Genomic DNA, 57,671 nt, shown 5'->3' on the forward strand with positions numbered 1-57,671 from the left:
GTTCACGACGAAGCCTTTTATTTTCTTCATAAGCGTCTGTCTGTTCCTTTACGGTTGTATTTGTTTGGCATTCTTTACGTCGCTGTTGTATCCAGTAAGTGATTGTGCCTTGTCCAAGATGGTATTCTTCTGTAAGGCTTTTTTTTGTACGACCCTCTTCCAGATAGAGGTGTAAAACTTTTTCCTTTAATTCAGGATCATATTTATTATAGTTAGCCATATTTGTTACTCCTTGATTGAATTATTATGATTATATCAGAATTCTATGCCAAGGTGTTACAACTTTATTATACCAGCTCAATATGTTACTGGAGGTGAAAAGTTTATAAGTGAATGTTCACCAGAGGGAATGAATTTGGAATTCCTGTAAACTGCGTAAGTGGAAAAGTCCAAAATTACAAAGGATAAAAGGAAAAGGAATGATAAAAATGAAACCTCGTAAAGTTTTCTGAAACTAAATGTATAGGAGGCCAGGAAATGGGGTCTTGTTTCTGTTATCAGGAACGGAGGTGAAGGGGAGGAAAAAGATGGATTTTGAAAAACGTCAATTAGGCAGGGCAAATAAGTTATTGTATGTTAGCTTAATGGTTGTATGTACGATTTTAATTTTAGCTAATGGTGCTATGGTTATGGCAGATAATAGTAATGGAGTAGCTAAGTTTTTGCTTATAACATTGATTATATGTGCAGCTGTGTCAACAGTGAGTTTTAAAATGTTTGCTTTTGACAATAAGCTGAGGTATATATTAATGGGGGCATGGCTCACAATAGACACGTTAGGTGTATATTCAGCAGGAGCCCAAAGTACATATGCAGTCAGTTTTGCTATCATGTTTGGATGTGTTGCTTACATGAGCATGAGGCTGACAATTTTTATTGATTTGTCAACTATTCTTATTGTGTTTTCTAATTTAATCTATCAAATTAAAATTAAAAAAGAGACAATTGATTCAGGTACTGTTGTAATGATTATTGTAATGACTCTTATCATAAGTCTTGTTTGCGTAGCATTAACGACGGTATTTCAAAATTATGTTTCGGAGAGCAGAAGTTCACTTCAGGAACGAATTGACAAACAGAAAGCAGTTGTAGAAGAAGTGACTGCGACAAGTGATGAGGTAGCTTCTATTTTCGTTACAGTTCATGAGAATTTAAGGAATATTAAGGAGCAGGTAAATCGTAATAAGTCATTTATGAAAGATCTTTCAGAAAGCGTTGATTCAACTGCGGAAGAAATTCAAAATCAAGCTTTATCCACTAGTGAAATACAAAATATCATCTCCGAAACGGATAAGCATGCAAATCATGTTAAGGAAACTGCCAATACAGTATTGGTAACTGTGGAAGCAGGGGTCAATATGTCAAAGACTGTTATGGAACAGTCAGAAAAAGTTAATAATTATACAAATGAAATGACAGAAAAAATGCAGGCATTAAGTAAAAAAGTACAAGATGTATCCTCAATTCTCGAAACCATTTTAAACATCTCAAACCAGACCAATCTGTTAGCACTGAATGCATCAATTGAGGCAGCAAGAGCAGGAGATGCTGGACGTGGTTTTGCTGTAGTAGCGGAAGAAATACGTGTATTGTCAGAAGATACTAGAGTTTCAACGGGGAAGATTGGGGAAATTATCACTGATTTAACACAGGCAGCAAATGAAACATTGAAGATTCTAACAGAATCCGTATCAAGCATCAAGCTTCAGGGGGAAAAGGTTGATGAAATGAATGTAAGTTTTATTCAGACGGGAAATGATGTTACGAATCTGATACAGAATTTAGATGAAATCCGTGACGACATTGGTACATTGACAAGTTCTAATAGAACGATTGTAGATGCTATCAGTCAGTTATCTGGAGCAACTCAAGAAGTGTCAGCTGTTTCAACAGAAGGATTTGAGATAAGTGAAATGATTCAGGACAAGATGGAAGAATTTATTGAACTTATTTCAAAAGTAAGTGATCTGATTGATGCACTTGAGACAATAGTAAAAAGATAACGACCGTCAGGAGTGCAGAACAGAGGTTAAGAAATGAAAAAGGATAAGGATGAAAAAATATTAGGAGACAATAATTTAAAGGAAAAGGGGTTTTTAGTTATGGAAAAAGTAAAAGTATGTTTATTGAAAAAATTGAATGAGATGGGGATTGATTCAGAATTTATTGATGATATGGATGTAACAACAGGAGAATTAGGTTTAAACTCGTTGGATTTAGTAAATTTAGCAGCAACTTTATTTGATGAATTTGGTGTAAGGCTGCGTCTTTTAAAACGTGATGATAAAAAACTGAAAGACATATGTATGGAAGTTGCAGAATGCTGCAGTCTTTAAGAGAATCCTTTTTGTGTAAGAAATAAAGCAATTGCATGTAGAGAGGGGCATGCTGGGTTTTTGTTCTTATTTTGCGGATTCATTATAGCAGGTATTATTCCGGCTATAATGAATCCCAAAATGAAATAACAGAGGGAGAAAAAGAATAAAGCAGCTTAATGCAACAGCATTAGTAAAGGAAATATTGAGGTGGTATGATGAATGAGGTAAGGGGAATCGAAATTAAAGATATAGCCATTTATCTTCCGCAGACTCTGCGTGATAATGAGTATTATGTAAAATACTACAAGAATCAAGGTTATTATGCAGAGATGGTAGCAGAAGATATGTTAGGAAGAAAAGAACGATATGTGATAAATCCAGATCTGGGGGAAAACGCTACTTCGTTAGCTGTAGGTGCTAGCAAAGAAGTTCTTAAGAAAACAGGTTTGTCTGGGGGGGATATTGACATAATCTGTTTTTGCACGTTTAGCAGTGAATATGTCAGTCCACCAGGGGCTATATTTATTTGTAATGAAATAGGTGGCTCCGAAAACTGTTTATGCTATGATTTGAATGCGAATTGTGCTGGAATGCTAATGGCACTGGAGCAGTTAAGCAGATATATGTCTGCATCCAATAAAGTTAAGCGGGCATTACTGGTAGGGGCAGAATGTCTAAGCATTATGTTTGATCCAAAGGACATTATGAATAATGTCTGTTATGGTGATGCAGCAGCAGCAGTAATATTAGAGAAAACGGGCGATCAGACTAAATTAATAGATACGGAATACTATACGGTAATACAGGATCTGAAGGCAGTAAAGATTCCTAAATGTGGACTTTCAAAGTCTTTTCAGGCATCTTTAAGTGAGAGGTACGCCTATGTAGAAACAATTGAACTCGCAATGGATAAATCATTTGAAATTATTAATAGGTTACTTGTAGAGCATAATCTGGATTTTGATGATATAAAGCTTTTTTGTACCTCGCAATTTTCAAAAGATCTGGGCACTCAGCTTTTAAATGAGCTGGGGGTGAAAGAAGAACAACGGATTTATGTAGGTGACAGGTTTGGCTATACAGGCGCTAATTGTACTTTTCTCTGTCTGCATGAGGCAATAAAGGAAGGCCGAGTCAAAAAAGGAGATTATATTTTTATTTGGACAGCAGGTGTAGGTGTGCAATATTTTATGACTCTGATAAAATATTAAAGTATTGAAAAAAATAAATTAATTTTCTAAAGTTTTTTAAAAACTATCTTGTTTTTCTTAATTACATGTATTATAATCAATTCCAATGAACAAAGGTGTTCTGGAATCTTTTGATTCCAGGATGCCTTTTTTGTGTTTAGAACAGTTTTTAGTCATGAGGATTTGAGGAACTTACATTTTGTTATAACAAATTGCAGTAACTCCATTTTCTATAAAAATGCCCACCTGATTATGGATTAGGGAACAGAATGCAAAGGACTAAGGAATGCAAGAAGGAGGATTTACATGAAAAAAGTAATGGAAGAATGTAAACGAAGCCAGGCAGGCTTATATGACCCACGATTTGAACATGACAACTGTGGTATAGGAGCAATCGTAAATATAAAGGGAAAGAAAACACATAGTACAGTAGAAGGTGCTCTGAAAATTGTTGAAAACTTAGAGCATCGTGCGGGGAAAGATGCAGAAGGAAAAACTGGTGACGGTGTTGGCATTCTGCTTCAGATCTCCCACAAATTCTTTAGCAAGGCTGCTAAGGAAATGAAAATTGACCTTGGTGGAGAGAGAGAATATGGAGTGGGGATGTTTTTCTTCCCACAAGATGAATTAAGCAGAAGACAGGCAATGAAAATGTTTGAAGTCATTGTGGAAAAAGAAGGGTTATCCTTGCTTGGATGGAGAAAGGTTCCTACCTATCCAGAGATTCTTGGTCATACAGCAGTAGAATGCATGCCTTGCATTTTACAATGCTTCATTAAAAAGCCAAAGAATGTAAACAAAGGGCTTGATTTTGATAGAAAGCTGTATATTGCAAGAAGAATTTTCGAGCAAAGTAATGATGATACATATGTAGTTTCTTTATCGAGCAGGACGATTGTATACAAAGGTATGTTTTTAGTAGATCAGCTTCGTTCCTTCTTCCGTGATTTACAGGATAAAGATTATGAATCTGCAATTGCAATGGTACATTCCCGTTTCAGTACGAATACACAGCCAAGCTGGCAGAGAGCGCATCCAAACCGCTTTATTGTGCATAATGGAGAAATCAATACCATCCGGGGGAATGCAGATAAAATGCTGGCACGTGAAGAAACTATGGAATCCGAACATTTAAAAGGTGAGCTGCATAAAGTGCTTCCAGTAGTGAATACAGAAGGTTCTGACTCAGCGATGCTGGATAATACTTTAGAATTTTTAGTTATGAGCGGCATGGAACTTCCACTTGCCGTTATGATTACGATTCCAGAACCTTGGTATAACAACAAATACATTTCTCAGGATAAGAAAGATTTCTATCAGTATTATGAGACTATGATGGAAGCATGGGATGGACCGGCCTCAATTCTTTTCTCAGATGGGGACCAGATGGGAGCAGTCCTTGACCGAAACGGTTTGCGTCCTTCTCGTTACTACGTCACAACAGATGATGAAGTTATCTTATCATCAGAGGTTGGAGTATTAGAGATTCCTGCCAAGAAGATTGTAAAGAAAGCCCGTTTAAGACCTGGAAAAATGCTTTTGGTAGATACTGTAAAAGGTGAAATTATTGATGATGACGATTTGAAGAGCTGCTATGCTTCTAGCCAGCCTTTTGGTGAATGGTTAGATGGTAATCTGATTCACTTAAAAGATTTAAAAATTCCAAATGAAAAAGTGGAAGAATTAAGTGATGAGGAAAGAGCGAGAATTCAGAAGGCATTTGGTTATACATATGAAGAAATCAAAGATTCTATTGTACCTATGGCAATGAATGGTGGAGAGCCAACAGCAGCTATGGGGATGGATTCTGCCATTCCAGTGTTATCCGATAAGCCACAGCCGTTATTTAATTATTTTAGACAGCTGTTCGCACAAGTAACGAACCCTCCAATTGATGCGATTCGTGAAAAAGTAGTTACATCTACAGCAGTTTATATTGGCGAAGATGGAAACTTATTAGAGCAGAAACCAGAAAACTGCCATGTATTAAGAATTAATAATCCTATTTTAACCAATACAGATCTGCTTAAAATTAAAAATATGAAAGCAGAAGGATTTAAAGTAGAAGTAATTTCAATCCTGTTCTACAAAAACACATCCTTGGAAAAAGCAATTGACCGTTTATTCGTAGAAGCGGATCGTGCATATCGTGATGGTGCAAACATTTTAATCCTAAGTGACCGTGGAGTGGACGAAAACCATGTTCCAATTCCTTCTTTGCTTGCTATTTCTGCATTACAGCAGCATTTAGTCCGTACAAAGAAGAGAACAAGTGTTGCGATGATTCTGGAAAGTGCTGAGCCAAGAGAAGTTCATCATTTTGCAACGTTATTAGGATATGGTGTCTGTGCTGTGAATCCATACTTAGCACTGGATACCATTAAAGAATTAATAGGCAAAAATATGTTAAATAAAGATTACTATGCAGCAGTAGAGGATTACAACAAAGCAGTTATTTCTGGTATTGTAAAGATTGCTTCTAAAATGGGGATTTCTACAATCCAGTCCTATCAGGGTTCTAAGATTTTTGAAGGAATTGGTTTAAGCAAAAATGTAATCGACCGTTACTTTACTGGAACAGTAAGCCGAATTGGTGGCATTGATATTAAAGATATTGAGAAACAAGTGGATAATCTTCATACGAAAGCATTTGACCCATTAGGATTAAATGTAGATTTAACACTGGAAACAACAGGAAGCCATAAATTGAGAAGTGGTGCAGATAAAGAGGAGCATTTATACAATCCACAGACCATTCATTTATTGCAGATGGCAACTAGAACTGGCAACTACGATACCTTCAAAGAGTATACAGCTTGTATTGATAAGGAAGAGGGATGTATCAATTTACGTGGATTACTTGAATTTGACTATCCAGAACAAGGGATTGACATAAAAGAAGTAGAAAGTGTGGACTCTATTGTAAAACGTTTTAAAACAGGTGCTATGTCATATGGTTCCATTTCACAAGAAGCCCATGAAACACTAGCAATTGCCATGAACCGATTAGGAGGCAAATCCAATACTGGTGAAGGTGGAGAAAGCTTAGAACGTCTTGCCAGTGCAGGCAGCAAAGTGGATCGCTGTTCCGCAATCAAGCAGGTTGCTTCTGGACGTTTTGGTGTAGATTCCAGATATTTAGTAAGTGCTAAGGAAATTCAGATTAAAATGGCACAGGGTGCAAAACCTGGTGAAGGTGGACATTTGCCAGGAGGAAAGGTATATCCTTGGATCGCCAGAACAAGAAATTCAACACCAGGTGTAAGCTTAATTTCCCCACCACCTCATCATGATATTTACTCTATCGAAGATTTGGCACAGCTTATCTACGATTTAAAGAACTCCAATACGGATGCAAGAATTTCTGTTAAGTTAGTTTCAGAAGCAGGGGTTGGTACTGTCGCAGCTGGTGTTGCCAAGGCAGGAGCAGGAGTAATTCTTATCTCTGGTTATGATGGCGGTACAGGAGCGGCTCCTAAGAGTTCTATCCACAATGCAGGGCTTCCTTGGGAACTTGGTCTTGCTGAAACACATCAGACCCTGATGATGAATGGACTTCGTAGCAAAGTTGTAATCGAAACAGATGGTAAGTTAATGAGTGGCCGTGATGTTGCAATTGCTGCGATGCTTGGAGCAGAAGAATATGGTTTTGCTACAGCTCCATTGGTAGCTATGGGATGTGTTATGATGCGTGTATGTAATCTGGATACCTGTCCAGTAGGTATAGCGACACAGAACCCAGAGCTTCGCAAGAGATTTAAAGGAAAACCAGAATATGTAGAAAACTTTATGCGCTTTATTGCTCAGGAATTACGTGAATATATGGCAAAATTAGGCGTAAAAACAGTCAATGAATTAATCGGACGTACGGATCTGTTAAAACGCCGTGCTGTTGGGAATAAATTCGCAGATAAAGTAGACTTGTCTGCAATCCTTGATAATCAGTTTGATGACAAAGACAACAACCAGTTTAATCCAGCTCAGATATATGACTTTGAACTTGAGAAGACAATTGATGAATCTATATTCTTAAAGAAATTTAAAAATAACCTGGCAACTGGGCAGAAGAAGACAATTGAAGTAGAGGTAACGAATACGGACCGAGCATTAGGAACTATTTTCGGTGCAGAAATTACTAGACGTTTTGACAATACTTTGGAAGAAGACACATTTACTATTAAATGTAATGGTGCTGGTGGACAAAGTTTTGGTGCATTTATACCAAAAGGTCTTACTTTGGAACTTTGTGGTGACAGCAATGATTACTTAGGAAAAGGTTTGTCTGGTGGCAAAATTGTTGTATATCCTCCAAAAGGAACTACCTTTAAAGCGGATGAAAATATTATCATTGGTAATGTTGCATTGTACGGTGCTACAAGTGGCAAAGCCTTTATCAATGGTGTAGCAGGAGAACGTTTCTGTGTTCGGAATTCAGGTGCTACTGCTGTTGTAGAAGGTGTTGGTGACCACGGATGCGAATACATGACAGGTGGACGAGTAGCAGTTCTTGGAGATACTGGCAAAAACTTTGCAGCAGGTATGTCTGGTGGCATCGCTTATGTATTAGATGAGAAGAGCGACTTATATCTAAAACTTAATAAGGAACTGGTATTAACAGAGGCTGTTACAGATAAATACGACGTATTAGAACTAAAGACTATGATTGAAGAACATGTGAAATACACCAGCTCGGAAAAAGGAAAAGAAATTCTTGAGAACTTCAAAGAGTATCTTCCTAAATTTAAAAAGATCATTCCACATGATTACAAACGTATGTTAAAGACAATTGTTCAGATGGAAGAAAAGGGATTGTCAAGTGAGCAGGCACAAATCGAAGCATTTTATTCTAATGTAAGAAAGTAGGAGGGAGCGGATTATGGGAAAACCAACTGGATTTTTAGATTATGATAGGAAAAATAGTACTGCAGTGGAACCTTTGGAGCGCATCAAAAACTTTTGTGAATTTCATACACCACTGTCAGAGGAAGAACGTACGGAACAGGCTGCAAGATGCATGAATTGTGGTGTTCCATTTTGCCAATCTGGAATGTTAATCGGAGGGATGGCGTCAGGCTGCCCTCTGAACAACCTGATTCCAGAGTGGAATGATTTATTATATACAAATAACTTTGAGCAGGCATTACACCGTCTGCAGAAAACAAACAATTTCCCAGAGTTTACTTCTCGTGTCTGCCCTTCTCCTTGTGAAGCAGCATGTACTTGCGGGCTCAACGGAAATCCTGTTTCCATTAAAGAAAACGAAAACTATATTATTGAAAATGCATACGAAAAAGGTTACATAAAACCAAATCCTCCAAAAGTCCGTACAGGCAAGAAAATAGCTATTGTAGGTTCTGGTCCTTCTGGTTTGGCAGCAGCAGATCAGTTAAACAAGAGAGGTCATTGTGTAACAGTATTTGAAAGAAGTGACCGTATTGGTGGATTGTTAATGTATGGCATTCCAAATATGAAACTAGAGAAGCATGTTATCGACCGTAAGGTTAATCTTATGAAAGAGGAAGGAGTTGCTTTCTTGACTTGCTGTGACGTAGGCAAAGATGTGAAAGCGGCAAAGCTGTTAAAAGAATTTGATAGTGTAATTTTATGCTGTGGTGCCTCTAATCCAAGAGATATTAAGGTTCCAGGAAGAGATGCCAATGGAATTTATTTTGCAGTTGATTTTCTTACAAGAACTACTAAGAGTCTGTTAGATTCTGAGTTTAAAGATAACAGCTTTATTTCATGCAAGAATAAAAATGTACTTGTTATCGGTGGTGGGGATACTGGAAATGACTGTGTTGGCTCAAGTATCCGTCTTGGTGCTAAGAGTGTTATCCAATTGGAAATGATGCCAAAACTTCCAGAGAAAAGACTTGACAGCAATCCTTGGCCAGAGTGGCCTAAGGTCTTAAAGACAGACTATGGCCAAGAAGAAGCCATTGCAGTTTATGGTGGAGATCCTAGAATTTATCAGACTACGGTTAAGGAATTTATTAAGGATGATAAGGGAAATGTCTGCAAGGCAGTCTGTGTGAAGCTTAAAAGCCAGAAAGATGAAAAGACTGGCCGCATGATGATGGTGGAAGTAGCTGGTTCTGAATATGAATTAGAGGTAGATATCGTATTGATTGCAGCAGGTTTTTTAGGAACACAGCAGTATGTATCAAAGGCATTTAACGTGAAATTAAATGAGAGAACCAATGTACTTACAAAAGCTGGAAAGTATGCTACAAGTGCAGAAAATGTATTTGCTGCTGGGGATATGCACAGAGGTCAGTCACTGGTTGTCTGGGCAATTCGAGAAGGCCGTGAAGTTGCCAAAGCTGTAGATGAGCATCTGATTGGATATTCCAATCTGGCTTAAAGAAAATGAAAATTTTTAAAGATATAGAAAAAGAGGAACTTTGCTTTTAGGGGGCAGGATTTTTCTTTTGATGGACATAAAAAGAACAGGGAAAGCAATTCTGCCAGACCTGTTCTTTTTTTATTTGATAAGAAAGTCCTCTGTGAGTCCTCCCCTATCAAATAAAAAGTGCCCTGAAAAAGAAGGGCACAGGATGCACACAGATGGGTAAGGAAGATAGTCGCTAAAAGACAGCGACAGCTAAAAGACAGCGACAGCTAAAAGACAGCGACAGCTAAAAGACAGAGACACCCATCTGGTGCGGCAAAGTCTGAGTTCCTCCGAGTACATTCCAGTTGTGAGAGTCTGAGGAACTCAGATTTTGTTCTGTGTAAATTTAATAAAAGAAATTAGCAAAAAACGAATACCATCCCGCAAGTTTTGGAGAGAAATTGTACAGTAATGTTGCTAACATAAAATTAAGATAGTACAAATATCCTATAAGGAGGTAATGAATATGCAGTTATCATTCTTATTTTCAGATGGAATGGTGTTACAGAGAGGAAAAACAAATATAATATGGGGAAATACAAAACCCAATCAGAATATAGAAGGAACATTGGAAGAAAAGACATTTGGGGGAATGGCAGATGCAAATGGATATTTTGAAATAGATTTGCCAGATTTGCCAGCAGGTGGTCCCTATACATTGACAATTACTGCTGATGAAACTAGAAGCATAAAAGACGTAATGGTAGGGGATGTCTTTTTGCTTAGTGGCCAGTCTAACATGGAACTGCCACTGATTCGGACCAGAGAGTTATTTCGTGAAGAACTTGCTAGTACCAGTGAACCGGATATCCGTATGTTTGAGGTGCCAAAAGAATATGAATTTCTAGAGGAGAGGCAAGAAGTAACAGGTGGACGGTGGATGAAAGCCATGGGAGATGATCTTTATGGATTTAGTGCAGCTGGTTATTTTACGGCAAAAGATTTGAAAGACAGATACAAAATTCCAATAGGTCTGATGCAGACCGCAGTTGGAGGAACGCCAGCAAAATCCTGGTGCAGTGAAGCAGCCATACGGAAAATGGGATATTATACAGATGAATTGGAATTATGTAAAAAGCCGGGATATATCAAAGAAGTAGAAGCATTTGAACAGGCAAGAGAACAGGCGTGGTATCAAGAAGCAAAAGAATCTTTTGATGGAATGCCATTAAAAAAAGGAACGATACAGATTCCTGGTATCTGGTGTGAAAATGAGTTTGCTAATTTTCATGGAACTATGCGTTTGACGAAACAATTTTACATGAAAAAAGAAGAATTAAAAATTCCAGCAGAAATTTTATTAGGAACAATCAATGATGCCGATGTTGTTTATATCAACGGAATATATATAGGAGAGACTGGTTATAAATATCCTCCAAGAATTTATTCTATTCCAGATGGCGTATTAAAAGAGGGATGGAATACAGTGGAGATCCATTTAAGCATTTACCGGGAACATGGTGGGTTTATGCCAGGCAAACAGTATTGTATCCGCTTAGGCAAACAATACGAAGTGTACATTGGATTAGGAGGCGAGTGGGAATATGAACTGATGAAGCCAATGAAAGTCCTGGAAAACAGCACATTTTTCACATATTACCCTGCGGCTCTTTATAATGGCATGCTTTCGCCAGTGCGCAAATGGAAGTATACGGCTTTCTTATACTATCAAGGAGAATCCAATACAATCCTGCCAGAACGTTATGTGGAAGAAATGGAAGCTTTAATTGGTGGTTTTAGAAATCTGTTCCAGCAGGAACTGCCATTTATATATGTCCAGCTTGCAGGATTCTCAGATGGAAGAGAAGAAAATCAAAGTACAGAGTGGGCAGTTTTTCGTGCTGCACAAGAAAAATCATTAGCAGTGGATCAGACAGCAATGGTTGTTGCTTATGATTTGGGAGAGTATAATGATTTACATCCATTAGATAAAAAAACACTTGGTCATAGAATGGCACTTGCAATCCGTAAATTATCCTATCAGGAGGATGTTATTTTTCAGGGACCTTTTGTATCGGAAATAGACGTTAAAGAAGAAGGAAAAGTGCAGGTTGCATTTGATGGAGCAGGAACTGGATTGGAAATGAGGGGAAGAGAAGTCTGTGAAGTGGAATTAATGGATGCAAATGGCACATATTATCCAGCTTCTGCTACGATAGAAGGAGAGAAGCTTATTGCAAGTTCCATAAGGGTAAAAGAGCCAAAAGGCATCCGCTTTGCATGGAGAGACTGTCCAATGAATGCAAATTTATATAATAAAGAAGGGTTACCTGCATGGCCATTTTGCAGGGAATGGGAATAGACGATGGGAAAAAAAGAATTTGAATTAGTAAAGGATGGAGTTTGTGCTCCAATTATAATAGAAACTACGGAATGTGAAGGAGTTCGGAAAATTGCTGAAAAATCGGCCAACGATATTTGTCTTGTTACTGGCATTACACCAGAAATTGTTTCTGAAAATGATGAAAAAAGTGCAAATATGGTCTTGTATACAACCGTTAAAAATAGTAAACTGGTAACTGAGCTTTGTAAACGAGGTAAACTAAGTGCAGAACAGGTAGCTGGAAAACGGGAAGTTTATGGAATTCAGATTATAGAACAGCCATGGGAAGGAACAGAAAAACTTTTGGTGATTTATGGAAGCGAGAAAAGGGGTACCATATATGGAATCTTTGCTTTATCGGAATACATCGGAGTGAGTCCACTGGTTTTCTTTGGAGATGCAAAGCCAAAATATCAGGAAGAACTGGTCATTGATGAAGATATACAAGGGATATCAAAAGAGCCATCCGTAAAGTACAGGGGCTTTTTTATTAACGACGAATGGCCATGTTTTGGAAACTGGACATTTGATCATTTTGGCGGATTTACAGCAAAAATGTATGATAAAGTGTTTGAACTTCTGCTAAGATTAAAAGGAAATTATTTATGGCCTGCTATGTGGACCTCTTCATTTGCTTTAGATGGGCCAGGGGAAGAAAATGCAAGACTGGCGGATATGTATGGTGTCATTATGGGAAATTCACATCATGAACCATGTCTAAGAGCCAGCGAGGAATGGGATATTTACCGTGGGGAAAATACACCTTACGGAAATGCCTGGAATTATGTTGCAAACAAAGAAGGTCTATTAAATTACTGGAAAGATGGTTTAATACGTAGCAGCAAGTATGAGAATATTATTACAATGGGAATGCGTGGAGAACGAGACAGCATCATGGAGGGAACCAAAACCCTTCAGGACAATATTAATGTTTTAAAAGACATTATAACAGAACAGCTTAAGCTGATAGAAAAGTATGGAGACAAGAAAATGCCTCGTCTTTTAGCCATTTACAAAGAAGTCGAACGGTATTTTTATGGGGACGGACAGACAGAAGGACTTCGTTCATGGGAAGGGCTAGAAGACATGATCCTGATGTTCTGTGAAGATAACTATGGAAATATGAGAATGCTTCCAGATAAAGAAATGCAAGCCCATAAAGGCGGGTTTGGCATGTATTATCATTTTGATTATCATGGCTCTCCAGTATCTTATGAATGGGTCAATAGTACCCCGCTTTCAAAAATATGGGAACAGATGACAGAATGTTATGAATATGGTGTCCGGGAAGTATGGATAGTCAATGTAGGAGATTTAAAAGGAAATGAATTTCCTTTATCCTATTTCATGAATCTTGCCTATGATTTTGATACCTGGGGTACAGCATGCAAAGAGAGTCCAAAACGATTTACTGAACAATGGATTGCTTTGCAGTTTTATGGAAGGCTTTCTAAGGAAGAAAAGTCACAGCTGGCTGATTTGCTGACAAAAGGAATCTGGCTGGCAAATTTAAGGAAACCAGAATCCCTACATAGTTATGTATTTCATCCAGCCCATTATGGGGAAACAGATAGGATGCTTGATATGGTTAGCCAGCTCATAGAACAGCTAGAGAATCTGCTTAAAAACCTGCCAGAAGACTGTAAAGATGCTTATTATAGCATGATTTACTATCCTCTCCGTTCATCAATGAATTTGATTCAGATGCAGTTATATGCAGGAAAAAATGAACATTATGCAAAACAAGGAAAGAAAATAGCTAATGAATATGCGAAACTGGTAACAGAGGCTATTGCAAAAGACAAAGCACTTGCGAAAGAATTTTCATTCGCATTTGATGGGAAATGGAAGGGCATGGAACTTGGAAAGCACATTGGATTCCGCAAATGGAATGAAGATGGCTGCCGGTATCCATTAAGAATGCAGGTGGAACCATTTGACAGACCTCGCCTTGTAGTTTCCAGAAAGGATCAGGAGGCTGTACATGTGAAAAATTATGGACAGCCAGAGCGTATTGCAGTAGACGACTTTTTATATCCTGGTACAGAATGGGTAGATATTGAAGCTGCCAATGATGGCATTGGAACGATTCACTGTACAGTAACTGGTACAGACTGCAGATGGCTTGCTCTTAACTGGACAAAACAGGATATTGAACAGCAGGAAGTTCTTAGGATAAGCTGTAACAGGGAGGCTCTGCCAGAAACAAAAGAAACAATATGTCTGGAGCTCAGTGATGGAGATACAGTAGTAGCAATAGAGGTTTCCGGCCAGAAAAAACAGACTGCACAGCTGCCTGAAATGACTTTTTATGAAAAAGATGGTGTTGTAGCAATATTAGCGACACATTATGCAGAATGCAAAGAGAAAGAAACAGGCCGGTGGATAGAATTAGAAGACTATGGAAAATCAGGCTGTGGCATGAAGGCAGAACCAGTGACGGAAAACTTTACATTAGGAAAGGGACCATCCGCTGTATACCGGGCTTATGTGGAACAAGAAGGAGCTTATACGCTGGAAGTGCGGTCAGCCCCTTCGAATCCTTTAGAGTCAGGTGGCAAGCTGCAGTTTGGTCTTCGAGTAAATGAAGAACCGCTGCAAGCAATAAGTTCTGTTTCAGAAACATATGCAGGCGGTGCACCTGAAAATGCAGAATGGAGTGAAGGAATTTTAGCACATATGCATAAAACAGACTTGGAAGTAATCTTGCATGAAGGGGTGAATGAGTTTGAGGTATTTGCTATGGATGCAGGATTTGTGCTGGAAGAACTGCTTGTTGTAAGAAAAGATAAAAACATATTGCCATCCTACCTAGGTCCGGAAGAAAGCTGGCATGTTTAAAAAGTAACAGGGAAAAGTCAGGGAGGAGACGAAGGAATGTGCAATAAGATAATGGGATTCCTTGATTTTCGAAAGAAAGGAAAGGTACAGTTTCTGTTTGTTCTATGTATGCTAGTACCTCTCATTGTGACGGACAGCATTACTTTTTATACAATATATCAGTCAACACAAGCGAAAACCAGACATAAAATGGAGAGCTATGCAAGTGCGGTAGAATATAGCATGACTAATCGTGTGGAAAATACGGTAGGCTGGGCGAGGAAGATTTATTTAAATAAAAATATAGAAGGGTTTCTGGAACAGGATTTTCATTCACCATTAGGTTACGTTATAAGCAGGCAGAAGTTTATGAAAGATACATTGCTAGAGAATATGGCAGATGATATTGCAAGGATGAATATATATGCGGATAACGATGGCATTGTCAATGGAGGGATGTTTGGAAGAATTGAAACCATAAAAGATTCTAAATGGTATAAGCATCTGCAGGAGACTGGCAACAATGAAATGCTGTTTCTGTATTATGATGATAGCCAATACGCAGAATCTGAAAAAAAGAGAAAATTTGTTTTTATAAAAAAGCTGAATTATTTTTTAAGAGGAAAAGAAAAAATATTGAAACTGGAACTGGATTATCGTGATATGACCGAAAGCCTGAAAAAGCTGAATTACGATTTGCCAGTTTATGTATGCAGTGGTGATACGATTTTAATATCCAATAAAATAAAGAGCAGTATGGGAGGACAATTGGAACAATTTACGGACTGGGATAAAATCGGTTATCAGAAGACGCTGCATTTGTATGGTCTTGATATAAGGATTTTTGTATTAAAGGAATGTAGATTCCGGATCGAGGATCTGATTCAGTATTTGCCAATTTCAATTGTTCTGATTCTGGTAAACCTGATTTTTCCGATTGTGCTTGTAAGTGCTCTTAACAGAAATAAGTTAAAAGAGCGAGAAATGAAGCTGGCCAGGACTAGAGCAGAACTTTTAGCGTTACAAAGCCAGATCAACCCTCATTTTTTATTCAATGCATTAGAAAGCATTAGGATGCACAGTATTTTAAAGAATGAATATGAGACGGCAAGCATGGTTGAAAAATTAGCAGTTATGGAAAGAAAAAATGTAGAGTGGGGGGATGACAGCGTTGAAATTGAACAGGAGATAGACTTTGTAAAAGCATATCTGGGGCTTCAGAAATACCGTTTTGGAGAACGGTTATCTTTTGAACTGGATGTAGATGCATCCTGCATTCATTATAAAGTTCCAAAGCTGTCAATTGTTACATTTGTAGAAAATGCATGTGTCCATGGTATTGAAAGCAAGACTGTTCCTGGATGGATTTTCGTAAGGGTATATGAGGAGAAAGAAAAACTCTGTATTGAAATCGAGGATACGGGATGTGGCATGGATGAAATTTATATGGAAAAGCTGAGGTACAAAATGGAACATGCCAGTATTGAGTCGTTAAAGGAGAAAGGCCGTGTAGGAATGATAAATGCATGTCTTCGCCTAAAAATGATTTCCAACAATGAGGTGGAATTTGAACTTGATGGTGAAAAAGGAATGGGAACCATGATTCTGATTCGGATTCCACGAAATTACGTCAGTAAAAATTAAGGAGGATAAGGATGCTTCGGGTATTATTAGTAGATGACGAACCGTTTATTTTGAAGGGACTTAAGGTTTTAATTGATTGGAATCGAGAGGGGTTTGAAATAGCAGGAACAGCATCCAATGGTGAAGAGGCTTTGGAGTTTGTCAGGCATAATCAGGTGGATCTGATTATGTCAGACATTAAGATGCCTGTTATGACGGGGTTAGAATTACTGAAAAGGATTCGGGAAGAAAACATTACAGATGCATATTTTGTAATTGTAAGTGGATATGCTGATTTTTCTTATGCCCAGCAGGCTATGCAGTATAAATGCACAAACTATATATTAAAACCGGTAAAAGAAGAAGAACTGGTTGAGGAACTTAGAAAAATAGCGAAGCTAAGTTTGCATCAGGAGCAGGAAAAAGAAGATACTAAGAAAATGGAGCAGGCCTATCTGGCAAGAAATGTAATTTCATTGATTCATGGCAATTATGATAAGCTGAATCTGCAATATGTAGAAGAAAATATGAAGCTGTCAGAACAAGTCCGTTATATTGAGATAGCATTGGATGATACAGGAATAGCAGAAGAACTTAGTGATGAGGAAAAATGGGCTTATCAAAGAGAATTGTATAAAGCATGTGTGCAGTTTTTGAAAAAATATGAAACCCATTGTATCTTTAACGTCTCAGGGCATGAGAAAGTATACGATATCGGTTTTGTATATTGTGATTATATGGCCACAGAAGAAGGAATAAATGAAGAGGAGTATTTAAAATCCTTCTTATCCTGTTTAAAGGAAACACTGAATATTCCGATTCTTATGCTGGCAGGCAAGAAAGTAAAGGGAATTGCCAATATTGCAAAATCTTATAGTACTGCCTGCATGCTGCGTTCTGTACGTGGATTCCGCGTAAAAAAAGAAATCTATGATTATGAAGATGAAGTGCAGGTAACCAATAATGGAATTGTTTTATGCAAGAAAAGCCTGGATTCTTTGCTTGCAGCAATTGAACAGAATAATAGATCTGCAATTCAAAGCAGCGTAGAACAGTTTTATGGGGAAATGCAGCAGATGGAAGTTGCAGGGGACATAGTCACATTAAATATTAATTATATTCTGTTCCAGTTAATTCATCTTGCCATATCACAGGATGATAATGTGAATCAGGAAGAAATTTTAAGATTAATCAGCGAAAGCAGTTTTGAAGAAGGAATTAAACGTGGAAGCCGTGCCCACCTGACTCGTTTTGCATATGAATATGCAGATTACCTGGCACAGCTTAGAAAAAACGTTTCACATGGAGTTTTAGCAGATATAGATAAAGAAATACGTGAACATTATTCAGAAAACATTACTCTAAAACAGCTTAGCGAGAAGTATTATGTAAACAGTGCATATTTAGGACAGCTGTTCCGGAAACGATATGGGCAGTCATTTAAGGATTATCTGATCCGTTTCCGTATGGAGCAGGCTGTAATCCGCTTAATCCGTACAGATAAAAAGATTTATGAAATAGCGGAAGAGGTAGGATATAAGGACTTGGATTACTTCGTAAACCGCTTTATTGATATCAAAGGCTGCACTCCAGCTAAATTCAGAAAACAGACAAGATGCGGGGAAATTTAAAACTATACTTTCCCCGTATTTTTCATATAGTCGCTCCGATTGTATTTCTCATGGATCGGAATAGAATATTAGTATAAGATGCAACACAAACAAAGGGAGGAATGTAGTATGAAGTTAAAGAAATTTTCGGCATTAGTGCTAAGTGCAGCGATGATTATGTCCGTTGCAGCTACAGGTTGTGGAAAAGAGAAAGGGAAAGATGCTTCCACAAATAAAGATGGAGTGAAAGAGTTTACCGCTTTCTTTGCAGTTCCAGGAACTGAAATCAATGACGATAATGAAATCCAGAAAATAATTGCAGATAAAACAGGTGCAAAAGTAAAAGAAACATGGCTGACAGGACAGACAGCAGAAGAAGCTGTTGGTACTTTAATCGCAGGTGGTGAATATCCGGATTTCATCGATGGTGGAGATGGAATGAAACAGTTATATGATGCTGGAGCGTTAGTAGCATTAGATGATTACATAGATAAATACCCAAATATTAAAGATTTCTATACAGAACAGGAATGGGATAATTTACGTCAGGATGATGGACATATCTATTGGATTCAGCAGTTTGGCAATATTTTAAATGAAGAAAAAGCAACAACTCATAATGATGAAGCATTCTGGATTCAGACAAGAGTTTTAGAGTGGGCAGGATTCCCTAAGATTAAAACAATGGATCAGTATTTCGATTTAATCGAACGTTATAATGAAGCAAATCCAACAATGGAAGATGGTACAAAGAACATCCCTTATACAATTTTATGTGACGACTGGCGTTATTTCTGTTTGGAAAATGCACCAGAATTCTTAGATGGTTATCCAAATGATGGTTCTTGTATTGTAGATCCGGAAACTAAAAAAGTTATTGACTACAATACAACAGATACAGCGAAAAAATACTTTGGAAAATTGAATGAAGAGTATAAGAAAGGAATCATAGATCCGGAATCCTTTACTCAGACATATGATGAATATATTGCAAAACTTTCAACTGGCCGTGTACTTGGCATGATTGACCAATGGTGGGATTTTGCATACACAGCCAGAGATTCCTTGAAACAGCAAGGTCTAGACAAAAAAGGCTGTGATTACATTCCACTGCCTATCACAATTGACGAAAGCGTTGAAAGCAAATGGCATTGTTCAGGCGGTGTACAAAACGTAGCAAGCGGTCTTGGCATCACTACAAGCTGTAAAGACGTTGAAGGTGCACTTCAGTTTATAAATGATTTGTTAAATGAAGATATACATACACTTCGTTTCTGGGGTGTAAAAGACACAGATTACAAAGTAGATGAAAATGGGGAATATGGACGTACACCTGAAATGAGAACAAAATGTGCTGAGACAGAATATAAAGCATCTCATGTTTGTACTTATTCCTACTTCCCACAATACAACGGAACTTTCAATGATGGTATCAATGCAACAAAACCAGAAGGACAGCCAAAAGAATTCTATGATGGATTAAGCGATAACGTAAAAGCTGTCATGGATGCATATGGTGCAAAAACATACGTTGATTTAGTTGGTACTTGTGAGGCTCCTGGTCCTTGGTATCCAATGTATTCTTACTCTAACAACATGACAACAAGTACTGAAGGTGGTACTGCATGGACAAAAATGGGTGAAATTAAACACGAATATCTTCCAAAAGTTGTAATGGCTAAAGACTTCGAAAAAGGCTGGGAAGATTACATGAAAGTGTATAACAAATGTAATCCACAGGCATTTATTGATGAAATGCAGGTAGAACTTGACAGAAGATTAGAAGTAGCTGCAAAATACGAAAATCAATAATTTGATACAGGTATCTATTAAAATGGATCAAAAACAGGCAGCTGAAACAAATCGGCTGCCTGTTTTAAAAGGAGTGAAGTTATGGCTTCGGTAGCAAAACGTAAGGCAAAACCAATTAAAGAAAAAAAGGTAAAGATTACTTTAAAAGAGGTTAAAAGACAGAAGGTACTCCTGATAGGAGCTGCCCTGATTGTAATATATGGCATCATCTTTTGTTATGTGCCACTAATTGGATGGCTTATGGCGTTTCAGGATTATAAGCCAAGAGATGGCTTTTTTCATTCCACATTTATAGGAATGGCAAAATTCCAGAGGTTATTTGAAGATCAGACATTTGTCAGGGTAATACGAAATACAGTTGGAATGGGATGTCTAAATCTGATTACCACTTTTTTAACAGCCATTGGATTTGCAATTTTATTAAATGAAATCCAGAATAAGCCTGGCAAAAAATTAGTACAGACAATTTCTTATTTACCACACTTTTTATCATGGATTATCGTTACAGGTATTTTACATGATGCACTTTCCGCTAATGGTATTATTAATACATTATTATTACATTTTGGGGTACTAAAACAACCACTTAACTTTTTTGCACATACAAAGTATTTCTGGTGGATTGTTGCATTTGCAAATGTATGGAAAGAAACGGGATGGAATGCAATTATTTATTTATCTGCAATTACATCAATTGATCCTAGCCTGTATGAAGCAGCAGCCATTGATGGTGGCGGCAGATGGGCTAAAATCAGATATATAACACTTCCAGGAATTAAGCCAACTATTATGATTCTTTTATTGATGAATGTTGGTAATGTATTAAATGCAGGTTTTGAAATCCAGTATTTATTAGGAAATGGACTTGTACAAAGAGTATCTCAGACAATTGATATTTACGTTCTGAAATGGGGTATCAGCCAGGGAGACTATGCAATTGGTACCGCAGCAGGTATTTTTAAGAGTCTGGTAAGTATCATTTTAATTGTAGTCGCTAACCAGATTGCAAAACGAAATGGTGAAGAGAGATTGTTCTAAGGAGGCAGTAACATGAGAAAAAAATCGAAAGCAGATATTGCATTCATTATCTGCAATACAATATTTATGATTGCATTCGTTGTAGTCACACTGTATCCGGTACTAAATACTCTTGCAATTTCGTTTAATAATGGTACCGATGCATTAAGAGGTGGTATCTATCTGTGGCCTCGTAAATGGACATTAAAAAATTATCACACTGTGCTTCAGAAACAGAATCTGTTGACAGGTGCTTATATTTCAGTAGCAAGAACAGTAATAGGAACATTATTGGCTTTGGTAGTAAATGCCTGGCTAGCGTTTACGATTAGTAGAAAGCGTTTCTTGTTTAAAAGAGGATTATCCTTGTTCTGGGTAATTACAATGTATGTAAATGGTGGTCTGATTCCAAACTTCTTGTTATTGAAAAGTCTTGGTATGACAAATAGTTTTGCAGTTTATGTTATACCAGGAATGATTAGTGCATTTAACATGTTAGTACTTCGTACTTATATGAATGGACTTCCAGACAGTTTGGAGGAGTCTGCTCAGCTTGATGGTGCTGGATACTTTACTGTATTCGCAAGAATTATTTCTCCTCTATGTAAACCAGTATATGCAACGGTTGCATTATTCGTAGCAGTTGGACAATGGAACTCATGGTTTGATGCTATGCTGTACAACAGAATGAGCCCGGAATATACTACATTACAGTATGAATTAATGAAATTGTTAAGTTCGGTAACAAACCAGTCAAGCTCCGTAGAATCCATGAAAAATGCGGCAGGTTCGGTAACGCCAACATCAGTTCGTGCTGCTGCGACGATTATTACAATGTTGCCAATTATCTGTATTTATCCTTTCCTGCAAAGGTATTTCGTAACAGGATTAACACTTGGTGGTGTAAAAGAATAGGAAAAGCATAAAGATTTGCTGGTTAATACAGAGTTTAGCCATTATGCATAGAAAAATCCAGAAGAATTCAGCATTAAAAACTGATTTCTTCTGGATTTCTTTTTGATGGGCTGTTATAATCTGTCAGGCATTATAAATATCCCGATTTTACCGGATAGACAAATACATATTCCGGAATTCCGTCGGGGTACACTGCTTGATTAATTTAAACATCCGGATAAATGCTGAAAGACTGGAAAATCCAGAGCGTAAGGCTACTTCTGTAATGGAGATGGAAGAATCTGCCAGAAGGATTTCAGCATAAGATATGCGCTTTTGATTCAGGTATTTATAAAAAGTCACATTGCTGAACTGTTTGAATAGCCGAGAAAAATGGTATTTGCTAAATCCTGCAATATGGGCAATTTCATCTAATGTGAGATCATCTGTACAATGTTCATTTATGTAATTGCAGATTTGGATAAATTTTTCCGTATATTCTTTTTGTTTCTGGTTGCCAGTATCAAATCGTTTTACATTTTCCGTATAGTTTCTTCCGATTAAAACAAGGATTTCTAAAAGCTTGGAATAGATTGCCGGGCTTGATAGTGAGTTATTGCTATTGTATTCCTCGCTGATATTTAATATTAATTGGTGGATCTGCTCATATATCATGGGAGCTGTATCAGGAGTGATTAAAATGGCAGGGGAAATTAGGCTAAGGGTAGATTCGACCTCAGGTATTTCTCGCAGAATGCCAATCTCAGCCTGAAAAATAATCCGTTCGCCTGTTTCGGGGGAACGAAGTGCATGGATTACACCTGGGCATATTAAAAGAATGTCACCTGTCTGCAGATCTATAATTTCTTTGCCAAGTAATGCTGTGTAACTGTTTTTTGTTGGCATTACTACTTCGATTGGCGTATGCCAGTGAGTTGGGTAATCTTCATACTCAGCGTTGTTATATAATCTTATTTGTGAGACCCTATTATATTCCACTGTTTCGTGGATTCCTGTTAAGTGTTCTATCATGATAATCCTCCATAAAGTTCTCTTATTCTATATTACCCTTTTTGGGGTTGAATGGCAAGAATTGATAGTGATTAAACAAGAATTATGATGATGGGAAACATCTGCTATACTATCATATCATTATAAGAAATACACTTTCATTAAAGGATAGGAGAGAGTATATGAGTGAACAAACAATTGCATATGCGAAAAAATTAGTAAGTCAGATGACATTAGAAGAAAAAATGAGCCAGATGTTATATAAGTCACCAGCTATTGAACGATTAAATATTCCTGCCTATAACTGGTGGAATGAAGCATTACATGGAGTTGCCAGAGCTGGTGTGGCTACGATGTTTCCACAGGCAATTGCGATGGCAGCAACTTTTGATAAAGAGTTATTAAAAAATGTAGGGGATGTTGTTTCTACAGAAGGACGTGCAAAATTTAATGCATTTTCCAATAAAGGGGATACCGATATTTATAAGGGATTAACTTTCTGGGCTCCTAATATTAATATTTTCCGTGATCCAAGATGGGGAAGAGGCCATGAAACTTTTGGAGAAGACCCATATTTGACAGCAGAATTAGGATGTGCTTATGTTAAAGGAATCCAGGGAGAAGATAAAGAACACTTAAAAGCAGCTGCCTGTGCAAAACATTTTGCAGTACATAGTGGTCCAGAAGCGATTAGACATTCCTTTGATGCAAAAGCATCTATTCGTGATATGTATGATACATATTTGTATGCATTTAAACGTTGTGTTTCCGATGCTAAGGTTGAGGCAGTTATGGGGGCGTATAATCGTGTAAATGGTGAGCCTGCCTGTGGAAGCAAAACTTTATTAAAAGACATCCTTCGTGATCAGTGGGGATTTGAAGGCCATGTAGTTTCTGACTGCTGGGCAGTTTTAGATTTCCATGAACATCATGGTGTAACAGATTCCGTAGAAGAATCTGCTGCTATGGCTGTAAAAAATGGATGTGATTTAAACTGCGGAAGTGCATTTTTGCATTTATATTCTGCTTATAAACAAGGACTGATTGATGAAGAGTCCATTACTGCTGCAGTAGAACGTCTAATGGAAGTTCGTATCCGTTTAGGCATGATGAAGGATTATCCATCACCATATGAAGATATTCCATATAGTTTAGTAGAATGTAAGGAGCATGTGGATTTGTCATTGGATGTGGCTAGAAGAAGCATGGTGCTGTTAAAAAATAATGGACTGCTTCCATTGCAGAAGGAACAGTTAAAGACAATTGCAGTTATTGGACCAAATGCCAACAGCAGAGATGCACTGGTTGGAAATTATGTTGGTACATCTTCTGAATACATTACTCCACTAGAAGGAATCCAGCGATATGTTGGAGACGATGTCCGTGTGTTATATGCAGAAGGATGCCATTTGTGGAAAGATAAAGTTGAACAGCTTGCAGATGCCAAAGACCGAATGGTAGAAGCAGTTCTGGCAGCAGAACAGTCAGATGTAGTGGTAATGTGTCTGGGACTGGATGCATTTCTTGAAGGAGAAGAAGGAGATGCTGGAAATGAATATGCAAGTGGAGACAAAAAAGATTTACGTCTTCCAGGTTTACAACAGGAATTATTAGAAAAAGTAACAGCGGTTGGAAAACCAGTGGTACTGCTTTTGTTAGCTGGAAGTGCTATGGATTTAAGCTGGGCAGATGAAAACGTAGATGCTATTATAGATCTCTGGTATCCTGGAGCAAGAGGTGGAAAAATAGCGGCAGAAGCTTTATTTGGCGATATTACTCCATGTGGAAAATTACCAGTTACATTTTATGCTTCTACACAAGACCTTCCTGATTTTGCAGATTATAGTATGGCAAACCGTACTTACCGTTATACGGACAGCAAGATTTTATACCCATTTGGATATGGATTATCCTACTCCAATGTGGAGTATGTCAATAGCACAGTAGATAAAAAAGAAGCGAATATAGGAGAGTGTATAACGGTTCGGACTGAAGTGAAAAATACAGGCAATTATCCAGTATATGAGGCAGTACAGCTTTATGTAAAAGACGTTGAGGCAAGTGTAGTGGTTCCAAAATGTGCTTTGCGTGGAATAAAAGTTGTGAAGTTGGAACCAGGTGAAACCAAAGAGGCTGCAATTACTTTAAATCCAAGAGATTTTGCACTTATTACGGAAGAAGGAAAATGTGTAGTAGAACCAGGCGAGTTTGTATTATCGGTTGGTGGCCAGCAGCCAGACAAGAGAAGTACAGAATTGACAGGAAAAACAGTATCATCCTTTACGGTTACTTTAAATGGAGAAGCGACAGAAGTAGAATTTTAAATAGAGCAGGAGGGCATTATGGAGAAAAAAACGTATCGTAATGTATTTGCTGAGTGCGGATATACGGAAGAAGAGATTGAAAAACGGGTGGAAGACACGTTTTATGAAATATTTTATGGCGAAAATAAATTTTACTGTGAAGGGGAAGCAGAAACTGGATATCTGGTGGATACAGGAAATCTGGATGCAAGAACCGAAGGCATGTCTTATGGCATGATGATGTGTGTACAGCTAGATAAGAAAAAAGAGTTTGACCGTATTTGGAAATGGGCAAAAACATATATGTATCACCCGGAAGGAGAAAACAAAGGATACTTTGCATGGTCAGTTGGTCTGGATGGAACAAAGAACAGTGATGGTTCCGCACCAGATGGAGAAGAATTTTTTGCAATGGCATTGTTTTTTGCTTCTCACAGATGGGGAGATGGGGAAGGCATTTTCCATTATTCCAAGGAAGCAAGAGATTTGTTACATGAATGCCTGCATAAAGGGGAAGACGGAAAAGGCGGAGCTGCTATGTGGGATCCGGATAACAAGCTGATTCGCTTTGTTCCGGGAATTGGTTTTACAGATCCGTCTTATCATTTGCCACATTTTTATGAGTTATTTGCTTTATGGGCAAACGAAGAGGACCGTTCATTCTGGAAAGAGGCAGCACAGGCAAGCCGTACCTATCTTCAGAAGGCGTGTCATCCAGTTACAGGTTTAAGTCCGGAATACAGTTATTACGATGGAACGCCATACGAGAAAATGCAGGATATCTTCGGAAGACATGACTGGCATTATAGCGATGCCTATCGTACCATTGCCAATATCGGTCTGGATTATGAGTGGTTTGGAGAAGGAAAACATGACTGGCACTGTGATATTGCGAATAAATTACAGAGATTTTTTGAAGAAACAGTAAAAGATAATGATAGAGCAGTGTATTCTATTGAAGGAGAAATTCTTGAACCAAAGGCATTGCATCCAGTAGCGATTACAGCGACTAATGCACAGGCTTCTTTAGCAGCGGACGGGGAGTATGCAAAACAATGTGTAGAAAAATTCTGGAATACACCTTTAAGAACCGGGGAAAGAAGATACTATGATAACTGCCTGTATATGTTTGCTATGTTAGCTTTAAGTGGAAAATACAGAATCTGGTAAAATTGAAATACAAAAGGTGAGAGATGTTAAGAAAACATACTCTCATCTTTTTTCTAGTATTCAGCTATTCATTGTGATATAATGAAGAAACAATTCATTTTCTATGGTTTATATTGACCAGTAAAAAATGTCTATTCTTACGAATAGCTGTAGTATGGAGGCTGAAAAATGAAGAAACTATTTTTTCTCGTCCTAGCAGTTTCTTTGATTGTAACTGGCTGTGGAAAAGAAAAACCAAGCAAAGAACAAGTGGATCCTATAAAACCGACGAAAGAAGTTTCTGCATCATTAGAACCAGAAGCAAGTTCTGATGCCAGCGATAATATATTGACGGATAGCAGTGAAATTACTGGCCTTGCGAAGATGATTCTTGCGAAGATGTCTCTAGAGGAAAAAATCGGTCAGATGTTTTTAGTTAATCTGGAATCGTTAGACGATTCCAAGGGAACCTATTTTGAGCATCGGGAAGTTACAAAAAAAATGAAAAGAAATCTAAAAGACTTTCCTGTAGGCGGTGTGATTTTATTTTCAAGAAATATTGAAACAAGAGAGCAAACCATAAAACTGAATCAGGATCTGCAGAAAAACAGTAAAATTCCACTTTGGACTGCGGTAGACGAAGAAGGTGGAGATATTGCAAGAATTGCCAATAATCCTAACATGAAGACAACCCAGTTTCCACCAATGGAAATAGTGGGGGCGACAGAGGATGCCGAGTATTGTTATAACATGGGAAAAACAATTGGCAGTGAAATCAGTGAACTTGGTTTTAATCTTGATTTTGCCCCAGTAGCTGATGTAAGGACCAATGAGAAGAATAAGGAGATCGGGAACCGTTCTTTTGGAAACAAAGCCGAATCTGTTGCGGAATTTGCTTGTGCAGTTGTAAAAGGAATGCAGAAAACCGGAGTTAGTGCCACCTTGAAACATTTTCCAGGCCATGGAGATGCACAGGGAGATACCCATCAGTCCAGTGTCAATATAGGAAGTGATATTAACCGTTTACGAACGGTTGATTTTGTTCCGTTTCAAGAAGGAATAAAAGCAGGCGCTGATTTTATAATGATTTCCCATATTTCCATTAGCCGCATAGCTGGAAATACTTTGCCTGCTTCGCTTAGTTCTCTTGTGATGAAAGACATTGTGCGCAGAGAACTGCGGTTTAACGGTGTGGTGATAACGGATGCAATGGATATGAAAGCCATTACGGGCCATTATCAAGCAGCAGACGCAGCACTAATGTCTATAAAGGCAGGAGCAGATGTGGTACTTATGCCAGAGAATTTTGTGAGGGCCTATAATCGGATTGTGAATGCTGTGATTAATAAAGAACTGACGGAAAGCCGAATTGATGAATCGGTACAGAGAATATTGGAAACTAAGATAAAAAGAGGTTTGATTCTAAGAGATACGGAGCTGATTTATAAGAAATAAAAATAGAACTGACAAGTTCTGCTTATGTATTCCATGAAATCAGCGAAAATTTTAGTTTTTTCGCTGATTTTATGGAAAAAAACTATTGTTTATTTAAAATGTTCTATTATAATTAATCTTGGAATATGCTTAGGCATAGAAATATTAAGGAACACTTTCAAGAAAAGGATAGGTGGCAGGATATGAAAAAGTTGGATATGCTATATGAAGGAAAAGCAAAGAAAGTTTTTAAAACTGATGTAGAAGACGTACTTATTGTTGATTACAAAGATGATGCTACTGCATTCAATGGGGAAAAGAAAGGCACAATTACTGGAAAAGGCGTTATCAACAACAAAATGACAAATTATCTTTTCAAGAAGCTTGAAGAAAAAGGAATTCCAACTCATTTAGTAGAAGAGCTAAGTGACAGGGAGACAGCAGTGAAGCAAGTGGAAATTGTTCCTTTGGAAGTAATTGTCCGTAATGTTGCAGCAGGAAGTTTTTCCAAAAAACTTGGCATTGAAGAAGGAAAGAAATTGCTTTGCCCTACATTGGAGTTTAGTTATAAAGACGATGCACTTGGCGATCCAATGATTAATGATTATTATGCAATTGCTATCGGAGCTGCTACAAAAGAAGAAATTGATACAATTACAGATTTAGTATTTAAAATTAATGACTTTTTAGTTGAGTTCTTTAGCGAATGCGGCATTGATTTAATTGACTTTAAAGTTGAATTCGGCAGATACAAAGGGCAAGTTATTTTAGCAGATGAAATTTCACCAGATACATGTCGTTTCTGGGACAAGAAAACCCATGAAAAACTTGACAAAGACCGTTTCAGAAGGGATCTTGGCGGTGTAGAAGATGCTTACAATGAAGTAGCTAAGAGAATTGGCCTTATTAAATAGAAAAATTGTTTACAAGTGAGGAAAGCTGTACTTGTTTAGCGGAAATTATAATGTTGGAAGAGGACTGGCGCCACAGAATCAGTGACGTCAATTCTTTTTTCCATAACTAAGAGGAAGCTTACACAGTTTTTCGCTAAGCAGAATGTTTTTGAGATAAGAACACTTTAGCTGGAATTTCAGTAAATTCCAAGATGTTTTAGGATTAACAAAAAAGTGAGGATAGGTCATGAGCAATATAAGCGAATTTAGAGCAGACGAACTTCATGAAGAATGTGGCGTTTTTGGTATTTATGACTTAGATGGAGGAGATATTGCTTCTTCCGTTTATTATGGTTTATTTGCATTACAGCATAGAGGACAGGAGAGCTGTGGGATTGCAGTTAGTGATACAAGCGGTCCAAAAGGCCGTGTGCAGTCTGTAAAGGGAATGGGACTTGTGAATGAAGTTTTCCATCCGGAAAATTTAAGCCAGTTAAAGGGGGATATCGGTGTAGGACATGTCCGGTATTCAACTGCAGGAGCAAGCTGTTCAGAAAATACACAGCCACTTGTGCTTAATTATGTAAAAGGTACATTAGCACTTGCTCATAATGGAAACCTGACCAATGCACCTGAACTTCGTCATGAATTAGAATATACAGGAGCTATTTTCCAGACAACAATTGATTCTGAGGTAATCGCTTATCACGTAGCGAGAGAACGATTAAATACACGGGATGTGGAATCCGCTGTTAAAAATGCTATGCTAAAAATCAAAGGAGCCTATTCCTTGATTGTAATGAGTCCAAGAAAGTTAATTGGTGCAAGAGATCCGTTTGGATTCCGTCCATTGGTAATTGGAAAACGTGATAATTCTTATGTGCTAGCCTCCGAAACATGTGCATTAGATGCAATCAGTGCAGAATTTGTACGTGATGTAGAGCCGGGGGAAATCGTGACGATTAGCAAAGACGGTATCAAATCGGATAAGAGCCTTCAGATAAAGAAATCTGCAAAATGTATTTTTGAGTATATTTATTTTGCGAGGCCAGATAGTTATATAGATGGTGTCAGCGTCTATAATTCCAGGATTATGGCAGGAAAAATTCTGGCACAGACACATCCATGCAAGGCAGATATTGTCCTTGGGGTTCCAGATTCAGGAAATGCGGCTGCCATGGGATTTGCATTGGAGAGTGGAATTCCGTATGGCATGGGATTTATTAAAAACAGTTATGTTGGCAGAACCTTTATTAAGCCAAAACAATCGGTTCGCGAATCTGCTGTAAAAATTAAATTGAATGTATTAAAAGAAGTTGTCAAGGGAAAGAGAGTTGTTATGGTAGATGATTCTATCGTTAGAGGAACAACTAGTGAAAGAATTGTACGGATGCTGAAAAATGCAGGAGCTACGGAGGTTCATGTAAGAATCAGTTCCCCGCCATTTTTGTTCCCTTGCTATTTTGGGACAGACGTACCATCTAGCGACCAGCTGATTGCACATAAAATGTCAATTGATGAAATCTGCAAGATGTTAGGTGCCACTTCCCTTGGCTATTTGGATGTAAATCGTTTAGCTGAATTAATTGAAGGGGATGATGGTTACTGTGATGCCTGTTTTACAGGCAATTACCCAGTAGAGCCGCCAAAAGAAGATATACGTGGAGAATATGACCAGTAGGAGGAAACTATGAGTACAGATAAATATGTAAGTCCGTTATCAGAACGTTATGCGAGCAAGGAAATGCAATATATTTTTTCATCAGATAAGAAATTCAGGACATGGAGAAAATTATGGATTGCGTTAGCTGAGTCGGAACAGGAATTAGGTTTAAACATTACAAAAGAACAGATTGAAGAACTAAAAGCTCATGCAGATGATATTAACTTTGATGTTGCAAAAGAGAGAGAAAAAATCGTTCGTCATGATGTTATGTCCCATGTATATGCTTATGGCGTCCAGTGTCCAAATGCAAAAGGAATCATTCACCTAGGAGCAACTTCCTGTTATGTAGGCGATAATACAGATATTATTATAATGACAGAAGCACTTCAGCTAGTAAAGAAAAAGCTTGTAAATGTAATGAATGAGCTAAGCAAGTTTGCTATGGAATACAAAGCTCTTCCAACATTAGCATTTACACATTTCCAGCCAGCTCAGCCTACAACAGTTGGAAAACGTGCTTCTTTATGGTTACAGGAATTAGTACTGGATATGGAAGATCTGGATCATTGTTTAGAGAATATGAAACTTCTTGGTTCAAAAGGTACCACAGGTACACAGGCAAGTTTCTTAGAATTATTTGACGGTGACCATGATAAAATTAAAGCATTAGATAAGAAAATTGCTGAAAAGATGGGCTTTAAAGCCTGTTTTCCAGTATCTGGACAGACTTACTCACGTAAGGTAGATACGAGAGTTGCAAATGTTTTAGCTGGCATTGCAGCAAGTGCTCATAAATTCTCAAATGATATTCGTTTGCTGCAGCATTTAAAAGAAATTGAAGAACCATTTGAAAAAACACAGATTGGTTCTTCTGCTATGGCATATAAGAGAAATCCTATGAGGAGTGAAAGAATTGCTTCCCTTTCCCGTTATGTAATGATAGATGCGTTAAATCCAGCAGTCACTTCTGCTACACAATGGTTTGAAAGAACATTAGATGACTCTGCTAACAAACGTTTAAGTATTCCGGAAGCTTTTCTGGCAATTGATGGAATCCTTGATTTATACTTAAATGTAGTAGATGGTTTGGTTGTGTATCCAAAAGTAATTGAAAAACGCTTAATGTCAGAATTGCCATTTATGGCTACTGAAAATATCATGATGGATGCTGTAAAAGCAGGTGGAGACCGGCAGGAATTACACGAAAGAATCCGTACTCTTTCTATGGAAGCTGGACGTAATGTGAAAGAAAAAGGTCTTGATAACAATTTACTTGAGTTAATTGCAGCAGATCCGGCATTTAACATGAGTTTAGAAGAACTTAAGAAAACAATGGATCCATCAAAATATACAGGCCGTTCCGAACAGCAGGTAGAAGAGTTTGTTGCAGAGGTAATTGGGCCGGTTTTAGATGAAAATAAAGAGTTACTAGGTTTAAAAGCAGAAATTAATGTTTAATTAAGAGCAGGAAATTTAGACAGAGGAAGAGCCGGCATGGAAGAATGTCGGCTCTCATATATTTTATGAGGAGTTTATGAAAAATAAAGAGAATTATGTTTTGTAATTTAGAGTATTATAAGAATTTTTATTATGTCGGAAAATGTCAGAGTTTTAGTGGTGCCGCAGAATTGCTCTGTATATCTCAGCCTGCCATGAGCCAGTCTATACGCCAGTTAGAGGCAAAGCTAAAATGTGATTTATTTATTCGGACTTCTAAAGGTGTGAAATTGACGAAAGAGGGGGAACGGCTTTATGCCCATGTAAAAAAGGGGATTGAAGAATTTGAAGCTGGTGAGCAGGAGATGAAACAGATCATGCAGCTTCAGGCAGGAGAGATACGAATTGGAGCTTCTGACATGACCTTACAGTTTTTCTTATTGCCTTATTTGGAGAAATTTCATGAAAGGTATCCGGAGATCAAAGTAAAGGTCTCGAATGGACCTACGCCAGAGACTTTGGATAATTTAAATCAGGGAATGATTGATTTTGGAATTGTCAGTTCACCATTTGAAGTAAAAGATGATATAGAAATTTTAGATGTGAAACAGATTGAGGACTGTTTTGTAGTTGGAAGGCAGCTAAAGGCTCTGTCAGAGAAAGAGCTGGAATTAAATGAGCTTATGAAGCATCCTGTTATCTGCTTAGAGGAAAATAGCAGCACTAGAAAGTATTTAGACTGTTTTCTGAAAGAAAGCCAGGTAACCATTGTACCTGAGTTCGAATTAGCAACAAGTGATATGATTGTACAGTTTGCTCTTAGGAATCTGGGAATTGGCTGTGTGATGAAGGAGTTTGCAAGGAAGGAATTAGAGGAAGGAAATTTGTGGGAACTTAGGTTTCGGAAACAGATTCCAAAAAGAAAGTTCAGCATCGTGTATGGAAAAAGTTCAGGAATTTCACATGCTGCAAGAAAGCTGCTGGAACTGATACGAGAGGAAGCGGCAGAAAATTAGGGATTGCAAGGAACTGCAATCCCTTTGTGAATTATGGAAAAACTATGTTATAGATACTCTCCATGCTTTCCATAAAACCCCATCCAATCAGGTGTCTTCTCTTTCTTATTCTTATAAGGATGATAAACAGGTTTCCCGTCTGCTTCCTTACTAGTAGCAGGAAGTTTTTTATAGCTGTCTGTAGATTGAAATGTTTTCATTTCATCTTGTATAGCGGCCAGAATATATTCCCGATCAGGGTCCTTTTTTGAAACACCACCTAATGCGCTGCTATAAATGGCAGCCGCTTCTTCTTTAGAACGGGCATGTTCCAACTGGTTCTTTAAAGCTTCTCGCTGTATTTCCACACGTTTTGCAGTCTGATAAAGTGCTGGTGAATGGCGAAGCAGAAAGGCCTTTTCTTCCGCTGTAAGTCTTTTGCCTGCTTTTAATTTGGCTGTAATCTGGTTGAGATGTCTTGTGACCGCTTCTTCATCTGTTTTCTTTGGCTGAAATACAGTGAAGGGCTTAATCCTCTTATTTTCAATTGGTTTTATAGCTTTTATTTGGATATTCATTTATTTTCCCACCTTTTGCATAGTTCTGTCTTTTTTATTATATCGGTTTTATCTTTTCTAGTGTTTACCTGATTTTAGAAAGAATGCATGTGCAGCAGGGCATATGTTACTCAGATAAAGATTATTGTGATACATTTCAAAGTATTCTGCAGGCTCTATCAGCTAGGAACAAATAACAAGTTACCTCAAAAAAAACTACATGCTAAGCAAAAATCCTTGTTGTGCTGGAAATTCCTGTTATACTAACATGTATGGTAGGCAACTATTAGTATAAAATATTTACTTATTAGGAGGGATAAGATGCGAAGTAAGTGGTTAAAAAGAAGCATAGCCAGTGTATTGGCATTTTCTATGATTTTAACACCAGTACCTGCTAAGGCTGCCAAAGAAAATGTTTCAGAGAAAAGGGAAAGCAGCTACAACTATGCACAGGCATTTCAGAAATCTCTATATTTCTATGATGCGAATATGTGTGGTATACAGGATGGCAGATTAAGTTATAGGGGAGACTGCCATATGGAAGATGCACAGGTGCCTTTGATTCCAAAAACAGAAGAAGGAATCGGTACGAACATGTCACAAAGCTTTATTGATGCCAACAAAGGTGTACTGGATCCGGATGGTGATGGAACAGTGGATCTGCAAGGGGGATTTCATGATGCAGGTGATCATGTAAAATTCGGCCTTCCACAAAGTTATTCTGCTTCTACATTGGGGTGGAGCTACTATGAGTTCAAAGATTCCTATGTAAAAACAGGCGAACAAGAGCATATAGAATCTATTTTAAGACATTTTACAGATTACTTTTTAAGAAGTACATTTCGTGATAAAAACGGGGAGGTTGTTGCATTCTGCTATCAGGTGGGAGATGGTTCGACGGACCATAACTACTGGGGAGCACCAGAGTTACAGACAACTGCTAGGCCAGTCTGGTTTGCAACAAGCGAAGAACCAGCTAGTGATCAGTGTGCAGGAGCTGCGGCAGCATTAGCAACTAGTTACCTGAACTTCAAGGAATCTGACCCAGAATATGCACAAACATGTTTAGATACAGCAATCGCATTATACGATTTTGCAGTAGCAAACAGAGGATGTGGATTCTCAGGTGGTTTCTACAATTCCAGTTATGATGATGATGAAATGTCCTGGGCAGCCGTATGGTTAAATATCTGTACAGGAAAAGAAACATATATAGATGATATCTGTCATATTGATGAACAAGGCAATTATACAGGTTACATGAAACAGATTATTAAGACAACTTCTAGTACATGGCAGAATATCTGGGTACATTCATGGGATACTGTATGGGGCGGTGTATTTGCTAAATTAGCACCTGTTACCAATGACCCGCTTCACTGGTATATTTTCAGATGGAACATTGAATACTGGTCAGGAGTAAAACATGAAAATCCTGCAGATACAACTTACTTAGAAAAAACACCAGCTGGTTTCAGCGTAATCTCCACATGGGGTTCTGCACGTTACAATGCAGCAGCCCAGATGTGTGCATTAGTTTATAACAAATACGACAAAAAGCCTGAATTTGTAGACTGGGCTAAGAGCCAGATGGATTACATTTTAGGTGATAATCCGATGCACCGCTGTTATGAAGTAGGTTACGCAGAGAATTCTGCTGTCGAACCTCACCATAGAGCTTCACATGCTTCTTTAACCAACAGCATGGAAGATCCAGTGGATGCAAAACACACCTTATGGGGTGCTTTGGTTGGTGGTCCTGATTTTGATGATTATCATGAAGATGATAGAACAAACTATGTATATAATGAGGTTGCTATTGATTATAATGCTGGATTTGTTGGAGCTTTAGCAGGTATTTATGAACAATACGGAGAAGGCCAGGAAACGTTGAAAGAACTTCCACAGGACAACGACGAGCATGCTTTCTTTGTAGAAGGCAAGATGGAGCAGGAAAATAAGGAAAGAACACAATTAACAATTCGTATTACCAATGATACTGCTTGCTATCCACGTCGTGTAGATAATTTAAAAGCCAGATATTTCTTCGACATTTCCGAAATGGTAGAAAAAGGACAGAGTATCAAAGACTTAAAATTAGCTGTTATGTATGATGAAGCCTTAATTGCGGATCAGAAAGCAACTAAGATAAATGGGCCATTTGCATGGGATGAAGAAAATAACATTTATTATGTAGAGTTAGACTGGACAGGAGATGGATTCCATGGTGACCGTGAACTTCATTTTGCATTAGTGCCAAACCTTGATTCTAACTGGAAACCAAACTGGGATCCAACAAACGACTACAGCAGGGAAGGCATTGGGGATGAGTTTGCACGTACGGATAAAATTACTTTATACGAAGGCGATAAATTAGTCTGGGGTACAGAACCTGTTCGTGGTGAAGTAAGGCCAGTGGCAGAAGCAAGTGTTGCTGGTACACAAGCTGGTGATGAGTTAGATTTCACAGCTGGAATTACGCCAGTTACTTTAAATGCCGTTGTGCAGAATAGTGAAAATGTTGCTAAAGTTGAGTTTTATGTAAATGATGAAAAAGTAGGAACTGCTGCAAAAGCTCCTTATTCTGTTACATATAAACCAGTACAGACTGGCGGGGAAGAAACAAAAGATTTGGTTGTAACTGCTAAAGCTATTACCAATAGTGGTGCAGAGGTAACAAGTAAATCTTATAAGGTCATTGCCCGTTTTGTGAAAAAACAGGCTCCTGTTATTGCAATTACAAGTCCAAAAGAAGGTACGGTTTTGGATACTGCCAAAGGAAATGCCAGTGCTACAATCGTAGTAACGCCAGTTGGAGATGAAACGATTTCTTCTATTAGTGTATATGCAGATGGAACTTTAATTGGCAAGGGCGATGCAGACGGTGCAAAAGTGGTTTACACAGTGCCAGAAGGTTATGCACAAAGTGGAAATGGTACTTCTAAAGTTGTGATTACAGCCAAAGCTACTCTGGCATCTGGTAAATCAGTAAGCTGTGAACCTGTAACAATTACTGTAAAACAGCCTGTAAATCCAGATAGTGTGCCAGCACTTGCTCTGGATGTAACAGGTAAGGGTGTAGCAAAAGAAACTACAATCCAGAGAAGATATACATTAACAAATTCTAGTAACAAAGATATTGATTTATCAAAAGTTACAATTCGTTATTATTACACAAAAGAAGCAGATGTATCTCAGGTTCTTTATGTAGACAGTGCCGGAATGCAGCTTGACAGTGCACCTTGGTATGTAGATGCGACTAAGAATGTAACAAGTACATTTGAAACTGTTAGCGGCAACGATAGCTATTGTGACATTTCCTTTGCTGGTTTAGATACAAAACTTCCTGCTGGAAAGAACATTGCAATCGATGCACGTATAGCAAATGATAACTGGAGTGCCTTTGACCAGACAAATGATTATTCTTACGCTGGTGGAGACACAATCTGTGTGTATTATGATGGTGTGTTAGTTAGTGGAGTAGAACAGTAAGGAAATAGATAAGAAAATAAATGAACTTTAGGGTTACATATTATGTACTATGTGATATAATATGAAATAGAAGAACCGGTGTATTGGCGTACATCGGTTTTTCTAAAGTGAATGTTTTTTATTTTGGGTTACAAAGTGAGTGCTGTTTTAAGAACGAGGGTCGTCGGCAGGTTGAGCTTCGTTCTTTTCTTATGTAATAAGTGCTTTATTATAAACAGATGCTATTACGTTAGACTTTAAGTGTATAATGAGTTATAAATAATTTTAGATATAATCTGATAAATGTAGAAGCTCAAGAACGTCTTGGAATGGCGGATATTATTCTTCAATTCAGAAAAAAGAAGAATATACTTACAGGAAATGTAGATGTTAAGGCTACGGCCAATGATATTAAAAATTCTGGTAAAGGACCTAATATTACTTCATTCTCAAGAATTAGGACAGCGTATGTAGAAGATCCAGATTTTCTGTTTATTATTTTATCTATTAAATATAAAGTATATAATGAGAGAAATAGAAAAACAGGATTAATGGATGGAATTATGCAGATAGTCGATCATAATGAATATGATTTAAAGTATATCTCTGATAATGATATAAATTATAATCCAGCATTGGGAACAGGACAAATACAAATTAAAGATATCCATTATGTGTCATACCAGTATAGAACTACATGGGAAATGTGCCAATTGCTTGATAGCAAATATTTAAAAAGCAGTAGAAGAACAATTGAAGATTTTTATCGAGAGGCAGTTAAGAATAAATGGATCAAAAATTAGAAGCAATTTGTGGAGATGCACTTGAAGAATTGAAAAAAATACCAACAGAAAGCATTGATTTGATAGTTACAGATCCGCCATATAATTTAAATGAAGATTATGGAAAAACAAAGGATAATCTGGAATTTGATGATTATCTTCTATTTACAAGAGAATGGTTATCAGAAGCAAAAAGAGTTTTGAAAAAAAGTGGATCAATATATGTATTTATGGGTATGAGATATATATCTTATGTTTATGGTATTTTGGAAAAGGAATTAGGATTTACTTTTAATAGTTGGATTACATGGTATTATACGCAAGGTATTGGAAAAACAAAGGGATTTAGTCCAAGACATGATGATATCCTTTTGTTCAACAAAAATTCTAAAAAGTTTACATTCAATCTTGACGACATTAGAGTACCACAAAAATACTATCGTTCAGTAAATAATATGAGAGGTGCAAATCCAGGAAATGTATGGGAATTTTCGCATATGCATTATTGTAATAGAAATAGAAAAAAGCATCCTACACAAAAGCCAGAAGCATTGTATGAACGAATGATATTAGCAAGTAGTAATAAAGGAGATACCGTTTTAGATCCGTTTTTAGGTTCTGGTACATTACTACGTGTTTGCCAAAATACAGAAAGAAATGGGATTGGCATAGATATTAATTCTGAGTATATTGAAATGTCTAAAAAAAGATTAGAGGAAAAATTTAAAGGGTTTGATTCGATGGATGAAAGAATGGCTCGAATTCCTAATGATTTGAATGATCCGCAAATTAGAATGGAATATATAGAAAATCACATAAAATGGTTTCTTCATAATCATAATGATGCGATAGAAGATTTTCTTTTCTCTGTTAAGGAGAAGTATTTTGAAAAGATGCTAGAATCAAATCAATTGTATATATTTGATCAATATGACATTAAATATTAATTGATTGCATTAGATAATTATAGATATATTACAAATCAAGAAACGGAGACCGTTATGAGAATTAAAACATTATCAATCGTAGGGATGGGTGCACTGGGAATTATGTACGGTAATCATATCCAGAACAAAATAGGAATGGAAAACGTAAGCTTTGTCATTATAGCAACTAAATACAACGGTTTAACGGCTGCCTTGGAAATGATGAAACCCATTTTGGATGAGAATACTATAATTATTTCTGTATCGAATGGCATTTCCAGTGAAGAAATGATTGCAGAGCGAATAGGTGACAAAAACCTTGTGTACTGCGTGGCACTTGGAATGGATGCTATGAGAGAGGGAACAGCACTGCAATATGCAAGCAAAGGAAAAGTACAGATTGGTATTTTAAAGTTAGAAAGGGGAGAAAGTCTATGAATACCTTAACTGCCATTACCACCCGTACCAGTTACCGCGGTAAATATAAACCAGACAAAGTGCCACGTGAGGATCTTGAAAAAATCTTAACAGCAGGCCTAGATGCTCCAAGTGGCTGCAACAGGCAGACTACAAGTTTCATTGCTGTGGATGATAAAGAAGTTCTTGATAAACTTCATGCAGTTATTGACCCGCCTGTAGGAGAAACAGCACCAGCTATGATTTGCGTCCTGACTCAGAAAATATACGCATACCGTGACAAATGCTATCATGTGCAAGATTACTCTGCTGCCATAGAGAACATGCTTTTAGCTATTGTAGAATTAGGCTATAAAAGCTGCTGGATAGAAGGACACATAACGGATACAGATAGAATTGGCCGGAAAATGGCAGATATTTTACATGTGCCAGAAGAATACGAATTAGTCTGTTTCCTGCCTGTTGGAAAAGCTGCGGAATCTGTGAAAAAAGTATTAAAGAAACCATACGGAGAACGGGCCTGGTTTAATGATTTTCAAGGAAACTCTATTGAATGTGAAAAAAATCACAATTAACTCTTTACATTTGCATAAAACAATTATATAGTAATAACGGATGGTATTTCGAGCAGAAAACTGTACCGGAAAATAAAATTACATACATCATCCACTTTTTCCAGAGAAAAAGTAAAGAGACATGCAATTTATAAGAAAAAACATGCTTTTATACAAAGAATTGGAGGAGTGAACAATGAAACAGACCGTAACAACACTTCAGAAAATGAAGGATAATCATCAGAAAATTTCTATGCTGACAGCATATGACTATACTACTGCAAAGCTTGTAGACCAGGCAGGTGTACATATGATTTTAGTTGGAGATTCCTTAGGAATGACTATGCTTGGATACGAAAATACATTGCAGGTAACTATGGAAGACATGATTCATCATGGCAGAGCCGTAGCCAGAGGGGCCAAAGAATCCATGGTAGTTGTCGATATGCCGTTTATGTCTTATCAAACATCCGTTTATGATGCCGTAGTAAATGCGGGACGCCTTGTAAAAGAAGGTGGTGCCCATGCAGTAAAATTAGAAGGTGGGGAACGGGTATGTCCACATATTAAAGCGATTACAGAGGCATCTATTCCAGTAGTAGCCCATTTAGGATTAACTCCGCAATCCGTGAATGAATTTGGCGGTTATAAGGTTCAGGGAAAGAGCTTAGATGCAGCACGCACTTTAATTGAAGATGCTAAGAGAGTGGAAGCAGCAGGTGCATTTGCCATTGTGCTAGAGTGTGTTCCTGATAAATTAGCAGGAATCATAACAGAGGAAGTATCTGTCCCAACTATCGGAATTGGTGCGGGACCAGACTGTGACGGACAGGTTTTGGTATATCAGGATATGCTTGGGATGTATGGAGACATGCAGCCAAAGTTTGCGAAGAGATTTGAAAAGGTAGGAGAAATTATGAAACAGGCGTTTAGGAATTACTGCCAGGAAGTTGCGAAAGGCGTATTTCCAGCAGAAGAACACTGTTTTCACATAGATGAAGAAATTTTAAAATGTGTCGGAGAGAATAAATAGGCTGGCACATTACATTTGGAGGAAATTATGAAAGTAGTAAAGACAATTCAGGAAGTAAAAGATGCAGTACAGGTCTGGAGGGCAGAAGGACAGGATATCGCCCTTGTGCCAACAATGGGATTTTTGCATAACGGCCATAAGAGCTTAATGGACAAAGCCAGAAAAGAAAATGATAAGGTAGTAGTCAGCATTTTTGTAAATCCTATTCAGTTTGGACCAAATGAAGATTTTGCAACCTATCCAAGAGATTTAGAACATGATAGAGCTGTTTGTGAAGCAGCAGGGGTGGATCTGGTTTTTGCACCTGAAAAAGAAGAAATGTATAAAGATGGATTCTGTTCTTTTGTAGGCATGAATGTTTTAACAGAAGAATTATGTGGCAAGAGCAGGCCTTGTCATTTCCAGGGAGTATGCACCGTAGTCAGCAAGTTATTTAACATTGTTACACCAGACAGAGCTTATTTCGGACAAAAAGACGCACAGCAGCTTGCTATTATCAAACGGATGGTTTTGGATTTAAATATGAACGTAAAGGTAATCGGATGCCCGATTATCCGTGAAGCTGACGGACTTGCAATGAGTTCAAGAAACACTTATTTATCAGCAGAAGAACGAAAAGCCGCATTAATTCTTAGCCAGACACTGGATCTTGCGGAAAAAATGGCGAAAGAAGGCGGTTATGATGCCAAATCGCTTCTGAATGCCTTAAAGAAAAATATTGAGGCAGAACCACTTGCAAGAATAGATTATGTAGAAGCCGTTAATGTATTGACAATGAAGCCAGTGGAAGAACTTTCTGAGTCTACATTGGTTGCTATGGCAGTTTATATAGGAAAAACTCGTCTTATTGATAACCGGATGATTTTAGGGGGTGAACAGTAATGCGTGTCACGATGTTAAAAGGAAAGATACATAGAGCTACTGTAACAGAGGCAGATTTAAATTATGTAGGAAGCATTACAGTGGATCGTGATTTGTTAGAAGCTTCTGGTATTTACGAATATGAAAAAGTTGCTATTGTAGATATAAATAACGGAAATCGTTTTGAAACCTATACAATTGCAGGAGAGCCGGGAAGCGGCATTATCTGCCTGAATGGTGCAGCTGCCAGATGTGTTCAGACTGGTGATAAAATCATTATTATGGCTTACGCTGAACTTGAAGATGAGGAAGTAGCAAATCATAAGCCAAAGGTTGTGTTTTTAGAGGATGGCAATAAAATTGGTGCCGTTACAGCTTATGAAAAACATGGTGCTTACGGTGCAGTTCTGGAGGGCTAAGAATGCAGGGAAAGACAGTCGTTTTAGGAATCACAGGCAGCATCGCCGCTTATAAGATGGCCAATGTGGCAAGTGCTTTAATAAAGCGTGGTGCAGATGTACATGTGATTATGACAGAAAATGCTACTAAATTCATTCATCCCATTACATTTGAAACATTAACCAGCCATAAGTGTCTAGTGGAAACATTTGACCGGAATTTTCAGTTTCATGTAGCTCATGTTTCCCTTGCAAAACAGGCAGATGTTATGTTAGTGGCACCTGCCAGTGCCAATGTCATTGGAAAAATGGCTCATGGAATCGCAGATGATATGCTGACTACTACTGTATTAGCATGTAAAGCACCTGTTCTTGTGGCACCTGCCATGAACACAAATATGTTTGAAAATGCTATTGTGCAAGAGAACATTCAATACTTGAAACAGCATGGAATGACTATAATTGCTCCAGATGCGGGCCGTCTTGCATGTGGCGATACAGGAAATGGAAAACTTGCAAAAGAGGAGACATTAATCGAATATATAGAATGGGCATTGGTTAAAGAAAAATCATTGGCAGGGAAAAAGGTACTGGTAACAGCAGGACCGACCAGGGAAGCAATTGATCCTGTACGTTTTATCAGCAACCATTCTTCTGGCAAAATGGGATATGCCATAGCCAAAGCGGCAAGAAACCGTGGTGCTGAGGTTACGCTGGTTTCTGGAAAAACCAATCTGGACGTCCCTTTAGGAGTGAACTGCATTAACGTAGTCAGTGCAAAAGAGATGTTTGATGCAGTGGTTTCTTGTGCGGACGATCAGGATATAATAATTAAGGCAGCAGCGGTTGCAGATTACAGGCCAGTCAAAGCAGAAGAACAGAAAATGAAGAAATCAGAAGGTTCCATGAAACTGAAATTAGAACGTACCGATGATATTTTACAATACCTTGGTAATCACAAGAAGACAGGACAGTTTATCTGTGGTTTTGCAATGGAAACAGAAAAACTGCTGGAACGGGCAGAAGAAAAGAGAAAGCGTAAGAATGTGGATATGATCGTGGCAAACAGCATCAGTCAGGAAGGTGCTGGTTTCCAAGGAGATACGAACATTGTGACGATTATAACAGAACAGGGGCAAAAGCCGGTTTCTATCAGGAGTAAGGATGCGATTGCAAATGTTATTCTGGATGAGATTATGAAAGAAATTTCGTAATTGGATTAGCTTCAGCAAATGTAAAAAACAGATGATATGCACAAAAAATGTCTTAACAAGACGAATTGACGTATTTGTTAAGACATTTTTTGTATATAATGAAATGGTTCTACAAAACTATTATAACATATGCTTTTTGATAGTTCAATATCCTTAGCTAAAATTAGTGAAAAAATATTAATTATTTCTGGAATAATCTTTGTATATCTTTACTTATTTCCTACAGCTGCTTCATCAGATTTACCATTTCAATTGCTGATAAAGCACAGTCATAACCTTTATTTCCAGCTTTAGTACCAGCTCTTTCAATTGCCTGTTCAATGGAATCCGTAGTCAGGATACCGAATAATACAGGAATTCCCGAGTTCATAGAAGCCTGTGCAATGCCTTTTGATACTTCGCTGCATACATAATCGTAGTGAGAGGTAGCACCGCGGATAACAGCTCCAACACAGATTACAGCGTCATATTTACCGGATTTGGCCATTTTATCGGCAATAACAGGAATTTCAAAAGCTCCAGGAACCCAGGCAATGGAAATGTCATCTTCATTTACGTTATGTCTTACAAGACCGTCAACAGCTCCGCTAACTAGTTTGGAAACGATAAATTCATTAAAACGGGATGCGATAATCCCAACTTTCATGCCTTCTGCAACTAATTTTCCTTCTAATGTTTTCATACTATTCTTCCTTTCATAATTCATTTAAAGTTTCATAATCTATGTATTGTTACATGAAATTCATGCAGTTTTCTAAGCATCTAAATCTAGCAAATGTCCCATTCGGTCTTTCTTTATCTTTAAATAAAACGCATCATATTTATTGGGCTTTATCTGTAAAGGAATACGTTGGATGACGTCAATTCCATAGTGTTCTAACTGCTGGATTTTATCTGGATTATTGGTAAGCAGTTTTACGGAATGAATGTTTAGATCACGAAGCATATGTGCTGCCTGGTAATAATCACGGGAATCTTCTTTAAATCCTAGTTCCAAATTGGCATCTACTGTATCAAGACCTTTATCTTGTAAAGCATAAGCACGTATTTTATTGATTAAGCCAATACCTCGTCCTTCCTGACGCAGATACAACAGAATACCGTTTCCATTTTCGGATATTTTTTTTAAAGATGCCTCTAGCTGCTGGCCACAGTCGCATTTGGAAGAACCTAATACATCACCTGTCAGGCATTCAGAATGCATGCGGACTAGTGGGGAGTCTTCTTTCTGGTAATCTCCCATAGTAAGTGCAATGTGATGTTCTTTGGTTACTTTATCTACATAGCCGTGAATGTCAAATTCACCATAACGGGTTGGCAGTTTTGCCACTGAGACATGTTCAAGCAAGGATTCATGAAGCTTACGGTAATTTTGCAGATCTTTAATGGCAATCATGGATAAGCTGTGTTTTTTGGCAAGTTCCAGTAATTCTTTGCCACGCAACATGGTTCCATCCTCACCCATAATTTCACAACATAGGCCACAAGGTTTTAAGCCAGCCAGTTTCATTAAATCAACGGTTGCTTCTGTATGTCCATTACGTTCCAGAACACCGTATTCCTTTGCAATTAGTGGAAACATGTGGCCAGGACGGCGAAAATCAAGAGGTACGGCATTGTCGTCAACAGCCATCTGGGCAGTAAAACTACGTTCTTTCGCAGAAATTCCCGTTGTAGTGTCTATGTGGTCAATGGAAACAGCAAATGCTGTTCCATGATTATCTGTGTTTTCTGCTGTCATAGGAGGCAGGCTAAGTTTATAAGCAAGCTCCTGTGACATTGGCATGCATATTAAGCCTTTTCCGTATGTTGCCATAAAGTTTACATTTTCTGTTGTGGCAAATTCAGCTGCACAGATAAAATCTCCCTCATTTTCACGATCTTCGTCATCGGTAACAAGAATTATTTTTCCATTTCTTAAATCTTCTATTGCTTCTTCAATTGTGTTAAGTTTCATTTTGGTGCCCTCCTAAAAGCCATGTTTTGCTAAAAATTCTGCAGTAATGCCTGACTGGTGAGTTGTGGCTTCCTCTGCAGGCTGCAAAAAACGCTCTACATATTTTCCAATAATGTCATTTTCCAAGTTGACTAAATCTCCTGTGTTTCTGCTTAACAGAGTCGTATTTTCCTTCGTATGAGGAATCAGGGAAACACAGAACGTATCATTTAACTGGTCAACTTTTATAACGGTAAGACTTGTGCCATCTATTGCGATGGAACCTTTTTCAATAATATAACGGATGAGTTTAGGCGAGGTCTGTATGGTAACAACGGTGGCTATGCCTTCTTGGTGAAATTGTGTAATAAGCCCTGTTCCGTCGATATGGCCACTTACAATATGGCCGCCAAATCGTCCATTAGCTGCCATGGCACGCTCTAAATTTACTTTGCTTCCACGTGTAAGTAAACCAAGAGAAGTTCTGTTTAGTGTTTCTTTCATAACATCTGCTTCGAAAGAAGAAGGAGTCAGGGTGCAGACGGTAAGGCATACTCCATTGACTGCAATACTGTCACCTAACTGGACATCATTCATTATCTGTTTTGCTTCTATATGTAAACGGGCGGAAGCAGTGTTCTGCCAAATGCCTTTTATAACTCCAATTTCTTCTATAATTCCTGTAAACATTTCATCACCTTTTCTGTGCAATATATTCTAATAAAATATCGGTGCCAAGCTTCTGAGTGGAAGTATGGGTGAATGGATATGCCTGATTTAGTGTATCCACACCGCAGCCTTCCACAGGTGTTCTGCTGGTGGCACCACCAATTATTTTAGGAGCCACATATACCTTTAAAGCGTTGACCAGTCCTGTCTTTAATAAGCTTTCGTTTAAAATTCCTCCTCCCTCTGCTAAAATGCTGTCTATGCCAAGAGAACCAAGTTCTTTTAATAGACAGGATAAATCTATATGCTTTTGTTCCAGCGGAATCTGGATTAAAATAGCACCTGCCTGTTCTAATGCTTGTCTCTTTTCAGAAGGGCAAGTATGATAGGCAATATAAGTTGGAATATCTTTAGCTGTTTTTATAATATTGGAATCAAGAGCAATCTGGCAATTCGTATCGCAGACAATGCGAACAGGATGATTGCCATTGGGGATGCGGCAAGTAAGCAGAGGATCATCTGCTTTTACAGTGCCGATTCCAACCATGATTCCAGTATACTGGTTTCGTAATGTATGGACATGGTTTCTGGCTTCCTCAGAAGTAATCCATTGGGAAGCACCCGTACGAGTTGCAATTTTACCGTCTGCAGACATAGCATATTTCATGACTACATAAGGAAGCCCGCTGGTAATATAGTGAAAGAAAACATGATTCAGTTCCAAGGCTTCAGCTTCTAATACACCAGTTGTAACGGAAATTCCGTGTTCTTTTAAAATCTGTATTCCTTTTCCGCTAACGAGAGGATTAGGATCTAGTGTCGCAATCACTACACGTTTTATCTTATGTTCTATAATGGCGTCGGTACATGGAGGAGTTTTTCCATAATGACAGCATGGTTCTAAAGTTACATATAGGGTAGCGCCTTCGGCTGGTTCCGATAGGGAAGCAAAGGCATCACGTTCTGCGTGGGGAGCTCCATACTGTTTGTGATATCCTAAACCGATTATTTTATCCTGTTTTGTAATAACTGCACCTACCATGGGGTTTGGGGCTGTTTTTCCCATTCCTTTTCTGGCGAGTTCTAATGCAAGCTGCATGTAATCAGTATCCGTCATAAGTATCCTCCTTTATGAAAATAATTAAAATGAATAACATATTTAGGGGGTGCTGGATTGTAAGAAATTCCAGATTGTATCTGCACAGAAATAAGATACGGATTAAAAAAACACCCTAAATGATTCAGGGTGTTTTTGAGAGAAGACAGAAGTAACTGAATATACATGTGCAATGGTTAAAAAAACCCTGAACCATATAATATATTCAGAGCCCCAAATTTATGTAAATTTATGTATTCCATAGCAGCATATAAGAATCTTCTTTCATCCAGACTTTACTGTCGGCTTCGGAGTTTCACCGAATCATACCAGTTACGGTTCGTGGGCTATACCACCGGTAGGGAATTGCACCCCGCCCTGAAGATACTATTCAATTAAAGGTATTATAGCATTTACGCAAAGAATGTCAATAAATAATTTTAAAATATGTACATTTTTATGATTTTAAAGTATAATACAATAATTAGGGAAAAGGCTAGTTTTTACTATATAAGAGTTTGCTGAGAAAAAAAGTTACATTATGACGAAAGAGGGATAGAGAGTGGAGTACTTTGAATTGCTGAATGCAGATGGAACGAAAATGGGAAAAGTGAAAGAGAGAAATCTTGTGCATCAGGATGGTGACTGGCATGGCGGTTCCCATATTTGGGTCGTAAGGAAAAAAGATGAGCCTAAGGAAGCAGAAAGCAAGTATGAGGTTTTGCTGCAGAAAAGGAAAAAAGACAAAGATTCATTTCCAGGATGTTATGATGTATCTTGTGCAGGACATATGGATAAGGGGGAAACATTTTTATCTACTGCACTAAGGGAGCTTTTGGAAGAACTGAATCTTTCTGTAACACAGGATCAGATTACATTTCTGTTTTCACAGAGAGTAGAAGGAGAATATGTATTTCATGGCAGGCCATTTGTAAATCGTGAAGTGAATTACGTGTATCTATTGAATCTGGAAGTAGCATTAGATAATGTAAAGTATCAGGAAGAAGAGATAGAGGAACTTGTCTGGATGGATTTAGACAGGCTCTGCTTTCATATAGAAAACAGGAACCCGAAGTTCTGTATCTGGCAGGAAGAAATGAAAGGGCTTTATGATTATTTGACGAAAATGGATGTAAAGTTAGAATAGTAAGAAAGGCTTAATAAAATGATAAATGGAATAAGAATCTGGCTTGTAGGCAGCAGCAGTGTAACAGGCAAATTAGAAGTGCTGGCTGGAGTAGTTGTATTTGCGGCTATTGTGTATGCTATTTTCCCAAGACTGGCAGAAAAAAAACTTAGGGAGTATCATAAACAATGCGAAATAGAGGATGAACCTGAAGGTGAGAACTGTAACAGGGAGAAACAGGATACGGCTAAGGAGATGGGCAAAGAACAGAATGAAACATAATTATAGACTTAGAATCTGCTATGATGGTACACGCTATAATGGCTGGCAAAAACAAGGAAATACAGATTGTACAATACAAGGACTGTTAGAGGATGAGTTAGAGAAGTACTTGCAGGAAAAAGTGGATTTAAAAGGGTCTGGGCGTACGGATGCTGGAGTGCATGCATTATGTCAGGTGGCAAATTTTTATATCAGAAAAGATGTAGAATGCAGCTTGCTAAAGCAGCATTTGAATAGAATTCTGCCAGAAGATATTCGTATTTTAGAGGTGGATGAGGTTTCCATAGATTTTCACAGTCGTAAAAGTGCAGTAGAAAAAACTTATGAATACTGTATTTGGAACAGTAATAATAAAAACGTATTTTACAGACGTTATGCGTATTCAGTAGAATCACCATTGAATATAAGGAAAATGGAACAAGCTGCAAAACTGTTATGTGGCACACATGATTTTCTAGGTTTCAGTTCTATGAAGAAGAGTAAGAAAAGCACAGTTCGAACTGTAACAAAAATTTCATTTGAGCAAAGAAAAGAATTGCTGGCAATCAGCTTTACAGGCAGTGGATTTTTATATCATATGGTTAGAATTATGGCTGGAACACTTATAGAAGTAGGTTTAGAAAAGAAGGAACCAGAAGCTGTGCTGGAGGTATTAGAAAAACGGGAGCGCGTTTTGGCAGGCATGACGGTTCCAGCTCGAGGTCTTAGACTTGTGTCTGTAAATTACATGTAAACTGGAGGGGATAAATGAGACAGGAGAAATGTACAATGTTTATGCGTTTGCATCCAATGACAAATGTAGTGTACTTCATTGGAATGATGATGGTTACTATGTTTTATATGCATCCTGTTCTGCTTGGTATTTCAGTCTTAGTATGTTTTGTATATGTAGCGTATCTGAGTGAAATGCAAGATGTGAAAAAGAATCTGCTTATGTTGCCATTTGTAGTCCTGCTCGGCATAATTAATCCAATTTTTAACCGTAATGGCAGCACGGTTCTGTTTTATTTTCAAAAAAAGCCTGTGACATTTGAGGCTGTGGTGTATGGATTTCTTGCGGCAGTTATGATATATAATATGATTCTTGTTTTTCAAGTGTTTCATAAAGTGATGAATAGTGATAAAATAATGGCTGTTTTTTCGAAGATTTTTCCATCAGGTGCATTGCTGTTTACTATGACACTTCGTTTTGTACCGCTTTATAAGAATCAGCTTATTAAAATGCGAATTGCGCAAAAAGGGATTGGACAGGATGTTACCCAAGGAAGCAAAAAGCAGAGAATCCATTATGGAATTTCCCTAATCTCGGGTCTTATGACCTGGGCTCTTGAAAATGCCTTGGTTACGTCTGATTCTATGAAGGGGAGAGGATATGGGCTCAAAGGAAGAACTAGTTATATTAAAGAAGACTTTACGAAGCTTGATTGTTTTGTGTTAATGGCAGAAGTTTTAGGACTGGTTTTAACCGTAATAGGAATGTTACAACAGGTCTTTAGGGTTTCTTATTATCCAGCAATTCATTGGAAACTGAAAGGTACTAAGGAAATGTTTTTTTATTGTGTATTTGGGATATATGCAATGATTCCGTTAATTGTAGATGCAAAGGAGGAAATAACGTGGTTTTACTTGAAGCAGAAGATTTGACGTTTTCCTATGAAGGAGATGGGGATGGAGACGGAAATGTTTGTTTAAACCAGATGTCATTTCAGATAGAAAAAGGAGAGTTTGTACTGCTTTTTGGTCCTACAGGATGTGGAAAGTCGACATTATTAAAACAATGGAAGCCTTCTTTATGTCCGACAGGCAAAAGAACTGGAAACGTTTATTTTCAGGGAAGAAATCTGGAACTTGTTAGTCAACGTGAGGAAGCTAGTCTGATTGGATATGTTTCGCAGAATCCAGATAACCAGATAGTGACAGATAAAGTGTGGCATGAACTGGCATTTACTTTGGAAAATTTAGGAGTCCCATCTGCAGAAATCCGAAGCAGGGTGGCTGAAACGGCAGTATTTTTTGGCATGACAGAATGGTTTCATAAATCCATTGAAGAGTTATCAGGAGGGCAGAAGCAGATGTTAAATCTTGCTTCTGTAATGATTACAAAGCCAGAACTTTTATTGCTGGATGAACCTACTTCTCAGCTAGACCCAATTGCTATGGAAAGTTTCATGAATCTTTTAGAGCGTATTCACAGAGAACTGGGAACTACCATATTTATGGTGGAACATAGGTTAGAAGAAGCATATGAAAAAGCAGACCGGTGTATGGCATTGGAAAAGGGAAAGGTTATTTCCTTTGCAAAACCATGTGATGTTGCAAAACACTTATTTCTTGAAAAAAGGGAAGGATTTGAGCTTTTGCCTTTGCAGACTAGACTGCCCATTTACCTGAAACAGGAGTTTTCTGTCAGAACTGTGGGAGAAGCGAAAAAATTTGTGGAAGATAACGTGAAAAAGGTGAGCAAATCTGATAAAGGGGAAGGAGTCAATGAAAATCAGTACTTAGATGATGTATTGTCGTTTTGTAACGTATGGTTTCGCTATGAGAAAAAAGGAAAAGATATTTTTCGGGATTTTTCTATTACAATAAAGGAAGGGGATTTTATTGGCATTATTGGTGCCAATGGCCAAGGAAAATCTACTTTCCTGCAATTGGCAGCAGGAATAAAGAGACCATATCGGGGAAAAGTAAAAAAAGCATCTGCTAAAAATATTGCAGTATTACCACAGAATCCTCAGACTTTATTTCTCAAGAATACAGTGAAAGAGGAATTGCTTGTTATGGGAGAGGATATTGACTGGATTGTGAAAAAACTGCATCTTACAGAGTTTTTGGATAGGCATCCATATGATTTATCTGGTGGACAGCAGCAATTGACTGCTCTTGGAAAGGTTTTATTGACAAAGCCAGATATCCTGTTGCTAGATGAGCCAACAAAAGGTTTGGATAGAATAAAAAAGAAGAAACTTGGACAGCTGCTCACTCATTTACAGACAGAGGGAATGACGATTATTCTAGTTTCTCATGATGTGGATTTCTGTGCAGCTTATGCAAGGAAAATAGGGATGATTTTTGATGGAGTATTAACTGGATTTACAGATTGTCATTCCTTTTTTTTACCACAGTATTTTTTTACAACGACTTGCCGTAAAATCTGTCGGGAAGTCTATGATGGAATGATTAGCGAAGAGGAGGTACTGGAATATGAAGGGTATTCCGTTTGTTAAAAGTGCAATTGTTCTTTGTATGATACCGTTTTTAATTTGGGTAAATGTACATTTTATGCATAATCAAAATTATTATTTAACAAGTACTATAATTTTAGTTGCGTTATTAGTGCCATTTGGGTTAGAATATAATAAGAAACCAAATACCAGCAAATTGGTTCTGATTGCATCTCTTGCAGCAATTGCTACAATAGGCAGGATTGCTTTTTATATGATTCCCCAGTTTAAACCGGTTTTGGCGATTGTAATTTTGTCATCAGTAATGCTTGGTCCATATGAAGGATTTATGGTTGGTGCATTAACGGGTTTTGTTTCCAATTTTTACTTTGGACAAGGACCTTGGACCATATGGCAGATGTTTGCTTTTGGTATCACAGGTTTTGCTGCTGGATATTTATTCAGGAGATTTAAACTTTCTAGAATGACGTTATGCGTATACGGAATTCTTTCTGCATGTTTCATCTATGGCATTATCATGAACTTTGAAACGATCATTATGGTTCCTGGCACAATTACCAGAAGCAGAGTGTTTGCTACGTATGGTGCAGGGATTCCTTTTGATATTATTCATGGAATTTCCACATACTTGTTTTTATTCATTATCTATAATCCCTTTGTAGAAAAGCTGACAAGAATTAAAATGAAATATAATATTTAGTAGAAAAATGTAAATTGACAGAAGAATCTTAAATTAGTATAATCTTTTTAGGTGTTTTATTAAGAATGGAGAATTTGGATGAGTAGATTGAAACAGATGAATGATGTTTTTTCTTGCTTTACGAAGAATATGAAACTGAAACAGAAGTTTGTTATGCTCTATCTTATCGCAATTGTTATACCAGTGATTGTTGTTGATTCCATTGTCCTAATTAACATCAAAGCCTATCAGGTAAGAGAGGCAAAAATTCAAATGGAAAATTCTGTTGAGAGGACGTTAAATGAGTTTAGCGGGGTGATAGAACAAGTTTCCTATCTTTCTAGAAATATCGTGAATGACCCGCTCTTGACGGAATTTTTGAACATGGATTACACATCAGAAGAAGAGTATCGAATGTTTTATGAAGATATTAAGGACAAATCTATATTAGACTATTATAAATTCATCAAAGAAATTTCCAACATTACAATTTATGTAGAGAATGACACCATTGAAGAGAACAGCCATATAAAGCAGTTGGATGATGTAGAAAGAAAAAACTGGTGGTATCAGAATTATAAGAGACAGAAGTCGAATGTCTATTTTTTTGAAGATATTTCAAGAAATGCAGGGAGTGCCATTAACCCGCATGCAGGTACTATTTCTCTTGCAAGAAAAATTAGCCTTGCCAATGGAAGAGAAGCTGTCTTGTTACTGGATTTGAATTATAACCAGATAAACCATAGTATTTTGAGAGAACAGACAAAATCTAGTTTGTACATATGTAACAGAAGCAGAATTGTTTTTGCTAGTAATTCAAAGATTTTTAAGGATAATGAAAATAGGTATCCTGTTGTGGAGCAGATTCACCGGGAAAAAATAGTGTTGTCAAAGAGGGTACCTTTGGCAGGAGAAGAGTGGAAGATATACGCTGTAAGCAGTCAAGAGACATTTTTAAATACTTTGTTCTCTTCCAAGGAACTTGTATTTATTATGTTGTGTATCAATCTGCTTTTGCCAGTACTAGCGATTAATTCCGTTGTGAAGTCAATTATCCGGAGGTTAAATGTGCTGGATGAACACTTTGAGGGATTAAATAGTGAACAGTTAGAAAAGATAGAAGAAGATTCTTTTACAGATGAAATCAGTCAGCTTATCTGCCATTATAATGGATGTGTTGATAAAATACAGGCACTGATTGATACAATTGTAGAAAAAAACGATGAAAAACATGCACTGGAGGCAACAAAAAAACAGGCAGAACTGAATGCACTAAATACTCAGGTAAATCCGCATTTTATGTATAATACGTTAGAATGTATCTGCATGCGGAGTTTGTTAAAAGGAGAAAAAGAAACAGCAGACATAGTGCGCTGTCTTTCTGTATTGCTTCGCCAGATGTCGAAATGGGATAAGGATGTTGTATCTATCAAAGATGAGCTTGCTTTTGTTGAAAAATACCTTATCATACAGAAGTATCGTTTTGCGGAAAAAATTGCTTATGAAGTGAAGGTAGAGGATTCAGCAAAGGATTTTATGATTCCAAAGCTCACGCTTGTTTCATTTGTTGAAAATGCTTGTGTTCATGGAATTGAGGAAAGTTTAGAAAGTGGTGATGTTAGTGTTACGGCTCATGGAAAAGAAAACAAAGTCATCATTATTGTTAAGGATACAGGATGTGGAATGGATGAGGACACATTAGATAAGTTAAGAAAAAAGATAGAAGTAGTAGATGTAAACATGCTATATCGCTCAAAAAGTACAGGAGTATTAAATGCAGTCATGCGGCTAAGAATGCATTTTGGGGACAGATTGAATTTTACCATAACGAGTGTTGTTGATGAAGGAACACGAATCGAAATATGTATCGAACGTGAATCTCAAGAAAACAGGGGGATGTAATCATGTATCAGGTTTTAATTGTAGATGATGAACCGTTTGTTCGTCAAGGACTGAAGGTTGTCGTAGATTGGGAGACCTACGGGTTTCATATTGCAGGGGAAGCAAAAAATGGAATCGAAGCGATAGAATTGCTTAAAAAGAATAAATTTGATTTAATATTCATGGATATTCGGATGCCTGGGATGAATGGCCTAGAGGTATCGGCTAAGATACGAAGCAGCATTTCAAAAAGAGTAAGGATTGTTTTGTTAAGTGGATTTAGTGAATTTACTTATGCTCAGGAAGCATTAAAGTACAATATAAGCCATTATCTGCTTAAGCCTTTAGATCCGGATCAGCTTGTAAAGGTCTTAACGGAAATCGGCCATGAATTGGAAAAACAATTAAAGGCGGAACAGGCAAGAAAGGATACTGCATCTATTGTAGGTGCACATTACTTAATGGAAACTTTGACAGGACGTAAAAATGAGAAAGTTGCAAGGGGACTGGAAAAGCTGTTTAGCGGGCAATCGAATTTTTCCTACCTTTATATAGAATTAGATAATCAGGATGAATCTTTTAAGGAACTTTCGGCAGAGGAACAGACGGAAAACTTTTGGGAACTGTATGAGTATCTTACAGGTGCGCTGGGAAAATTTAAAGGAAACATTTTGTGTAATGTAGATAAGAAACAGGTGTTTGAACTGGGAATTATTTTGTCAGACCAGCTGGTGGAATCGTATTTGTGCAAGGATAAGGAAGCTTTTGTAGAGAAGATAAAAGTACGGACAAATTTGGCATTTTCTTACAATTTAAAATGGTATAAAGGGTGTGATGTGGCCACGATATCAGAAATCCTGCATTCATACTTAGAAGCTCTTGATGTAAAGGCAAGTGAAGGCGGGGAAGGAGATGTAGAACTTCTATCGAGAATAGAAGATGAGATACAGAAGAATTACAAGGAAAATTTAAGTTTAAAAGAATTAAGTGATAAATATTTTATTAACAGTGCGTATTTAGGACAATTATTTAAAAAGAAATATGGGATATATTTCAAGGATTATTTAAATTGTGTTCGAATCGAAAAGGCAAAAGAATTATTGCTTGGATCAAATGAAAAGGTTTATAAGATTTCGGAATTGGTAGGATACAATAACGTAGATTATTTTATCAATAAATTTACAAAGGTTGTTGGTACAACGCCAAGCAAATATCGAAATTTAGCGAAATATTAGTCAAAAGGGAAGCTTAGTTACTTGCTTTTTCAATCATGCAAAGGGAAGGCTTTTACAGGGTTGAAAAGCGTTTAGCTAAGCTTTTGAAGTTTTGATTTCTGATCTTGATATTTGTGGCTTTATATGGTATTATTTCTATACACTTCCATGTTATTTCTAGTTTAAAACAAATATTATGGTCTGTAAAAGTTCTGGTAAAATTCTAATGTTCTATTAGCAAAGTCTGTGTTTACACCAAAAATAATTATTATGAGGAGAGGAAAATGAAAAAGAAGGTATTACTTTTAATGCTTGTCTGCTGCGTTTTTATGGGACAGGTGAAAATGAATATTGTGAGAGGAGAAAGTACAATTACAGAACGGAAATTCATCGTACTTCTTATGACGAATATGAAGTTTTGTAAGGAGGAAGATTCTGTTTCATCTATTGTTAATGAGGCGGTTAAGAAAAAGATAATAAAGAAAACGGAAAAGGGGTGTCTATCCAATAGTCTTACCAAGGAACGTGCAGCTGTTTATTTAAACAGGATGGATGTGAAAATGAATGGGCCTGTATACGATAAGGAAATGTATAAGAATGTGCTTGAATTGCACCGTATTTCGGATTTGAATTCAATGAAAAAGTCATCGAGAGCATCGGTTATTAAAATGTTTTGTAAAGGAATTATGGTAGGGTATCACAATGGGTATTATATACAAAGCAGAAAGTTTAGGGGGACAGAAAAAGTCTCATTAACTGAAGCTAAGACATATATAAAACGATTACAAAAGCAAAATAAACGGAAGAAGATGAGCCCAGACGGGCAACTGATCCGTGAAACAAAACTGCCTTCCAATGCAAAAAGTTACCCTTATATTTTAACGGCTTACCCGAATTCTTTTTATGAGAAATCTTTTGAGTATCAGAAGACGAAGTACCACAAAAAACCAGTGCCTTTGCAAGATTTTGCTAGTCCAGCCCAAGTTGGCTCTATGACATTTTATAACGGAATTACTATGGAAACTGTAAAAAAACAATACTTGCTGGACTGGTGCAAAAAAGTAGAAACGAATATGAAACTGCGTTTTAATGTGGATTACCGTACTATAAATACTACATGGATTCATCAGTTGCGTAAGACATATTATGTATTTGATGATGCACAGACGAATAAGAGCCGGACAGATGATATTAAAGCTTATGTGCAGAAGGCAAAGAAAAATAAGGTAGTAGTGAAAACGTCTAGGGTAACAGTGGAACCGTCTACATTGTATAATAGCGGGCTGGATTATGTTAGGGTTTATGTGCGGTATAAAGTGGTTAGTGGGGAAGGAAAAGGAAGAGATTTAATCTATTGTGATAAATCAGATGTGAAATTTATGAGGGAAGAGAAATGGATGGAACAGTGTTTTGATATTGCACTAGGATCATTTAATGGGAATAGTTATGGAGAAGATTTTTCGGTTATAAATAATAGTCTGTTACATGCGTAAAGAAAGGGGAATAAGGATAAAAATAAAGAAATATGTTTGGGTTTTATGTATTTTAGTTTTATTTCTAAGTAAGAATTGTGTCAAGGCAGAAAATGTCGCTGTAATAAAGAATGGTATGATTTATTTTGAAACAGCAGATACAAAAGCAACTTCAGGAGTCAGATGGAAGACAATTGGATTTACAATAACAAGAGAACGATGTTTAACAGGAAAATACTCTAATGGTGGTTATCCTTTAAAATTACGGCATGCAGTAGTGTTGCTAAATGATGAATGGAAGAAAGAGCGAGTAAGCGACATTGGAGTCGAAGTTACCTTCACAATTCCTCAATCTGTTGTAAGTCGTGCATTAATTAGGGCAGGAATGGATGACTTACAGCATGATGATATTCTATACCTGCACGGGATCTTTCAAGTTACTCACAACGGAAAAGATTATGGAGGAAAAAAATACAGTTTGCCAGATATTATGTCGGCAGAATCATGGGCGAATCCAGATGATTTTCGAGATCGCTTTGATGTGAAGGTAATATATAAGGCAGCAGATGAACCTATAAGTATTCAATATAAAACTTCAGCAGGTGACATTATCGAAACTAGTACATATCCATTAACAAAGTGGGAGAAACCAGGAACGAGTATTTCGGTTTCTTTGGCGGAACAAAAAATATACCAAGGAAAAAAGTACGTTCTGTATAAAAGCTATATTCGCAGCTATTTAACACAAAAAGCAATCTCAGGGTATGGTGCAAGCACCTTAAAGGGAGATAGTTTGTACAAAGTTCAGAATCGTAAGATTAACCAGCAGATCGGTGGAGTGCAATTTGTTGCGATTATGAAACTGCTGAAAGAACCTAAAGTAGAATCTGAACAAAGCGTAGAATCTGAATGGGATGAGCCTCTGCCAAAAGGCATAATAGCCGCCGATAACAGAGGTTCACCAGTCTATGATGTGGAAGCAGGAATACCTGCAGCGGAATCTTTATATCTAAATGTCTTTTCAAAAAA

At 37.5% G+C, this 57,671-nt stretch carries 45 protein-coding genes and 1 riboswitch (1 of these 46 running past the window's edge); of the genes, 38 read left to right on the plus strand and 7 right to left on the minus strand.

Features of this window, described 5'->3' with window-relative positions:
* Nucleotides 1-220, minus strand: a 220-nt coding sequence (locus tag BMY85_RS03335) for a transposase (RefSeq protein WP_143066311.1), incomplete at its 3' end; no start/stop codon positions are given.
* Nucleotides 221-527: 307 nt separating this feature from the next.
* On the opposite strand from BMY85_RS03335, the gene BMY85_RS03340 reads away from it, so the two are divergent.
* The 12 genes from BMY85_RS03340 to BMY85_RS03395 all read left to right on the plus strand — a co-directional run bounded on the left by BMY85_RS03340 (nt 528) and on the right by BMY85_RS03395 (nt 22,022).
* Nucleotides 528-2,003, plus strand: coding sequence for a methyl-accepting chemotaxis protein (locus tag BMY85_RS03340; RefSeq protein ID WP_177180602.1), 1,476 nt, complete (start codon nt 528-530; stop codon nt 2,001-2,003).
* Nucleotides 2,004-2,036: 33 nt separating this feature from the next.
* A complete protein-coding gene (locus BMY85_RS03345; RefSeq protein ID WP_092476463.1) occupies nt 2,037-2,336 on the plus strand; it encodes an acyl carrier protein in 300 nt (99 codons plus the stop codon).
* 197 nt (nt 2,337-2,533) lie between these two features.
* The gene (locus tag BMY85_RS03350) at nt 2,534-3,529 is read left to right on the plus strand and encodes a 3-oxoacyl-ACP synthase III family protein (protein ID WP_177180603.1); all 996 of its coding nucleotides are present in this window, start codon (nt 2,534-2,536) and stop codon (nt 3,527-3,529) included.
* A 285-nt stretch (nt 3,530-3,814) separates the two neighbouring features.
* Nucleotides 3,815-8,371 carry a glutamate synthase large subunit gene (gltB, locus tag BMY85_RS03355; RefSeq protein ID WP_330387201.1) on the plus strand — a complete coding sequence of 1,519 codons (4,557 nt, stop codon included), beginning with the start codon at nt 3,815-3,817 and terminating at the stop codon, nt 8,369-8,371.
* 13 nt (nt 8,372-8,384) lie between these two features.
* Nucleotides 8,385-9,872 carry a glutamate synthase subunit beta gene (locus tag BMY85_RS03360; RefSeq protein ID WP_092476467.1) on the plus strand — a complete coding sequence of 496 codons (1,488 nt, stop codon included), beginning with the start codon at nt 8,385-8,387 and terminating at the stop codon, nt 9,870-9,872.
* Between the two features lie 496 nt (nt 9,873-10,368).
* On the plus strand, nt 10,369-12,204 hold the full coding sequence (locus tag BMY85_RS03365) for a sialate O-acetylesterase (protein WP_177180604.1): 1,836 nt from the start codon (nt 10,369-10,371) through the stop codon (nt 12,202-12,204).
* A 3-nt stretch (nt 12,205-12,207) separates the two neighbouring features.
* Nucleotides 12,208-15,066 carry a glycosyl hydrolase 115 family protein gene (locus BMY85_RS03370; protein ID WP_092476472.1) on the plus strand — a complete coding sequence of 953 codons (2,859 nt, stop codon included), beginning with the start codon at nt 12,208-12,210 and terminating at the stop codon, nt 15,064-15,066.
* Nucleotides 15,067-15,102: 36 nt separating this feature from the next.
* The gene (locus BMY85_RS03375; protein WP_092476475.1) at nt 15,103-16,689 is read left to right on the plus strand and encodes a sensor histidine kinase; all 1,587 of its coding nucleotides are present in this window, start codon (nt 15,103-15,105) and stop codon (nt 16,687-16,689) included.
* Between the two features lie 11 nt (nt 16,690-16,700).
* Nucleotides 16,701-18,299, plus strand: coding sequence for a response regulator transcription factor (locus BMY85_RS03380; RefSeq protein ID WP_092476477.1), 1,599 nt, complete (start codon nt 16,701-16,703; stop codon nt 18,297-18,299).
* A gap of 108 nt (nt 18,300-18,407) precedes the next feature.
* Complete coding sequence (locus BMY85_RS03385) at nt 18,408-20,090, plus strand: type 2 periplasmic-binding domain-containing protein (protein ID WP_092476479.1); 1,683 nt, start codon at nt 18,408-18,410, stop codon at nt 20,088-20,090.
* 81 nt (nt 20,091-20,171) lie between these two features.
* Nucleotides 20,172-21,128, plus strand: a complete 957-nt coding sequence (locus BMY85_RS03390) for an ABC transporter permease (protein WP_092476482.1) — start codon at nt 20,172-20,174, stop codon at nt 21,126-21,128.
* 12 nt (nt 21,129-21,140) lie between these two features.
* The gene (locus BMY85_RS03395) at nt 21,141-22,022 is read left to right on the plus strand and encodes a carbohydrate ABC transporter permease (RefSeq protein WP_092476484.1); all 882 of its coding nucleotides are present in this window, start codon (nt 21,141-21,143) and stop codon (nt 22,020-22,022) included.
* A 147-nt stretch (nt 22,023-22,169) separates the two neighbouring features.
* Here BMY85_RS03395 and BMY85_RS03400 read toward each other — a convergent pair whose 3' ends face one another.
* Nucleotides 22,170-23,033 carry an AraC family transcriptional regulator gene (locus BMY85_RS03400; RefSeq protein WP_092476486.1) on the minus strand — a complete coding sequence of 288 codons (864 nt, stop codon included), beginning with the start codon at nt 23,031-23,033 and terminating at the stop codon, nt 22,170-22,172.
* A gap of 161 nt (nt 23,034-23,194) precedes the next feature.
* On the opposite strand from BMY85_RS03400, the gene BMY85_RS03405 reads away from it, so the two are divergent.
* The 7 genes from BMY85_RS03405 to BMY85_RS03435 all read left to right on the plus strand — a co-directional run bounded on the left by BMY85_RS03405 (nt 23,195) and on the right by BMY85_RS03435 (nt 32,910).
* Nucleotides 23,195-25,336 carry a glycoside hydrolase family 3 C-terminal domain-containing protein gene (locus tag BMY85_RS03405; protein ID WP_092476488.1) on the plus strand — a complete coding sequence of 714 codons (2,142 nt, stop codon included), beginning with the start codon at nt 23,195-23,197 and terminating at the stop codon, nt 25,334-25,336.
* A gap of 18 nt (nt 25,337-25,354) precedes the next feature.
* On the plus strand, nt 25,355-26,485 hold the full coding sequence (locus BMY85_RS03410) for a glycosyl hydrolase family 8 (RefSeq protein ID WP_092476491.1): 1,131 nt from the start codon (nt 25,355-25,357) through the stop codon (nt 26,483-26,485).
* A 168-nt stretch (nt 26,486-26,653) separates the two neighbouring features.
* A complete protein-coding gene (locus BMY85_RS03415) occupies nt 26,654-27,919 on the plus strand; it encodes a glycoside hydrolase family 3 protein (RefSeq protein WP_092476493.1) in 1,266 nt (421 codons plus the stop codon).
* A 182-nt stretch (nt 27,920-28,101) separates the two neighbouring features.
* Complete coding sequence (gene purC, locus BMY85_RS03420) at nt 28,102-28,812, plus strand: phosphoribosylaminoimidazolesuccinocarboxamide synthase (RefSeq protein WP_092476495.1); 711 nt, start codon at nt 28,102-28,104, stop codon at nt 28,810-28,812.
* A 226-nt stretch (nt 28,813-29,038) separates the two neighbouring features.
* Nucleotides 29,039-30,472: an amidophosphoribosyltransferase gene (gene purF / locus BMY85_RS03425; RefSeq protein ID WP_092476497.1), complete on the plus strand. Its 1,434-nt coding sequence runs from the start codon at nt 29,039-29,041 to the stop codon at nt 30,470-30,472.
* Nucleotides 30,473-30,481: 9 nt separating this feature from the next.
* A complete protein-coding gene (purB, locus tag BMY85_RS03430; protein ID WP_092476499.1) occupies nt 30,482-31,915 on the plus strand; it encodes an adenylosuccinate lyase in 1,434 nt (477 codons plus the stop codon).
* Between the two features lie 95 nt (nt 31,916-32,010).
* Nucleotides 32,011-32,910, plus strand: coding sequence for a LysR family transcriptional regulator (locus BMY85_RS03435; RefSeq protein WP_092476501.1), 900 nt, complete (start codon nt 32,011-32,013; stop codon nt 32,908-32,910).
* 47 nt (nt 32,911-32,957) lie between these two features.
* Here BMY85_RS03435 and BMY85_RS03440 read toward each other — a convergent pair whose 3' ends face one another.
* Nucleotides 32,958-33,467, minus strand: a complete 510-nt coding sequence (locus BMY85_RS03440) for a hypothetical protein (protein ID WP_092476503.1) — start codon at nt 33,465-33,467, stop codon at nt 32,958-32,960.
* A 300-nt stretch (nt 33,468-33,767) separates the two neighbouring features.
* Between BMY85_RS03440 and BMY85_RS03445 the strand changes: the two genes are divergently transcribed.
* From BMY85_RS03445 to coaBC, 9 genes are all read left to right on the plus strand, one after another.
* Nucleotides 33,768-36,938, plus strand: coding sequence for a glycoside hydrolase family 9 protein (locus tag BMY85_RS03445; RefSeq protein ID WP_177180605.1), 3,171 nt, complete (start codon nt 33,768-33,770; stop codon nt 36,936-36,938).
* Between the two features lie 308 nt (nt 36,939-37,246).
* A complete protein-coding gene (locus tag BMY85_RS03450) occupies nt 37,247-37,720 on the plus strand; it encodes a hypothetical protein (protein WP_207646529.1) in 474 nt (157 codons plus the stop codon).
* Nucleotides 37,705-38,646 carry a DNA-methyltransferase gene (locus tag BMY85_RS03455; protein WP_092476505.1) on the plus strand — a complete coding sequence of 314 codons (942 nt, stop codon included), beginning with the start codon at nt 37,705-37,707 and terminating at the stop codon, nt 38,644-38,646. The genes BMY85_RS03450 and BMY85_RS03455 overlap by 16 nt, the downstream gene beginning before the upstream one ends.
* Before the next feature lie 54 nt (nt 38,647-38,700).
* Entirely contained in the window at nt 38,701-39,063 is a 363-nt protein-coding gene (locus tag BMY85_RS03460; RefSeq protein ID WP_092476507.1) for a ketopantoate reductase family protein, read from the plus strand.
* Nucleotides 39,060-39,617: a nitroreductase family protein gene (locus tag BMY85_RS03465; RefSeq protein WP_092476508.1), complete on the plus strand. Its 558-nt coding sequence runs from the start codon at nt 39,060-39,062 to the stop codon at nt 39,615-39,617. Before BMY85_RS03460 ends, BMY85_RS03465 begins: the two co-directional genes overlap by 4 nt.
* Before the next feature lie 175 nt (nt 39,618-39,792).
* Nucleotides 39,793-40,629 (plus strand): 3-methyl-2-oxobutanoate hydroxymethyltransferase, encoded by an 837-nt coding sequence (gene panB / locus BMY85_RS03470; protein WP_092476510.1) that lies wholly within the window; start codon nt 39,793-39,795, stop codon nt 40,627-40,629.
* A gap of 27 nt (nt 40,630-40,656) precedes the next feature.
* A complete protein-coding gene (panC, locus tag BMY85_RS03475; protein WP_092476512.1) occupies nt 40,657-41,511 on the plus strand; it encodes a pantoate--beta-alanine ligase in 855 nt (284 codons plus the stop codon).
* The gene (gene panD, locus BMY85_RS03480; protein WP_092476514.1) at nt 41,511-41,909 is read left to right on the plus strand and encodes an aspartate 1-decarboxylase; all 399 of its coding nucleotides are present in this window, start codon (nt 41,511-41,513) and stop codon (nt 41,907-41,909) included. The genes panC and panD overlap by 1 nt, the downstream gene beginning before the upstream one ends.
* 2 nt (nt 41,910-41,911) lie before the next feature.
* Nucleotides 41,912-43,102 (plus strand): bifunctional phosphopantothenoylcysteine decarboxylase/phosphopantothenate--cysteine ligase CoaBC, encoded by a 1,191-nt coding sequence (gene coaBC / locus BMY85_RS03485; RefSeq protein ID WP_092476516.1) that lies wholly within the window; start codon nt 41,912-41,914, stop codon nt 43,100-43,102.
* Between the two features lie 220 nt (nt 43,103-43,322).
* On the opposite strand, the gene ribH is transcribed toward coaBC, so the two are convergent.
* From ribH to ribD, 4 genes are all read right to left on the minus strand, one after another.
* Nucleotides 43,323-43,784 (minus strand): 6,7-dimethyl-8-ribityllumazine synthase, encoded by a 462-nt coding sequence (gene ribH / locus BMY85_RS03490; RefSeq protein ID WP_092476517.1) that lies wholly within the window; start codon nt 43,782-43,784, stop codon nt 43,323-43,325.
* 72 nt (nt 43,785-43,856) lie between these two features.
* Nucleotides 43,857-45,059 (minus strand): bifunctional 3,4-dihydroxy-2-butanone-4-phosphate synthase/GTP cyclohydrolase II, encoded by a 1,203-nt coding sequence (locus BMY85_RS03495; RefSeq protein ID WP_092476520.1) that lies wholly within the window; start codon nt 45,057-45,059, stop codon nt 43,857-43,859.
* Between the two features lie 12 nt (nt 45,060-45,071).
* Nucleotides 45,072-45,728 carry a riboflavin synthase gene (locus tag BMY85_RS03500; RefSeq protein ID WP_092476522.1) on the minus strand — a complete coding sequence of 219 codons (657 nt, stop codon included), beginning with the start codon at nt 45,726-45,728 and terminating at the stop codon, nt 45,072-45,074.
* A gap of 4 nt (nt 45,729-45,732) precedes the next feature.
* Nucleotides 45,733-46,824: a bifunctional diaminohydroxyphosphoribosylaminopyrimidine deaminase/5-amino-6-(5-phosphoribosylamino)uracil reductase RibD gene (gene ribD, locus BMY85_RS03505; RefSeq protein ID WP_092476525.1), complete on the minus strand. Its 1,092-nt coding sequence runs from the start codon at nt 46,822-46,824 to the stop codon at nt 45,733-45,735.
* 252 nt (nt 46,825-47,076) lie between these two features.
* Nucleotides 47,077-47,193: riboswitch (FMN riboswitch) on the minus strand.
* A 172-nt stretch (nt 47,194-47,365) separates the two neighbouring features.
* Between ribD and BMY85_RS03510 the strand changes: the two genes are divergently transcribed.
* The 10 genes from BMY85_RS03510 to BMY85_RS03555 all read left to right on the plus strand — a co-directional run.
* Nucleotides 47,366-47,950 carry an NUDIX hydrolase gene (locus BMY85_RS03510; protein ID WP_092476526.1) on the plus strand — a complete coding sequence of 195 codons (585 nt, stop codon included), beginning with the start codon at nt 47,366-47,368 and terminating at the stop codon, nt 47,948-47,950.
* Nucleotides 47,951-47,968: 18 nt separating this feature from the next.
* Nucleotides 47,969-48,211, plus strand: coding sequence for a hypothetical protein (locus BMY85_RS03515; protein WP_092476528.1), 243 nt, complete (start codon nt 47,969-47,971; stop codon nt 48,209-48,211).
* The gene (gene truA, locus BMY85_RS03520) at nt 48,201-48,944 is read left to right on the plus strand and encodes a tRNA pseudouridine(38-40) synthase TruA (RefSeq protein ID WP_092476531.1); all 744 of its coding nucleotides are present in this window, start codon (nt 48,201-48,203) and stop codon (nt 48,942-48,944) included. The genes BMY85_RS03515 and truA overlap by 11 nt, the downstream gene beginning before the upstream one ends.
* Before the next feature lie 14 nt (nt 48,945-48,958).
* Nucleotides 48,959-49,855 carry an energy-coupling factor transporter transmembrane component T gene (locus BMY85_RS03525; protein ID WP_092476533.1) on the plus strand — a complete coding sequence of 299 codons (897 nt, stop codon included), beginning with the start codon at nt 48,959-48,961 and terminating at the stop codon, nt 49,853-49,855.
* The gene (locus BMY85_RS03530; protein ID WP_092476536.1) at nt 49,828-51,438 is read left to right on the plus strand and encodes an ABC transporter ATP-binding protein; all 1,611 of its coding nucleotides are present in this window, start codon (nt 49,828-49,830) and stop codon (nt 51,436-51,438) included. The genes BMY85_RS03525 and BMY85_RS03530 overlap by 28 nt, the downstream gene beginning before the upstream one ends.
* On the plus strand, nt 51,416-52,096 hold the full coding sequence (locus BMY85_RS03535) for an ECF transporter S component (RefSeq protein ID WP_092476538.1): 681 nt from the start codon (nt 51,416-51,418) through the stop codon (nt 52,094-52,096). Before BMY85_RS03530 ends, BMY85_RS03535 begins: the two co-directional genes overlap by 23 nt.
* Nucleotides 52,097-52,174: 78 nt before the next feature.
* Nucleotides 52,175-53,977, plus strand: a complete 1,803-nt coding sequence (locus BMY85_RS03540) for a sensor histidine kinase (protein WP_092476541.1) — start codon at nt 52,175-52,177, stop codon at nt 53,975-53,977.
* A gap of 2 nt (nt 53,978-53,979) precedes the next feature.
* Nucleotides 53,980-55,191 (plus strand): response regulator transcription factor, encoded by a 1,212-nt coding sequence (locus BMY85_RS03545; protein WP_092476543.1) that lies wholly within the window; start codon nt 53,980-53,982, stop codon nt 55,189-55,191.
* Between the two features lie 263 nt (nt 55,192-55,454).
* Nucleotides 55,455-56,663 (plus strand): hypothetical protein, encoded by a 1,209-nt coding sequence (locus BMY85_RS03550; protein ID WP_092476544.1) that lies wholly within the window; start codon nt 55,455-55,457, stop codon nt 56,661-56,663.
* A 115-nt stretch (nt 56,664-56,778) separates the two neighbouring features.
* A protein-coding gene (locus tag BMY85_RS03555) for a DUF5704 domain-containing protein (protein WP_143066312.1) crosses the window boundary here: on the plus strand, nt 56,779-57,671 show its start. Its footprint extends 2,173 nt past the window's final position; only the first 893 of its 3,066 coding nucleotides appear in the window; the start codon lies at nt 56,779-56,781; the stop codon falls past the right edge of the window.

This window comes from [Clostridium] polysaccharolyticum (assembly GCF_900111595.1).
Taxonomy (GTDB): domain Bacteria; phylum Bacillota; class Clostridia; order Lachnospirales; family Lachnospiraceae; genus Clostridium_AI; species Clostridium_AI polysaccharolyticum.

What these genes read in the sequence shown, in the direction of transcription:
- truA (WP_092476531.1), top strand. Translation starts at nt 48,201, where the DNA reads ATGAAACATAATTATAGACTTAGAATCTGCTATGATGGTACACGCTAT.
- BMY85_RS03385 (WP_092476479.1), top strand. Translation starts at nt 18,408, where the DNA reads ATGAAGTTAAAGAAATTTTCGGCATTAGTGCTAAGTGCAGCGATGATT.
- BMY85_RS03540 (WP_092476541.1), top strand. Translation starts at nt 52,175, where the DNA reads ATGAGTAGATTGAAACAGATGAATGATGTTTTTTCTTGCTTTACGAAG.
- BMY85_RS03345 (WP_092476463.1), top strand. Translation starts at nt 2,037, where the DNA reads ATGAAAAAGGATAAGGATGAAAAAATATTAGGAGACAATAATTTAAAG.
- BMY85_RS03500 (WP_092476522.1), bottom strand. Translation starts at nt 45,728, where the DNA reads ATGTTTACAGGAATTATAGAAGAAATTGGAGTTATAAAAGGCATTTGG.
- BMY85_RS03410 (WP_092476491.1), top strand. Translation starts at nt 25,355, where the DNA reads ATGGAGAAAAAAACGTATCGTAATGTATTTGCTGAGTGCGGATATACG.
- BMY85_RS03360 (WP_092476467.1), top strand. Translation starts at nt 8,385, where the DNA reads ATGGGAAAACCAACTGGATTTTTAGATTATGATAGGAAAAATAGTACT.
- BMY85_RS03380 (WP_092476477.1), top strand. Translation starts at nt 16,701, where the DNA reads ATGCTTCGGGTATTATTAGTAGATGACGAACCGTTTATTTTGAAGGGA.
- BMY85_RS03455 (WP_092476505.1), top strand. Translation starts at nt 37,705, where the DNA reads ATGGATCAAAAATTAGAAGCAATTTGTGGAGATGCACTTGAAGAATTG.
- BMY85_RS03390 (WP_092476482.1), top strand. Translation starts at nt 20,172, where the DNA reads ATGGCTTCGGTAGCAAAACGTAAGGCAAAACCAATTAAAGAAAAAAAG.
- BMY85_RS03550 (WP_092476544.1), top strand. Translation starts at nt 55,455, where the DNA reads ATGAAAAAGAAGGTATTACTTTTAATGCTTGTCTGCTGCGTTTTTATG.
- ribH (WP_092476517.1), bottom strand. Translation starts at nt 43,784, where the DNA reads ATGAAAACATTAGAAGGAAAATTAGTTGCAGAAGGCATGAAAGTTGGG.
- BMY85_RS03535 (WP_092476538.1), top strand. Translation starts at nt 51,416, where the DNA reads ATGAAGGGTATTCCGTTTGTTAAAAGTGCAATTGTTCTTTGTATGATA.
- BMY85_RS03545 (WP_092476543.1), top strand. Translation starts at nt 53,980, where the DNA reads ATGTATCAGGTTTTAATTGTAGATGATGAACCGTTTGTTCGTCAAGGA.
- BMY85_RS03400 (WP_092476486.1), bottom strand. Translation starts at nt 23,033, where the DNA reads ATGATAGAACACTTAACAGGAATCCACGAAACAGTGGAATATAATAGG.
- BMY85_RS03350 (WP_177180603.1), top strand. Translation starts at nt 2,534, where the DNA reads ATGAATGAGGTAAGGGGAATCGAAATTAAAGATATAGCCATTTATCTT.
- BMY85_RS03495 (WP_092476520.1), bottom strand. Translation starts at nt 45,059, where the DNA reads ATGAAACTTAACACAATTGAAGAAGCAATAGAAGATTTAAGAAATGGA.
- BMY85_RS03435 (WP_092476501.1), top strand. Translation starts at nt 32,011, where the DNA reads ATGTTTTGTAATTTAGAGTATTATAAGAATTTTTATTATGTCGGAAAA.
- purC (WP_092476495.1), top strand. Translation starts at nt 28,102, where the DNA reads ATGAAAAAGTTGGATATGCTATATGAAGGAAAAGCAAAGAAAGTTTTT.
- BMY85_RS03515 (WP_092476528.1), top strand. Translation starts at nt 47,969, where the DNA reads ATGATAAATGGAATAAGAATCTGGCTTGTAGGCAGCAGCAGTGTAACA.
- BMY85_RS03375 (WP_092476475.1), top strand. Translation starts at nt 15,103, where the DNA reads ATGTGCAATAAGATAATGGGATTCCTTGATTTTCGAAAGAAAGGAAAG.
- BMY85_RS03450 (WP_207646529.1), top strand. Translation starts at nt 37,247, where the DNA reads ATGGCGGATATTATTCTTCAATTCAGAAAAAAGAAGAATATACTTACA.
- BMY85_RS03440 (WP_092476503.1), bottom strand. Translation starts at nt 33,467, where the DNA reads ATGAATATCCAAATAAAAGCTATAAAACCAATTGAAAATAAGAGGATT.
- purB (WP_092476499.1), top strand. Translation starts at nt 30,482, where the DNA reads ATGAGTACAGATAAATATGTAAGTCCGTTATCAGAACGTTATGCGAGC.
- coaBC (WP_092476516.1), top strand. Translation starts at nt 41,912, where the DNA reads ATGCAGGGAAAGACAGTCGTTTTAGGAATCACAGGCAGCATCGCCGCT.
- BMY85_RS03340 (WP_177180602.1), top strand. Translation starts at nt 528, where the DNA reads ATGGATTTTGAAAAACGTCAATTAGGCAGGGCAAATAAGTTATTGTAT.
- BMY85_RS03465 (WP_092476508.1), top strand. Translation starts at nt 39,060, where the DNA reads ATGAATACCTTAACTGCCATTACCACCCGTACCAGTTACCGCGGTAAA.
- BMY85_RS03365 (WP_177180604.1), top strand. Translation starts at nt 10,369, where the DNA reads ATGCAGTTATCATTCTTATTTTCAGATGGAATGGTGTTACAGAGAGGA.
- panC (WP_092476512.1), top strand. Translation starts at nt 40,657, where the DNA reads ATGAAAGTAGTAAAGACAATTCAGGAAGTAAAAGATGCAGTACAGGTC.
- BMY85_RS03415 (WP_092476493.1), top strand. Translation starts at nt 26,654, where the DNA reads ATGAAGAAACTATTTTTTCTCGTCCTAGCAGTTTCTTTGATTGTAACT.
- gltB (WP_330387201.1), top strand. Translation starts at nt 3,815, where the DNA reads ATGAAAAAAGTAATGGAAGAATGTAAACGAAGCCAGGCAGGCTTATAT.
- panD (WP_092476514.1), top strand. Translation starts at nt 41,511, where the DNA reads ATGCGTGTCACGATGTTAAAAGGAAAGATACATAGAGCTACTGTAACA.
- panB (WP_092476510.1), top strand. Translation starts at nt 39,793, where the DNA reads ATGAAACAGACCGTAACAACACTTCAGAAAATGAAGGATAATCATCAG.
- BMY85_RS03445 (WP_177180605.1), top strand. Translation starts at nt 33,768, where the DNA reads ATGCGAAGTAAGTGGTTAAAAAGAAGCATAGCCAGTGTATTGGCATTT.
- BMY85_RS03405 (WP_092476488.1), top strand. Translation starts at nt 23,195, where the DNA reads ATGAGTGAACAAACAATTGCATATGCGAAAAAATTAGTAAGTCAGATG.
- BMY85_RS03370 (WP_092476472.1), top strand. Translation starts at nt 12,208, where the DNA reads ATGGGAAAAAAAGAATTTGAATTAGTAAAGGATGGAGTTTGTGCTCCA.
- BMY85_RS03525 (WP_092476533.1), top strand. Translation starts at nt 48,959, where the DNA reads ATGAGACAGGAGAAATGTACAATGTTTATGCGTTTGCATCCAATGACA.
- purF (WP_092476497.1), top strand. Translation starts at nt 29,039, where the DNA reads ATGAGCAATATAAGCGAATTTAGAGCAGACGAACTTCATGAAGAATGT.
- BMY85_RS03460 (WP_092476507.1), top strand. Translation starts at nt 38,701, where the DNA reads ATGAGAATTAAAACATTATCAATCGTAGGGATGGGTGCACTGGGAATT.
- BMY85_RS03395 (WP_092476484.1), top strand. Translation starts at nt 21,141, where the DNA reads ATGAGAAAAAAATCGAAAGCAGATATTGCATTCATTATCTGCAATACA.
- ribD (WP_092476525.1), bottom strand. Translation starts at nt 46,824, where the DNA reads ATGACGGATACTGATTACATGCAGCTTGCATTAGAACTCGCCAGAAAA.